This is a genomic window from Thaumasiovibrio subtropicus (genome assembly GCF_019703835.1).
GTDB classification, from domain to species: Bacteria; Pseudomonadota; Gammaproteobacteria; order Enterobacterales; family Vibrionaceae; genus Thaumasiovibrio; species Thaumasiovibrio subtropicus.
This window is the reverse complement of record NZ_AP023054.1, coordinates 3,286,655-3,341,216: the sequence shown is the minus strand read 5'-3', so window position 1 is coordinate 3,341,216 and position 54,562 is coordinate 3,286,655. Positions and strand designations below refer to the sequence as shown.

Genomic DNA, 54,562 nt, shown 5'->3' with positions numbered 1-54,562 from the left:
ATTGGCCGCAATAGGAATACAGAGCACTAAGGCTTTGATACCTGTGTCGCCTTTAGGGACTGAAGCCACGATAGGGCCAAGTAACGCAAGCATCATGACCGTCGTTGCTGTATTTGACATGAACATTGAGAAAACGGCGGTAATCAGCATGAGGCCCAGCATAATATAGCGCGGCTGAGTACCGAAAGGCTTTAGCAGGACACGGGCTAAATTATTATCCAGTTCGTAGCGAGAAGCCGCGATAGCAAGCGCAAATCCCCCCATGAAGAGAATAATGATAGGGGAAGAAAAGGCATTGAGAATATCGGTGTAGCTGAGCAGGGTTTCATGCTCGCCGCTTGGGCGGAGGAACGTCAGCCCATTATCAGAGAGTAAGATCAGCTGTAGCACGATGATCAAAATGGATGTAGCAAAAACGGGGACGGGCTCCAGAACCCAAAGTAAGGCGGCAAGAATAAAGATAGCTAACAGCCGGTGTTGAATGATGGTTAATCCCTCAATAGGGAGTGCGCTAGTGGGCATGGCTAGGACCAATAAAGGGATCCCAAACGCGACCAATAACCTCAGCACAGTGGTGATCGAGATTTTTGTCATAGTCGTAGGCGTTGATTTAATTGTGAAAACTGTAAATCAGCATACCTACTTTCTATTTTAGATGGATCGATTGCGTCAATTTTTAGATCTAAAACGGGGCCATAAAGGCCCCGTTGCTTCACAAATTTAAGAATTAATCTGTGGTGTCTTCAGTTGATAGGAAGCGGCCATAAACCTCACCCATACGAGTCGTTGCATTAATAGCGACAGCGTTATCAAATGCCATCATGCCTTGTGGGAAAAGGTTAATGACGGTTGAGCCAAGTTTAAATCGTCCCATCTCGTCCCCTTTTTTGAGGGCAATGGCATCTTGACCACTCGCAGGGTAATCCCAACGGCGAATCTCTGGGCCAGTTGGCGGGGTCACTGTGCCAGCCCAAACTGTCTCGATACTGCCGACAATCGTTGCACCGACAAGAATTTGTACCATAGGACCGAACTCTGTGTCGAAGACACACACGACACGCTCGTTACGTGCAAACAAATTCGGCACGTTCTCTGCGGTAAGTGGGTTTACAGAAAAAAGATCACCCGGTACATAAATCATCTGACGTAATGTCGCGTCACATGGCATGTGTACACGATGGTAGTCGCGAGGAGAGAGGTAGAGAGTCGCAAACTCACCATCCGTGAACTGCGCCGCGAGTTTCTTGTTTCCGCCCACTAATTCGCAGACGTCAAACGTATGGCCTTTGGCTTGGATGAGTTGGTCGGCTTCAATTTTACCAAACTGACTCACACAAGCATCTGCAGGAAAACACAGATTATCGTCGCCATCATCGATAGGACGTGCGCCCGCTTTTAACTCACGGACGAAGAACTGATTGAAGGTCGCGTAGGCGCGGCTGTCTGACTCGGCGGCTTCGTTCATATCAATCTTGTATTGGCGGATAAACGCATTGATGAGCGTGGTCGTGAAGCCACCGCCTTCCCATGCGGCAATTTTTCCGACTAAGCGAGTAACGGCATGCTTAGGTAGTAGGTATTGAAAAGTAATCTTCAGGTTATCAATAATAGACATAATAACTCTATCTTTGCACAGAGCAGGCCCGCTAGCAGCGCCTGTTCGCGAGTGATCGTTTAATTAGTGCTCGGCATACTAACCGAGCAAGTGAGGAATGTCAGTGTTTTCCGCGCCAATTTGTTATTCAGGCTTGTTGCGAGAGTAATTTCGGTTGGCTTTCATCTCATCCATACTTTCTACAATACGGTGATAGTTTTCGAAGCGAGTAGGGGCAATTTTTCCGTCTTCCGCCGCAGCACGCAATAAGCAACCGGGGTCGTCTTTGTGTTTACAGTCTCTGAACTTACACCCACCTAAGTAATCACGGAACTCGACAAACGCCTTGGTGACATCTTCTTTGTCTAAGTGCCACAAGCCAAATTCGCGGACGCCAGGAGAGTCAATCAGCTTACCGCCATAAGGGAAATGATAGAGGCGGGCGGCAGTTGTGGTGTGCTGCCCCAAGCCTGAGTTTTCTGATACATCACCGACTTCGGCAGAAACAGAGGGGATAAGTTCATTCACTAAGCTCGACTTTCCGACACCGGATTGGCCCACGAAAATATTGATGTGGTCTTTAAGCGCGTCTTGTAAACCGGATAGGCCGCCTTCAAGCTGTGTGCTGACGTAAAGAACCTGATAACCAATCGTTTCATAGATAGAGAGTTGTGCTTTCACATTTGCCAGCTCTGCGTCATCCAACAGATCAATTTTATTGAGCACAATTAAGGGCTTGATGCCAATGGTCTCTGACGCGACGAGGTAGCGGTCGATAATGTTGAGTGAAAGCTCTGGCAGTACTGAGGAGACAATAATAATTTGGTCGACGTTCGCTGCTACTGCTTTAACCCCATCGTAGTAATCAGGGCGAGTCAGCATGGATTCGCGCTCATGTACTGCTTCTACGACCCCGGCAATACCTTGTAGAGTTTCTATGCCTGGGCGCCATACAACTCGGTCTCCAGAGACTAAACTTCGAATACTACGACGTAAGTTACAACGATGAATGTCACCAGTTTCGCTGTCTTCGATGTCGGCATGTTGGCCAAATCGGGTGATCACGAGTCCTTCCCTCGCGGCCTCCAAGAGTGACTCATCCCATTGCACATCGTCTTGCTGACGTTGCAAGCGTTTGTTTTGATTAGAGCGAACTCGACGGCTCTGCCCTTTAGTCAGTTTTTTCTTTTTTGCCACAATTCGTTCATCTGTTGTTTGGCTTTCGCTTCAAGGTCGGTATCATACATGGTTTAGTCACATAATAGGCAATTACAATGGCAATCAGCGAACAGAATTTGATTTGGATAGACTTAGAGATGACGGGGTTAGACCCAGAAACTCATAAGATTATTGAGATTGCCACCATAGTGACAGATGCCGAATTGAACATTCTCGCTGAAGGTCCAGTGCTTGCTATCCATCAGCCTCAGCACGAGTTAGATAAAATGGATGAGTGGTGTACCACGACGCATACTGGGAGCGGATTGGTGGATCGTGTCAAAGCATCAGAAGTCACTTTGGAACAGGCACAACAACAAACGATTGCCTTTTTGTCAGAGTGGGTTGCACCAGGTGTTTCACCTATTTGTGGGAATAGTGTTGGACAAGACCGCCGTTTTCTTTATAAGCAGATGCCAGAGTTAGAGCAATATTTCCATTACCGCTATCTCGACGTTAGCACAGTGAAAGAACTTGCAAGACGTTGGCAGCCTGAGATTTTGTCAGGCTTTAAGAAAAGCGGATCCCACCTAGCGTTGGATGATATCCGAGAGTCAATTGCAGAATTGCAGCATTATAGAAAGCACTTTTTTAAGGTTTGAGTTTTTTTTGTACGATTAGTTGAAGTCATAAAAAAAATTGAATTCGACCTCTTGCATCTGAAGAAATTCCTCGTATAATGCGCAGCCCTGAACGGGGAACTTTGAACAATTTCCTGTTAGATATTGCGACACTAGCTCAGCTGGTAGAGCGCAACCTTGCCAAGGTTGAGGTCACGAGTTCGAACCTCGTGTGTCGCTCCAAATTTGATTTCATTGAGTTATCAGTGAAAGCGCAGGCAAGCTTCCTTGCCAAGGTTGAGGTCACGCCTAAGCCTTGAAGAACAGGAACCTCGCGTGACGCAACAAATTAAAAGCTCTCATCGTGCTTAACGATGAATACGGACGCGGGGTGGAGCAGCTTGGTAGCTCGTCGGGCTCATAACCCGAAGGTCGTCGGTTCAAATCCGGCCCCCGCAACCAACACATTTCGATAGTTTGGGTGTTATCAATGTCATAACCCTCAGGCCGTCGACGGATGCGCCGCCCGGTACAAATCCGGCCCCGCAACCAACATATTTCGATAGTTTGGGTGTTATTAATGTCATAACCCTCAGGCCGTCGACGGATGCGCCGCCCGGTACAAACCCGGTCCCGCAACCAATGCGACACTAGCTCAGCTGGTAGAGCGCAACCTTGCCAAGGTTGAGGTCACGAGTTCGAACCTCGTGTGTCGCTCCAAATTTGATTTCATTGAGTTATCAGTGAAAGCGCAGGCAAGCTTCCTTGCCAAGGTTGAGGTCACGCCTAAGCCTTGAAGAACGGGAACCTCGTGTGACGCACCAAACAAAAAGCTCTCATCGTGCTTAACGATGAATACGGACGCGGGGTGGAGCAGCTTGGTAGCTCGTCGGGCTCATAACCCGAAGGTCGTCGGTTCAAATCCGGCCCCCGCAACCAACACATTTCGATAGTTTGGGTGTTATTAATGTCATAACCCTCAGGCCGTCGACGGATGCGCCGCCCGGTACAAACCCGGTCCCGCAACCAATGCGACACTAGCTCAGCTGGTAGAGCGCAACCTTGCCAAGGTTGAGGTCACGAGTTCGAACCTCGTGTGTCGCTCCAAATTTGATTTCATTGAGTTATCAGTGAAAGCGCAGGCAAGCTTCCTTGCCAAGGTTGAGGTCACGCCTAAGCCTTGAAGAACAGGAACCTCGCGTGACGCACCAAATTAAAAGCTCTCATCGTGCTTAACGATGAATACGGACGCGGGGTGGAGCAGCTTGGTAGCTCGTCGGGCTCATAACCCGAAGGTCGTCGGTTCAAATCCGGCCCCCGCAACCAACATATTTCGATAGTTTGGGTGTTATCAATGTCATAACCCTCAGGCCGTCGACGGATGCGCCGCCCGGTACAAACCCGGCCCCGCAACCAATGCGACACTAGCTCAGCTGGTAGAGCGCAACCTTGCCAAGGTTGAGGTCACGAGTTCGAACCTCGTGTGTCGCTCCAAATTTGATTTCATTGAGTTATCAGTGAAAGCGCAGGCAAGCTTCCTTGCCAAGGTTGAGGTCACGCCTAAGCCTTGAAGAACAGGAACCTCGCGTGACGCACCATATTAAAAGCTCTCATCGTGCTTAACGATGAAAAATGATGCGACACTAGCTCAGCTGGTAGAGCGCAACCTTGCCAAGGTTGAGGTCACGAGTTCGAACCTCGTGTGTCGCTCCAAATTTGATTTCATTGAGTCATCAGTGAAAGCGCAGGCAAGCTTCCTTGCCAAGGTTGAGGTCACGCCTAAGCCTTGAAGAACGGGAACCTCGTGTGCGCACCAAATTAAAAGCTCTCATCGTGCTTAACGATGAAAAATGATGCGACACTAGCTCAGCTGGTAGAGCGCAACCTTGCCAAGGTTGAGGTCACGAGTTCGAACCTCGTGTGTCGCTCCAAACAAAAAGCTCTCATCGTGCTTAACGATGAATACGGACGCGGGGTGGAGCAGCTTGGTAGCTCGTCGGGCTCATAACCCGAAGGTCGTCGGTTCAAATCCGGCCCCCGCAACCAACATATTTCGATAGTTTGGGTGTTATCAATGTCATAACCCTCAGGCCGTCGACGGATGCGCCGCCCGGTACAAATCCGGCCCCCGCAACCAAATTCAACTCGTCAGCGTGTATCGCTGCTTCCGCCGTAAGGCGTTAATGCTGTGAAGCATCATCTAATGGCCTTATGCTAGGTCGACACAACATACTCATTATATCTTTCTCAATCAGTACATGGACGCACTTGTTTGGTGCATAGGTAATCATGTGCTAAGAAGCTATGCGAAGCCTTATATTCTCTGAGGTTTAGCTGTTTTTGAATCATTCTTTCACAGACTTGTCCACAGCTTGTTTTTTGTGGATAACTCTGGTGATATTCAGTGTTATCGGTGGGTTTCTTTCTTCGTAAGAGACTAGATTTAACAAGTTACTGAACTTTTCCACAAGTATTTTCGTTTTATTTTTTGTATTAAAAACAGTGTCTTGTGACTATCTTAAGAGGTCGTGAACAGCTTACTAAAATGTTATCCAACTTGTGAGTTTGTTATAAAGGCCGTAATCCCCAATTGTGTTTAAAATCCAAAAAGCGCGCCAATTACACCAGATCTGAAAACGTTTTCCACATTTGAATTTAAAATTTGATGTTGCTCCGAGTTTGTGACTTTTTTGTGAATAGTCGAAGGGGGCTATGCATCGCGTGGCAAGCCTTTTTCCACAATGCGGATCAAGCGTGCGGTTTTGTTTTGACGGGTATGCGTTGCTGCTTTGCGATGTTGTATCTGTTGTTGAATTGCCCAATGTAAATGCACATCTAACATTTCCGAAAAGCCGAGCCTTGACTCAAGCGCATCCACAAACTTATCCGAATAAGGGGCATTCCCTAAGGCGACGGCAATATTTCGTAGCCACTTTTCGTGCCCAATACGTCGAATCGCACTACCTTCTGTTTTTGAAAGGAAGGTTTTTTCATCCCAAAGGAACAAAGTGAGTAAGTCTTGTTGATACAACTGTGGGCGACAGTGAAAGTCCTTCTCGTTGGTTAGGCTGCTGTAGCGATTGTACGGGCAAACAAGCTGGCAGTCGTCGCATCCATATATGCGGTTTCCTATTGCGGTGCGGAATTCCTCTGGAATGATGCCGTCTAGTTCAATAGTCAGGTAGGAGATGCATCGTCTTGCATCAATCACGGCATCATCAACGATTGCGCCTGTTGGGCAACTGGTTTTGCAAGCGACGCAACGACCGCATTCATTTTCGACGGCCGAATCTACTGGTAAAGGAATATCTACCAGCAATTCGCCGAGAAAGAACCAAGAGCCGCCTTGTGCATTGAGGATTAACGAGTGCTTTCCCGTCCACCCTAATCCGGCTTTTTCTGCGAGAGGGCGTTCAAGTATTGGAGCGGAATCAACGAAAGGACGAAATCCCAGTTGCTCCACTTCAGCCGAAATTTTTTGGCCCAGCTGTTTAAGTCGTTGGCGCAAGAGTTTGTGATAATCTCGTCCAAGCGCATAACGGCTAATATAGGCTTTATGCGGCTGTTTTAAGGTCTCGGCAAAGCCGGCTTCAGGAGGGAGATAGTCCATGCTCACGCTGATAACGCGCAGTGTCCCCGGTAAGAGTTCATCTGGACGGGCACGCATCATGCCGTGTCTCGCCATCCACTCCATCTCTCCGTGATAACCGTTATCTAGCCAATCTTGCAGGGCTTTTTCTTGATTTTGTAGATCGACATCTGTAATCCCAACCTGCTGGAATCCCAGTTCTTTTCCCCATTTCTTGATATTTTGCGCTAATACTGTGTAATCAATAGTGTGGATAGACATGGTAAGGAATACAGAAATGACAAAAGTGTCGTTAAGTTTACCACATTCTCTCTATCGCGCCGATCAGGTTAAGCAGGGAGAACGCCGAATTGCTAAGCAGCGAGATATTGAACTTTATACCTTGATGGAGCGTGCTGGTGAAGCAGCCTTTGTGCTGTTACGAGAGCAGTTGCCCGAGGTTAAGTGCTTATTGGTCTGTTGCGGTTCTGGTAACAATGGTGGCGATGGTTATGTGTTTGCTCGTCTCGCAAGGTCAGCTGGGTTGGAAGTGACTGTGTGGCATGTTGGCGATGAGAGTAAGCTCGCGCCAGATTGCCAACGTGCCCGAGAGGGCTGGTTGGAGAGTGGAGGCATGATCACTCGCCAAGACGCGACTGTTGCTGATCAATTCGAGTGTGTGATTGATGCATTACTCGGAACCGGATTAAAGGGGGAGATGCGTCAAGAAGTGACGGATGTTATCGCTGCGATTAATCATAGTGCTGCGCAAGTGATCAGTCTTGATGTGCCTTCTGGTTTGCATGCAGATAACGGGCATGTTGCGACAACCGCGGTTAAAGCGGATCTGACCATCACCTTTATTGGTGTTAAGCGTGGTTTGATGACGGGCAAAGCCGCGGATTATACCGGTAGCTTGCACTATTCGGGCCTAGGGATTGAGGCGGAGTTTACGGCATCCGTGACGCCTGATTGTTTGCGTGTCATGCCGATGGATGTAGAGCCCTATTTGTTGCCGCGAAAGAAAACCGCGCATAAGGGGGATCATGGTCGCTTACTATGTGTCGGTGGCGATCACGGTATGGGCGGCGCGATTCGTTTAGCGAGTGAAGCGGCCTTGCGCACAGGGGCAGGGCTGGTCTCGGTATTGACCCGACCTGAACACCTGACGCCACTGTTAGCAGCGAGACCTGAGTTAATGGTCCAAGGCTGGCAAGATAAAGCCCATATTGCGGCGGGACAGTGTGAATGGGCGGATGTGCTGTTAATCGGTCCGGGCCTTGGACAAAGTGACTGGAGTAAGGCGCTGACCTTCCACTTACAAAGTGAACAAAAAAACACAATTCTCGATGCCGATGGATTGAACTTATTAGCCCTGTCACCGGACTATAATCCTAATCGCTTGCTGACCCCACACCCTGGGGAAGCGGCGCGTCTATTAGGGTGCAGTGTCGCAGATGTAGAACGTGATCGATTTGATGCTGTTGTTCATATTCAGCAAAAATATGGCGGTGTTGTCGTGCTAAAAGGCGCTGGTAGTCTCATTTACGATGGGCATCAGTGTTGGTTGGTCTCAGCGGGCAATCCCGGTATGGCGAGTGGTGGGATGGGGGATGTTCTCTCTGGTATACTCGGAGCACTGGTCGCTCAAGGGCTTTCCCTTTCTCAAGCGGGTGTATGCGGTACTTGGCTTCATAGCCAGGCGGCAGACTTAAGCAGCCAAGCGGGAGAGCGAGGCATGTTGGCCAGTGATTTGTTTCCATACATTAGACAATTAGTGAATCCAGACAGACATGACGCAAACAGTATTTGAAGCCAAGCTTGTAGATGAAGCGGCAACCGTTAACTTAGGCCATCAGCTAGCAAGTGCATGCAGTACCCAGACAACCCTTTATTTACATGGTGACTTAGGGGCAGGAAAAACGACGTTTAGTCGAGGCTTCATTCGTGCTCTTGGCCATACCGGAAACGTAAAGAGTCCGACTTATACACTTGTGGAACCTTATGCTTTGGCACCATGGCAAGTCTATCACTTTGATCTGTATCGACTTGCGGATCCAGAAGAGTTGGAATTCATGGGAATTCGTGATTACTTTACTGCTGATGCAATTTGTATTGTCGAATGGCCTGAAAAAGGTGAAGGATTGTTGCCTCCGCCGGATCTTGATATCGAGATTCGCTACGAAGGAGAGCAGCGCAATGTAACGATACGTGCGAATACGGAGTATGGCACGCGCTTGATTCAACGATTGGAGTTGTGTTGAAACGATTAGGTTTTCTGATCCGGTGGCTTTGGGTTGCCGGATTTTTGTGTCTGTTTGCGAATCAGGCATGGAGTAATCAATTAAACGGAATTCGAACGTGGCCAGCACCGGATAAAACCCGGGTAGTGGTCGACATGAGTGGAAAACCTGATTACAGTTTTTTTACCCTGACTGAACCGAATCGTTTAGTGGTCGATTTGAAACAAACTAATCTCAACGCTCCACTACCGGTCAATGTTGAGCGTAGTGAGGTGTTGACGCGTATCCGCAAGAGCACGCCACCGGAACCATCGACATACCGACTTGTCTTTGAACTTAACGATTTAACCAAACCCAATATTTTTGTTTTGGCCCCAACACCAGATGGCACTTACGGCCATCGCTTGGTGCTCGATTTACCGCATAAAACTAAACCTGCGCAAGTTGTTGATACGCCTAAACCGGCCTCGCCGACAAATGTCTCTACACCCTATGGTACCGAGGACATTATTATTGCGATTGACCCCGGTCATGGTGGCGAAGACCCGGGTTCTATTGGCCCTACAGGGCGATTTGAGAAAGATATTAACCTGACGGTCTCTCGAAAATTGGCACGAAAGATCAACGCCATTGAAGGGATGAGAGCCATCCTGACTCGAGATGGTGATTACTATGTCAACCTCAATGCGCGCACGGAGATTGCGAGACGAAATAAAGCTCACCTACTGATTTCCGTCCATGCTGATGGCTTCCACAAGCCGCAACCTCGCGGGGCATCGGTATGGGTATTGAACACGCGCCGAGCAAATACCGAAATTGGTCGTTGGCTAGAGCAGCATGAGAAGCAGTCTGAGTTGCTCGGAGGTGGTGATGTGCTCTCAGGAAGCCAAGATGATCAGTACCTCAGCATGGCAGTGTTGGACTTGCAGTTTAGTCACTCTCAACGCGAAGGGTACGATGTTGCGACGCGGGTATTGCGAGAGCTTAGCAAGGTGACCACGCTGCATAAAAAGAAGCCAGAACACGCGAGTTTGGCTGTGCTTAAATCGCCAGATATCCCGTCACTGTTGGTCGAAACAGGGTTTATTACTAACCCAACGGAAGAGCAATTGCTGTTTAATCGCACTCATCAGGATAAACTTGTGAATGCTATTCTCGCCGGTGTCGAAGATTACTTTGACGTAAGTCCGCCGGATGGAACGTTATGGGCGGCACGTCGCAGAGGTATCAAGCACACGGTAATTTCTGGTGATTCATTAGGAAAAATTGCACGACAGTATGGCACAACAGTGAAAGCGATTCAGGACAGAAACAAACTCAAATCAACCACAGTGAGAGTGGGGCAGGTATTAACGATCCCGGATACTCGTGCGCCTTCGCCTTCGGCTCAACCCGTTTCGCAAGGACAAACTGTTACGCACGTAGTTAAAAGTGGTGAGTTCTTGGGTAAAATTGCACAGCAGTACAGTGTGACCGTGCAGAGTATTCGCGATACCAACCAATTACGTAGCGATAACCTCGCTGTCGGTCAAAAGCTGACTATCGAGGGAGCCACTCGTGGTGTGGGCGGCAATAGCACGCCGAGATCTGAAGTGGTGACCCATACGGTCGCCCGTGGTGACTATTTGGGCAAGATTGCTGAGCAATATGGCGTCAGTGTGAGTGCTATTCGAAGCCAGAATAATTTGAAAAGTGATCAGCTGCTTGTCGGACAAAAGCTGAAGATTGTCGGAGGTAGCAGCACGCAAACTCAGCGTAGTCAATTGATTACTTATACAGTCAAGCGTGGTGATTATCTCGGAAAGATTGCTGAACAGCATGGCGTGAGCTCGCAGAGTATTCGAGTGCAAAATAACTTAAAAAGTGACAAGTTGCTGGTGGGGCAGAAGTTAAAGATTGCTGTCGCCGTGTCACAGCCCATCGCTCATACTGTTCAGCGAGGAGATTTCTTAAGTAAAATTGCTTCGCAGTATGGCGTGTCGGTAAAAAGTATTCGAGATGCAAACTCGTTAAGCTCTGATCGCATTACCATTGGTCAAGTGCTCCAAATTCCGAGCTCTTAAATTTTAATTTAGATATCAAGTAGTTGAAATGCCTATTCAGATCTTACCCGCCAGATTGGCTAACCAAATCGCCGCCGGAGAGGTGGTCGAAAGACCCGCTTCGGTGGTTAAAGAGTTGGTCGAAAATAGCCTTGATGCGGGCGCAAACCGCATTGAAGTTGATATTGATAAAGGCGGTAGCCGTCTTATTCGAATTCGCGACAATGGCTCGGGTATTCGCAAAGATGAACTGGGTTTGGCGCTGAGTCGTCATGCCACGTCAAAGATCAGTACGCTAGATGATTTAGAAGCCATCGATAGTTTGGGTTTTCGGGGGGAAGCGTTAGCGAGTATTAGCTCTGTGGCGCGACTTACCTTAACGTCACGTACTGCCGAACAGCAAGAAGCATGGATGGCCTATGCAGAAGGCCGAAATATGGAAGTGCAGCTCAAGCCAGCTGCGCATCCCGTCGGTACGACCGTTGAAGTGCATGATCTTTTCTTCAATACACCTGCGCGCCGTAAGTTTCTCCGAACGGATAAAACCGAGTTTGGCCATATTGATGAGCTACTGAAGCGAATAGCATTGAGCCGGTTTGATACGACTATTATTGTGCGGCATAACGGTAAAGTTATTCGCCAATACCGTCCAGCGAACACAGATGCACAATTGGAACGTCGATTAGCCGCAGTGTGCGGCAGCCCTTTCTTGCAGCATGCGCTAACGGTTGAACTTGAGCACGGTGATTTAACATTAAAAGGGTGGATTTGTGCGCCGGAAGGCGCGCGCGCGCAGAATGACATCCAATACTGCTATGTGAATGGCCGTATGATGAAAGACAAACTGATTAATCATGCGATCCGCCAAGGCTATGAAGGCCGCCTAGCAGCTGAACAGTATGCGGCGTTTGTGCTTTACATTGAAGTTGATCCTCACCAAGTGGATGTCAACGTTCATCCAGCCAAACATGAGGTTCGCTTTCATCAGGCGCGACTCGTACATGACTTTATTTATCAGACAGTGTTCGATGCGCTAAACCAAGGGCAAGATCTTGCAGTACCTGCTCAGCGTGAGTCGGTGGTAGCGTCATCAACATCGGCACCCGCGACAACCGAAACCTCAAGAAAGCCTGAGGAAAATCGAGCCTCAGAGGTTTATCGGGATGCAATCGCGACGACGACCAGTTATCCGCAACAAGCGCCAGAGCAGGCGTGGCGCGAACAGTTTAGTCGCCAATCATCGAGTCAAGTTCGAGATTCGGGACAGCAAGGCCGATATGGTTCGTCATCCCCCTCTCCACAAGCAAGCCGTGCTTATCAGGCGCTCATGACGCCAAGCAGTGAGGCATTGCCACAAGCATCACCCCCAGTCTCCGAGACAGTGACATCTCCAAGCTCGGTGCCGGAGTTTACTCAGTCAGCATCAGAAAAAAAGATGTCTTATGATGCGCCAGCGGATACGACCCTGACCGAGGGGGTGCTGGGGGATGAGATAGGCAAAGCAATCAGTGTAATAGATGGACGCTATTTGGTGGTTGAACATCAAGGCGCGTTATTCCTTGCATCACTGGAACGGTTAACCTTCTTGCAAGTGCGTGGCCAACTCGCGTGTCATGATGGTGAAAGCTTGAAGCCTCAGCCATTGTTAATACCATTGGCGTTACCGGTTGACGACGCGATGCTGGAGGTGACGAAACGCGCCCAGCCAGTACTGCAACAGCTAGGAGTGATCTTACAACCTAAAGGTCACAAACAGCTGATGGTGATGGGCGTGCCGCAACCAATGCGGCAGCAGAATTTGCAGGTATTTATACCTAAACTGCTACAACTTTTTGTCGATACCCCTGAAAGCTTGACAGAAAGTTTGCTAGATAATGTTGCAAAAGCATTGCTGGGTCACACAGAACCCTATAGTCTGTCTCAAGCAATCGCCTTAGTGACTGAAGTTGAACAGCTGTGGCAACATAGGCTTAAGCGGTATCTTCCATTCCTGCTGCAAGCCATTGACCTGTCCGCAGCCAAGAAAGCATTTGAATAATGAGTAGTAAGCAATTACCGACGGCACTGTTTTTGATGGGGCCGACTGCATCTGGCAAGACGGACTTGGCGATAAGATTACGTCAAACTTTGCCTGTAGAAATTATCAGTGTGGATTCCGCTCTGATTTATAAGGGAATGGATATTGGTACGGCAAAGCCAACACAAGAAGAGTTGGCATTAGCGCCGCACCGATTGATCGATATATTGGATCCAGCAGAGAGCTATTCTGCTGCTGACTTCCGACGAGACGCATTACGTGAGATGGCATCCATCGTTGATGATGGAAAGATCCCACTGCTTGTCGGTGGCACTATGCTGTATTACAAAGCACTTTTGGAAGGTTTGTCGCCGTTACCCGCGGCAGACCCGGCGATTCGTTCAGAAATAGAACTTGAGGCTCAGCAAAAAGGCTGGCAGCATCTACATGACGAATTGGCCTCTATTGACCCTGTGTCGGCAAAGCGGATCCATCCAAATGATCCACAACGATTGTCGCGCGCATTGGAAGTTTTTCGTATTTCGGGTAACACTTTAACAGACTTAACACAGCAGAAAGGTGAAGCACTGCCTTATCGCGTGCATCAATTTGCAATTGCACCAGAGGACAGAGCCGTTTTACATCAGCGTATTGAAAAACGGTTTGAAAACATGGTGTCAGCAGGATTTGAGCAAGAGGTAAAGCAGCTCTATGATCGCGGTGATTTACACCCTGATCTGCCATCGATCCGTTGTGTAGGTTACCGACAGATGTGGGATTATCTGGCGGGGAATGCCTCTTTTGATGAGGCTATTTATCGGGGTGTTTGTGCCACTCGCCAATTGGCGAAACGTCAAATTACGTGGTTACGTAGTTGGGAATCGTTAACTTGGCTTGATAGCAATCAGCCTGATTTGGCTTTACAGACTGTGATCGACGCAATGGGTTGTGACAGTAAGTAAAGGTGTATACTATCAATTGTTTGCGTATTTTAATTTTTATTAAGTGCTAATAACTACAAATCGATAAGGAAAAAAATAATGGCTAAGGGGCAATCATTACAAGACCCATTTTTGAATGCGCTGCGTCGTGAACGTATTCCAGTGTCTATCTATCTGGTAAATGGCATCAAACTACAAGGTCAAATCGAATCCTTTGATCAGTTCGTGATCCTCCTGAAAAATACTGTAAATCAAATGGTTTACAAGCACGCTATCTCTACAGTTGTTCCTGCTCGTGCAGTGAGCCATCACTCGGCGAGTGAACGCTCTCAAGGTAGCACTGAGCGTGGTCAGGAAAAAACTGAAGAATAATTAGTGTCTTCGAAGGAGTTAATGCTTGTTTGACCGTTATGAAGCCGGTGAACAGGCTATTCTTGTCCATATCAACTTCAATCAAGAAGAGGAGTGGGAAGATCTCAGTGAATGTGAAATGCTGGTGTCTTCTGCGGGGGTAAATACGCTACAAGTGATCACTGGTAGCCGACAGTCTCCGCATCCTAAATACTTCGTTGGGGAAGGCAAAGCACAAGAAATAGCCCAAGCAGTGATGGCTGAAGGTGCTGATATCATCATCTTCAATCATGCGCTGTCACCAGCACAAGAACGTAATTTGGAAAGCTTGTGTAAATGTCGCGTGTTAGACCGTACGGGTTTGATCCTCGATATTTTTGCCCAACGTGCCAGAACGCACGAAGGTAAACTGCAAGTAGAACTGGCCCAATTACGTCATATTTCTACCCGATTAATCCGAGGCTGGACGCACTTAGAACGTCAAAAAGGCGGGATAGGTCTTCGTGGTCCCGGTGAAACGCAACTTGAAACTGACCGACGATTGCTGCGCGATCGTATTAAAACGATTCTCCGCCGTTTGGAGAAAGTCGCAAAGCAGCGTGAGCAAGGACGTCGAGCAAGGCAACGGGCGGAAATTCCTACTCTTTCCTTAGTTGGTTATACCAATGCGGGAAAATCCACTTTATTCAACCGAATTACAGAATCTGGCGTTTATGCTGCTGATCAGCTGTTTGCGACGTTGGATCCGACATTAAGGCGTATTGAAGTCGCGGACGTTGGCCCTGCAATTTTGGCCGATACCGTTGGTTTTATTCGTCATCTTCCCCACGATCTTGTTGCTGCGTTTAAAGCCACGCTGCAAGAGACACAGGAAGCGACGCTTCAATTACACGTTGTTGATGCAAGCGATGATCGTTTTCGCGATAACATTGATGCAGTTAACATTGTGCTAGAAGAAATTGACGCTAGCGACATTCCATCTTTGTTAGTGATGAACAAAATTGACAATATGGAAAATCGCGAGCCCTTCATTGAACGTAATGATGAAGGAGTGCCGGTAAAAGTGTGGGTATCTGCCCGCGATGGGTTGGGTATCGATCTTCTGTTCCAAGCACTGCAGGAGCTATTGGCGGAAACCATGGTGGAACACCGCCTTGCATTACCGCCTCAATATGCAGGACGCTTGCGCAGTCACTTTTGCCAGCTTGACTGTATTTTGAAGGAAGAATATGAGCCTGATGGCACATTGGTCATCGATGTTCGTATGCAACAAACCGATTGGCAGCGGTTACAAAAAAGGGAAAGTAGTTTGATCGAAGGCTTTATCGTCTCGTGATGGACTGCTAGAGTATAAAAAAACTGTCGTCATATCATATTGATGGAGTTATCTAATGGCGTGGAATGAGCCTGGTAATAACGGCGGAAACAACGATAAGGACCCTTGGGGGAACAAAAATCGTGGTGGCCGTGATCAAGGACCACCTGATCTGGATGAAGTCTTTAACAAGCTGAGCCAGAAACTGGGTGGTGTTTTAGGGAATAACAAAGGATCTTCTGGCAATAGCGGAGGCGGGACTGGCGGACTCGGTGCTGTCGTTCTGGCTGTGGCCGCGATTGTTTGGGGTGCAACGGGTTTCTATACAGTCGGCGAAGCCGAACAAGGTGTAGTGAAGCGTTTTGGTGAATATTACAAAACGGTTGGTCCTGGCCTGAACTGGCGGCCACGTTTTGTTGATGAAGTCGTGCCAATTAACGTACAAGCGATTCGCTCATTGCGAGGTTCTGGTTTAATGCTGACCCGTGACGAGAATGTCGTGAACGTCGATATGGATGTTCAATATCGTATTGTTGAACCGCAAAAATACCTGTTTAACGTGACGAATGCGGACGATAGCTTACGCCAAGCGACAGATGCAGCGCTGCGAGCAGTGATTGGTGACGGCAAGATGGATGACATCTTGACCACCGGTCGTCAGGAAGTGCGGGATCGAACCCAAGAAATGATCAATCGCATTATTGAACGTTATGACCTTGGTCTTCTGGTTGTTGATGTTAACTTCCAGTCAGCACGTCCGCCACAACAAGTGAACGACGCGTTTGACGATGCGATTAAAGCGCGTGAGGATGAAGAACGTTACGTACGTGAAGCAGAAGCGTATACCAATGATGTGTTGCCGAAAGCGCAAGGTCGCGCTGAGCGTATAAAGAAAGAAGCGCAGGGCTATTACGAAACCACCACTAATCAAGCATTGGGTGATGTGGCGCGTTTTGAGCAGCTGTTGCCTGAGTTTAAAGCCTCACCAGAAGTGACGCGTAGTCGTCTTTACCTAGAGACGATGGAGCGCGTGTTTGGCAATACCAGCAAAGTGCTGATTGATGCTGAGTCGAGTGGCAATATCATGTATTTACCGTTGGATCGATTGATGAATAGCGGTGACGCATCAGCACCCGCAAATCCGGTCGCACCATCTAGCACACATGGCATTGAGCTTGAGCAGAAGCCAGTGTTACCCGCGGTCAATGAAGGCCGTACTTCAACGCGTCAAGGGAGGTTCTAAGCATGCGTAAGTTACTATTACCGCTTACGATTTTCCTAGTGGGTGTATTGTTAAGCTCGATGTACGTGGTTGATCAGGCTGAACGTGGAATCGTGGTCCGTTTTGGTCGAATCTTGGATGATGGCGCAGGTACTGCGAAAATACGTGGTCCGGGCTTGCATTTTAAGCTGCCTATTTTTGATACGGTACATAAGCTTGATGCGCGTCTACAAACGATGGATGGCTCTGCGGATCGCTTCGTCACGTCAGAGAAAAAAGACGTTATTATCGACTCTTTCGTTAAGTGGCGTATTACCGATTTTGGTAAGTTCTACTTGGCAACGGGTGGCGGTAACATCTTAACGGCAGAAGCGCTACTACAGCGTCGTGTTGCGGATGGTTTGCGTAACCAGATCGGTAGTAAGACGATTCAAGAGTTAGTGTCTGAAAAGCGTGACCAAGTCATGGATGCCGTGTTGGTATCGGCGCAGCGTAGCTCAGAGGACTTAGGTATCACTGTGGTTGATGTTCGAATCAAGAAGATCAACTTACCGGATGAAATCTCAGAGTCTATCTACCAGCGTATGCGTGCTGAGCGTGAAGCTGTGGCGCGTCGTCACCGTTCACAAGGTCGTGAGAAAGCTGAAGTACTGCGAGCGCAGGCTGAACTAGAAGTTGCGATAACATTGGCAGAAGCAGAGCGTGAAGCCTTGACCAAACGCGGTGAAGCTGATGCCGAAGTGGCACGTGTTTATGCGGACGCTTTCAACAAAGATGCTGAGTTCTTTGCATTCCTCCGCTCATTGAGTGCTTATGAAGCGAGCTTCAGCAGCAAAAATGATGTTATGGTGCTCGATCCAAACAGTGAATTCTTCCGTTTCATGAAGGATCCTCTGGGTGGTAAAGCCGCTGAGTAACATTTGTTACAAGACTTAAAAAGCAAGGCGCCTGCCTTGCTTTTTTTATGTCTATTTCTTCATGTTAAGGTGGCCTTATTGGGGAGAAATCGACTCGGATAGGGCTAGGGTAGGAAAGTGGAATGAAGGCATTTTGGATAGCGATAGGGCTAGTACTCATTTTAGAGGGCTTGGGGCCAATGCTTGCGCCAAGAGGTTGGCGAGCCATGATGGCTGAGATTAGTCGTTTTGATAACAATCAGTTACGTCGAGTTGGCGGTTGCTTAGTCGTAGCTGGACTCGTGATTGTCTATACCATTATTGGTTGAATGTAAAATGCTCTCTACTGCTTTCATGACATTACCCTTGCAAAAAAATGGACGTATGGTTAAAAAGTGACTGCAAGCGGCGCTTGAAACTGCTAGAATCCTTTTTTAACTACTGACAGACTAAGAAAGATGGCAAATAACGTAGTCGTTCTCGGCACCCAGTGGGGTGACGAAGGTAAAGGTAAAATCGTTGACCTTCTTACCGAAGATGCTAAATATGTAGTGCGCTACCAGGGCGGTCATAACGCTGGTCACACCCTTGTCATTGACGGTGAAAAAACCGTTCTACACCTAATCCCATCAGGTATCCTTCGCGATAATGTAAAATGCATTATCGGTAATGGCGTTGTACTTTCTCCAGATGCACTGTTGAAAGAAATGGCTCCGCTTGAAGAGCGTGGCATTCCTGTGCGTGAGCGTCTGTTCCTATCAGAAGCTTGTCCGCTAATTCTTCCTTATCACATTGCTCTAGATCAAGCGCGTGAAGCAGCGCGAGGCAAGAAAGCAATTGGTACGACTGGTCGTGGTATCGGTCCTGCTTATGAAGACAAAGTTGCTCGTCGTGGTCTACGCGTTGGTGATTTGTTCGATAAAGAAGCCTTTGCCGAGAAGCTTAAGGAAGTGATGGAGTTCCATAACTTCCAGCTGGAGCACTTCTACAAGGCTGAGCCGGTCAGCTACGAAGCGGTTCTTGAAGGTATCATGGCGCAAGCTGATATCCTGACGTCTATGGTTATCGATGTGACTCAAGAGCTTGATGACGCGCGTCAGCGTGGCGATAAGATCATGTTCGAAGGTGCACAGGGTACATTGCTGGATATCGACCACGGTACATACCCATATGTTACCTCGTCTAACACCACAGCGGGTGGCGTCGCGGCAGGTTCTGGTTTCGGTCCTCGTCATATTGGTTATATCTTGGGTATCACTAAGGCTTACTGTACGCGCGTTGGTTCGGGTCCTTTCCCTACTGAGCTATACGATGGCCTTGATAAGCAAGATCCGGTTGGTAAGCACCTTGGTGATGTTGGTCAAGAGTTTGGTGCAACGACTGGTCGTCTTCGTCGTACGGGTTGGTTCGATGCTGTTGCCATGCGTCGTGCCGTACAGATCAACTCTATCTCTGGTTTCTGTCTAACCAAACTAGACGTACTTGATGGTCTAGAAGAGCTGAAAATCTGTGTTGGCTACAAAACACCTGAAGGTAAGGTACTGAACGTTTCGCCAATGGCTGCTGAAGCCTTTGAAACGGTAGAGCCTATCTATGAAACCATGCCTGGTTGGAGCGAAAACACCTTTGGTGCGAAGTCGCTTGATGACCTACCGAAAGCTGCACTGGATTACATTGCGCGTATCGAAGAGCTGACGGGTGTGCCAATTGATATCGTCTCTACGGGTCCAGACCGAAACGAGACCATTATCAAAGTTCACCCATACGGTGAATAATAAAAAGAGCCAGCTTCGTGCTGGCTTTTTTGATCTGGATGCCAAAATATTGACCCCATTGCGCCAATAATTACTAAAGGAATCTGACACCGCGCCGATAGACATAATGGTTCAACCTGAGAAGTATTATGAAGCGACGTTTAGCCTTACTCACTACATTGATAGCAAGCTTGCTGCCGACAGTAGCCGCCGATGAGCACGAAGGTGCTGTGGAGGTCTACTCGGAGACGCAACTGATCCGCTGGTTTGAAACCAATCAGCACCTGCGTCAGGTAGAGCAGGATGAATGTCAGTTGGTGCAAGATATAGAAGCCCGCGCTCGTGTGGTCGAATATCCAGCGTTTCAGTTTCTCTATGGTGACATGCTGGCATGGGGAGTCTGTGTAGAGCGTGATGTTGAACTCGGGGTGTTTTATATTAACCAAGCTGCGAGACAAGGGTTACCAGCAGCGTTGGAACAGCTCGGGCGTTACTACGCCAAAGGCACCTTAGTCCAGCAAGATGGTGAACGCGCAATACCTTACCTTCGCGAAGCTGCGGCGTTAGGGAATTTACCTGCGCGTATTCAACTCGCTGAGCTGCTTTTGAATGACTTTGGTAGTCCGTTGGACTATGAAGACGCTTACCGCTGGTTATACAACTCGGTAACGGCCAATGATGCCGCCTACCAACGTATTGCTCAATTGCGACGAGATTTAGAGCGCCGCATGCCAGAGAACATTATTCATCGTGCTAAGATGCGTGATACCTTCTGGTAATTAAGCATTGCGCTGTCGCAATTCAGCGTATATTATCGCCAAGCCTGTCAATTATCCTCTTTTCTGTTACTGGCGAGAAAGTCGTCTCGTAACACTGTTTTTCACTCTATTAATAATACTGCCTGAAGCTATCTGAATAGCAGTAGCTCAGATATACTTGCACTATTATCCGCCATTTACGGATCATTACATGTCAGAAGACCAACAATTACCTCAAGATCCGTTTGCGGATCGTGAGGCGAGTAATTACGAAAACCCTATACCAAGCCGCGAACAAATCCTCAGTGTCATTGAAGGGTTTGAAACGCCGGTGAGCCGCGACCACCTTTTCGAAGTGCTGAATTTATCCGGTGATGACCAGTATGAAGGTTTACGTCGACGCCTACGCGCAATGGAGCGAGATGGTCAACTCATCTTCACTCGTCGTCAGTGCTATGCCTTGCCTGAGCGCATCGATCTTATTAAAGGGCATGTCATCGGCCATCGCGAAGGGTTTGGCTTTTTACGGCCTGAAGGTGTTGGCACCAAAGATGATCTCGTGCTGCCATTTCATCAAATGCGTGGTGTACTGCATGGTGACTACGTCCTCGCGCAGCAAGTCGGCGTTGATAAGCGTGGCCGACCGGAAGCGCGTGTGGTGCGTATTTTGGAAGAACGTACCGGACAAATTGTTGGTCGATATTTTATTGAAAATGGTATGGGCTACGTCGTGCCTGACGATTCTCGTATCGCGCAAGATATTGTTATACCGCAAGACCAACGTATGGGCGCGCGAATGGGCAATGTGGTGGTCGTGGAAGTGACTCAGCGAGCCACTCGCCAATATAATGCCGTGGGTAAAATCGTCGAAGTACTCGGCGAGAACATGGCGCCGGGCATGGAAATTGAAATTGCTTTACGTACCCATGATATCCCGCATGTATGGCCTAAAGAAGTTGAAAAACAGATTTCTACTCTGACGGAAGACGTACCAGAAGATGCAAAGAAAGGGCGTGTTGATCTTAGAGACTTGCCACTCGTTACTATCGATGGCGAAGATGCACGTGACTTCGATGATGCTGTGTATTGTGAGAAAAAACGTTCTGGTGGGTGGCGCTTGTGGGTGGCTATTGCTGATGTGAGTTATTACGTTCGACCTGACTCTGCATTAGATAAAGAAGCAGTGCAACGAGGCAACTCGGTCTACTTCCCTTCGCAAGTCGTGCCTATGTTGCCAGAAGTGCTCTCTAACGGTTTATGTTCATTGAACCCGCAAGTTGATCGCCTCTGTATGGTGTGTGAAATGACTATTTCGGCCAATGGGCGTTTGTCAGGTTATAAGCATTACGAAGCGGTCATGAACTCGCATGCGCGTCTAACGTATAATAAAGTGCATAAAATGCTCGAAGGTGATGAGGAACTGCGTGAACGGTATGCGCCGTTAGTGCCCCACCTTGAAGAGCTGTATAGCATGTATAAGGTGCTAAAAGGCTCCCGCGAAGAGCGTGGCGCGATTGAATTTGAAACCGTAGAAACGAAGTTCATTTTCAATAGCCAACGGAAGATCGACCGTATTGAGCCTTATGAGCGTAATGATGCCCACAAAATCATCGAAGAGTGCATGATTTTGGCTAACATCGCCTCTGCACGGTATGTCGAAAAGTTAAAAGAGCCCTCACTTTACCGCGTACATGAAACGCCGGGAGAAGAACGCTTGGTCGGGTTCCGTGACTTCTTGGGTGAGTTAGGCCTTCATCTTGGTGGTGGGTTAGAGCCTTCGCCGCGAGATTACGCAGAGTTGGCTCACGCGATACATGAGCGTGCAGACAAGGAACTCATCCAAACCATGTTGCTGCGATCTATGAAGCAGGCGGTATACCAAGCTGACAATATGGGGCACTTTGGGTTGGCATTGAATCAGTATGCACACTTCACCTCACCGATTCGCCGCTATCCGGATCTCACCTTGCACCGTGCGATTAAATACCTGATTGCCAAAGAAGCAGGAACCAATGCGGATCGTTGGACGCCAACTGGGGGCTATCATTACTCTGTTGATGATATGGATGTACTGGGTGAACAGTGTTCCACCACTGAACGCCGTGCAGATGATGCCACCCGTGATGTCTCTGATTGGCTGAAGTGCGAGTACATGCAAGATCATGTCGGCGATGAGTTTGAAGGCGTCATTGCTAACGTTACCGGCTTCGGTTTTTTTGTACGTCTCAATGAACTCAACATTGATGGGTTAGTGCATGTTTCAAATCTTGCCAATGATTACTACCAATACGATCCTATAGGCCAGCGTTTGATTGGTGAGAGTAGTGGTCAGGTGTATCGCCTTGGCGATACCGTTCAAATCCGCGTCTTGGCGGTGAACCTCGACGATCGTATGATCGACTTTGATATGGTGGGCAGTAACCGTAAACCGCGTCGCGCAGGTAAAACCGAACGTGATAGAGCCAAGCAGAAAATGCGTAAGGCGGAAGGGTTACGTCAGAATAGCCGCGCCTTTAAAGTTGGTGCTGATGGGAAAGTAGAAGCGCAAACAGCGAAGAAGAAAAAAGAGCGCCGCAGTGTGCGCCAATCTTTAAAGCAAGGTGTGATGCCTAAAGCGAAACCCGTAATTGAAGATGATTTGCCGCCCTCGCTGGGAGGAAAGCCACCTGCGAAGAAGAAAAAGCCAGCAGGAAAGAAACCTGGAGTAAACAAGGGCAAGAAAGATAACCCAGCTCCTAAGAAATCCAAGACAGAAAAAGCGCGCAAAAAGAAAAAGGCTCGCACTAAAAAAACGAAATAGTCATTGATAGTGGCAGCGTTATCATCGCTGCCGCGCGAAGAGAAGATTGAAATCACTATGAGTAACGACATGCTATATGGCATTCACGCAGTGAAAGCCGTATTGGAAAATGACCCAGCCCGTTTTATTGAAGTTTTAGTCTTGAAAGGGCGTCAAGATGAACGTTTATTACCCGTACTGAATGAGCTCACAGCGTTAGGTATTACGATTCAAGAAGCGGGTCGAAAAGTGCTGGATGACCGTGCCAAAGGTGCGGTTCATCAAGGTATTATTGCTCGTGTGAAACCCGCTAAACAGTACAACGAGAATGATCTCGATGCGATTTTGGCCAGCAAGCCTCAACCGTTATTGCTTGTGCTGGATGGTGTGACAGATCCTCATAATTTAGGGGCATGTCTACGTAACGCCGATGCGGCAGGGGCGGCAGCGGTGATTGTCCCTAAAGATAAGTCAGCACAATTGAACGCAACGGCGAGCAAAGTCGCCTGTGGGGCTGCAGAAGTCATGCCTCTCGTCCGCGTAACGAACTTAGCGAGAACGTTACGTGCGTTACAAGAAAAAGGCGTTTGGGTTGTCGGCACGGCAGGCGAAGCCACGCAAGACATTTATCAAGCTAAGTTAACTGGTCCGATGGCGATCGTCATGGGTGCCGAAGGCGATGGCATGCGACGCTTAACGCGCGAGACTTGTGATGAACTGATTAAAATTCCAATGGCTGGAGCGGTGTCGAGCTTGAATGTGTCGGTGGCGTCTGGGATTTGCCTATTTGAAGCAGTTCGCCAGCGACAGTCGAACTAAGTATTGATATGAGAGAGAAGGCCCTCAACGAGGGCCTTTTCTTTGCCTAGCCAACGGTGATGTTGACGTTATTATAATCCGTCGGAATTTGACCCAGAAATTACTTTGAGTAAAAGTGATGGATCAGTTTTCGCACCTCATCAGGGTTCTCATTGAGCGCTTTGTCTCGGCTGAGCTTTGCAACGGCGCGTTTGAGATAAGGAAGCGAGGGTTTAAGATTGGCGCCCAGCCTTTTATTCATCGCTGCATAGTCAGCTATCACGGCTTCGGCATTGATTGTTTGGTAACCGAAATTGATGCGATAGCCGTCAAATAGCCATTTCATGGCGTCGTAAAACCCCCAATGATAAATGTCATGATGATTCGTGCCGGGATAAAACACACCTTGGCTTTCAATGGCCAGTTCAGTGTTGTCTGTTTTGTGTGCGTTTAATCGATCGTTAAAAGCGACAATATAATCGCGATGGACCGTTGAACGTCCGAGACTGGGTGTGATGGGCATATCTGCGGCTGCCACGAAGAGTGCAACAGGGCGGGTGACAGGTTGCGAGAGTGAAGCGATGAGTTGATCGTTTAGTCTGGGGTAGTCATACCATAGGCTAGGATCAAGTGCGACCAAGCCTGAAAATCGATGCGTTTGTGCTAAGGCACTTAACGCCATAATGCCTCCAAAAGAGTGACCAACTAAAATGTTGGGAGCTTGGGTTCGAAACACATCGTCGATCACAGGCACGAGTTCATTTTCAAGGTAACGAAGGAAGTCAGGGCCTTGGCCTGTCTGTTTATAGGGCGCTGGTGCTGACTCGCCATTGGGAAGCTGCGTGGCTTTTGTTGGCGTATAGTTTGCCATTCTGTTCTCATTACTCACACCGACCACTATCATCTCCGGCACTTGCGGCCACATTCCACTATGCAGTGATTCCAGCATACCGACTGCATGGGTGAAGTGCGCCTCACCATCTAAAAGATAAACAACAGGAAAGTGTGCTTTTTTGTCACTGTGGTAGCTTTCCGGCAGGTAGACTTGATAACTCAACGTTGTGTTGAGAATCTTTGATTGATGTGAGAAACGCTGGGCGATAGTGACCTCTGAAGCTGCGTGTGCGGTAAAGCAACAGAGCAGTAACCAGCCACGCAATGCGATTTTTCGAATGTCCATATGCTTGTTGCCACAGGCTATTGCCTGTGCTCCTGAGTCTGTTGTGCTGATGGTTTGTTGATGGTTAACAACGTGCCTGTGGATGGCGAGTTGAGAATTGTTTTCATTAAAGGCATTATCGCACAGGGTGGCATTGAGAAGATTTTGCAAATGACGCAGTTTTGTTTGTGCTTTTCTCATTATTACGTACACCTCATGGACAATATTGAGTAAGGGCAGCAGCGTGGCGCAGCAAACATACCAAGGGAAAGTCACCAACTTGTATTTGGAAAAAGGGCTTTTTTTCCATAGCAAAGACATTTATCGCACCGCTGATGTCTTCCTTGAACGCGTGCCGAGTGAAGGATTGACGATTGTGATTCCCCTCGCCGGAAAAGTGGATGTCAATTATGGTCATGCGCGTTTACAAACTGCACGTCATTGTCACGCCTCTCCAGTGATTGCGTCTATGGTTAATCTGACGTCAGATAGTCTCGTCTCTGGAGTGGGTGAAGCGGGAAGTCATGATCGCAATCTATTGGTGCGTATTGAACCTGAGTGGTTAGAGGGGCGTCATCAATCGCTAGAAAGCCCGCAGGTATCGCAATTGATCCATGGCAAACGCGCACTTCATCAAGCCAAATTACCGTCTCATTTGGTACATCTTGCCGAGGCGGTGAATCAACTGCCGGGGCAAGGTGTTGCAGAGCGCCAAGTGATGGCGAGTTTTGTTGAACTCTTGTGGCAATTTTTGGCTGGGCTTGAGTCGCTACCTCTAGATAATGCTCGCGCTTTTCGCTCAACGACGCGTTTACAGATGTTTTTACAAAGTGGTGAAGCCGATTATCTCTCTGTCGCTGAGATTGGTGAACAGTTGGGGATGAGTGTCGCCACACTGCAACGCCATTGCCGGGCAGCGTTTGGGCAGAGCCTTGTCAACTATTTAAAACATCGTCGCTTACAGCGCGCACATGATGCCATGTGCCAAGAAGGCCTTAGTTTGATCGAGGCAAGTTTGCTAGCGGGCTATGACTACCCTGCCAACTTTGTTACTGCCTATAAACGCTATTTTGGCCAGACACCAAAACAGCACCAGAAACAGGCATTTTCACTGCTATCAGGGCATGTTTAAATCCCTGCAAATTTTGTTTGCTATCAACGGTGCAATTCTGTACTATTCAGCGTCCAAATTCTCGGTTCTTTGTTTTTAGTTCCTTGCTTCCTCTGGATGACCGAGCCAATTGTGGAAGCTGAATAATCCGTAAGGAGCAACCAATGCGTCATTACGAAATCGTATTCATGGTGCACCCTGATCAAAGCGAGCAGGTTGCTGGCATGATCGAGCGTTACACAGCTGCTATCAAAGACTCTGGCGGTCAAATCCACCGTCTAGAAGATTGGGGCCGTCGTCAAATGGCTTACCCAATCAACAAACTGCACAAAGCACACTACGTTCTAATGAACGTTGAAGCTGAGCAGGCTGTTGTTGATGAGCTGGAATCTACTTTCCGCTTCAACGATGCAGTGATCCGTAACATGATCATGCGTACTAAAGGTGCAATCACTGAGCCATCTCCAATGATGAAGGCGAAGGAAGAGCGTGCACCACGTCGCGAAGAGCGTGCAGCACCTGCACAATCTGAAGGCGAAGCAGCAGCTGAGTAATCCTTTGTGACCAATCGTCTCGAGCTCTCTGGCGTTATCGTTAAAGCACTCAGACGAACCCAATCACCAGCTGGAATACCGCACTGTCACTTTGTGTTAGAGCATCGTTCCACCCAAGAGGAAGCTGGCTTACCCCGTCAAGTGTATTGTTGCATTAACGTGGTAGTGAGCGGGAAAGGTTTACAAACACTCACGCAAGACTTAGCGCTCGGCAGTCACATTCAGGTAGCAGGCTTTGTCTCTTACCAAACCGGTCGTAATGGCTTAGGTAAAATTGTGTTACATGCTGAGCACATAGAAAATATTTAGATCAGGAGATAGCCCCATGGCACGTTTCTTCCGTCGTCGTAAGTTCTGCCGTTTCACTGCAGAAGACGTTCAAGAGATCGACTACAAAGACGTAGCAACTCTTAAAAACTACATCACTGAAGCTGGCAAAATTGTACCAAGCCGTATCACTGGTACGCGTGCAAAATACCAGCGTCAGCTAGCTCGCGCTATCAAGCGTTCTCGTTACCTAGCACTTCTACCATACACTGACAAGCATCAGTAATCGGTAGCTGGTTCAATTAGATTAAGAGGACAAGATAATGCAAGTTATTCTACTTGATAAAATCGGTAACCTAGGTGGTCTTGGCGATCAGGTTAACGTTAAAGCGGGTTTCGCACGTAACTTCCTTATCCCACAAGGTAAGGCTGTAATGGCGACTAAAGCGAACGTTGAAATGTTCGAAGCACGTCGTGCTGAGCTAGAAGCAAAAGTTGCTGAGCAACTAGCTGCTGCTGAAGCGCGTGCTGAGAAAGTGAGCGCACTAGAAGCGGTTGTTATCGCATCTAAAGCGGGTGACGAAGGTAAACTATTCGGTTCTATCGGTACTCGTGACATCGCTGATGCAGTAACTGCTGCTGGCGTTGAAGTTGCTAAGAGCGAAGTTCGTCTTCCAGAAGGTGCGCTACGTACCACTGGTGAGTTCGAAATCAGCCTACAACTGCACTCTGATGTATTCGCAACTATCAACCTAAACGTTGTTCCTGCTGAGTAATAACGTTTTACGATAGTGAAAAACCAGCCTTCGGGCTGGTTTTTTTTTGCTTCTCGTCAGCGTTGTGTGAAATCTCATGATTTACCTTTTCGATAGGCGAGTCGTCACACATAATCTATTTATCAGTCAATATCCTTTCAGTTTCCAAACTAAGGTATACTGACTAGCTGAGTTTCTGGTAACCGCATTCGATTTATGGCTGAACAACGACAAGTAAATCCGTCCAAAGACAAACAAGTAGACGCGATAAAAATGGCTCCCCACTCACTGGAAGCCGAGCAATCCGTATTGGGTGGCTTGATGCTCGACAATGAGAAGTGGGATAGCGTTGCTGAAAAGTTGATGGCAAGCGACTTCTACAGTCGTCCCCACCGCGTGATTTATGAGGCCGTCAAGGTGGTGCTTGATGCGGGGCAGCCACTGGATCTCATTACGCTTTCAGAACAACTGGAGCGTCAAGATAAGCTAGATGAAGTTGGCGGGTTTGCTTACCTCGCTGAGTTGGCTAAAAACACCCCGAGTGCGGCTAACATCACTGCGTATGCAGATATCGTTCAAGAACGTTCGTTGATTCGCGGCATGATCAGCGTCGCGAATGAGATTGCTGATGCGGGATATGACCCGCAAGGCCGTACCAGTGAAGACCTTCTAGACTTAGCTGAAAGTAAAGTGTTTGCCATTGCAGAGCAGCGCACTACAGCAAATGAAGGGCCGCAAAACGTTGAGAGTATTCTTGAGAAAACGTTAGAGCGCATCGAGCTGCTTTATCAAACACCACAAGATGGTGTGACTGGGGTCTCGACTGGGTTTACCGATCTCAATAAGAAAACAGCAGGCTTGCAGCCTTCGGATTTGATCATTGTGGCCGCACGTCCATCGATGGGTAAAACCACCTTTGCGATGAACTTGTGTGAAAATGCGGCAATGGATCAAGATAAGCCGGTGCTTATCTTCTCGCTTGAGATGCCATCAGAACAGATCATGATGCGTATGTTGGCCTCCTTGTCGCGAGTTGATCAAACCAAGATTCGAACAGGTCAGCTAGATGATGAAGATTGGGCGCGTATTTCGTCGACCATGGGCTTGCTCATGCAGAAAAAGAACATGTTCATTGATGACAGTTCTGGCCTGACGCCAACGGAATTACGCTCTCGAGCGCGACGTATCGCACGTGATCATGGTGGCATTAGCTTAATCATGGTCGACTATTTGCAGTTGATGCGTGTACCTGGATTACAAGAGAACCGTACCCTAGAAATCGCGGAGATTTCTCGCTCGTTGAAGGCGCTTGCAAAAGAACTTCAATGCCCTGTCGTCGCCCTTTCCCAGCTAAACCGCTCGTTGGAGCAACGCGCAGACAAACGCCCGATTAACTCTGACTTGCGTGAATCTGGTGCGATCGAGCAGGATGCCGACTTGATCATGTTCATTTACCGTGATGAGGTGTACCACGAAGACAGCGCCTTAAAAGGTATCGCGGAAATCATTATCGGTAAGCAACGTAACGGCCCGATTGGCTCTGTGCGCTTAACCTTCCAAGGGCAATGGTCTCGTTTTGATAATTATGCAGGGCCTGCATTTGATGAAGAATAATATGCCGAAAGGACTGCAACTTCAGGCTGCAACCGCGACGATTAAAACCGCGGCGCTGAATCATAACTTGCAACGCGTAAAAGAGTTCGCGCCGAACTGTAAAGTACTCGCCGTTGTCAAAGCGAATGCTTATGGGCACGGCCTATTGCCAGTCGCAAATCATCTTGATGAAGTGGATGCTTTTGGTGTCGCTCGCATTGAAGAAGCGCTGACTTTGCGTGCGGGTGGTGTGATTAAACCCATACTGTTGCTTGAAGGCTTCTACTCCTTAGCCGACTTGTCGATAGCGGTGACAAACAACATTCATACCGTTGTACATACTGTTGAGCAGTTGGAAGCGCTTGAACAAGCACAGCTCGACTTACCCGCTCAAGTATGGCTAAAAATTGATACTGGCATGAATCGTCTGGGTGTTCGACCTGAGCAAACTGAGGCCGTGGTTAAACGCTTAGAAGCCTGCCCGAATGTCGCAAAACCCTTGCGCTTTATTAGTCATTTCTGTTGTGCTGATGAACTGGATAATCCATTCAGCGCTCAACAGATCACCTGTTTTGACCAAGTGTCGAGTCAGTATCAGGGCGAACGCTCACTTGCGGCCTCTGCGGGCATCGTGGCTTGGCCAGATAGCCATTATCAGTGGGTACGCCCGGGCATTATGCTTTATGGTGTTTCACCCGTTGAAACGCGTTCTGCGGCATCGTTAGGGCTAAAGCCTGTTATGACCCTGTCTGCCAGTTTGATTGCTATCAATGACGTCAAGAAAGGTGAAACAGTGGGTTATGGGGCGCGCTGGCAAGCGGAACGAGATACACGTATTGGTGTTATTGCTATCGGTTATGGTGATGGTTACCCCCGAATGGCGCCGAATGGTACGCCTGTTTTGGTCAATGGTCGCAGAGTCGTGACCGCTGGGCGTGTTTCCATGGACATGTTGAGCGTCGATTTAGGGCCAGATGCAAAAGATAAAGTCGGTGATAAAGCCGTACTTTGGGGCGACGGACTACCAGCAGAAGAAGTCGCTGAACACATAGGAACGATTGCCTATGAATTAGTGACAAAGTTGACCTCTCGCGTTGTTATGCAGTACGTATGATTCGCCGCGCCATCACTTTCGTTACTTCACTGTTTTTCTCTTCTGTAATATTCGCTGATGGTTGGCCTGCTTGGTTGCCTGAGACTGCGGCGGTACCTTTCGTGTTTACCAGTGAGTCGATAGGTAACTCCGTTGGGGTGGCTGGCGTGGTAAAAGGTTTTGGTCAACCTCAAGCCGGAGTGTTGGGTGCTGCCGTTCTATCTGATAAAGGTAGTCATATTCTTTATGCATCCGCGAATAATTATCTTCTCTCACCACAACATCGCTGGATTTTTGGCGTTGAGGCTTACCAAGCGTCATACCAAGATAACTATTACTACCTAGGCGATGCGAATAATCATGACAGCGTGCTGAGTCAGCGTGTATTGACTGATGCTGATGAAGCACAGTATCGGTTGTCTGCTCGCTATGTCTTGCCGATGGGTGCTGGTCAAACAGGCGTAATGCAAGGGCTATTGCCTCAACGCGACATTACCGGCAAACACCCATGGAGTAGTGGTGTCTCATCACTTGAGTTTCGTCCTTTCTATCAGAAACAAGCCCTCTCCAATACGCAGGGAGAAGTGCCTGACTCCGCATTGCCTGATACGATCTGGGGTTTGGAAACGATCCTTGACTGGGATAATCGCAATGATAGCCGAAACCCGACACAGGGCAGCCGAACGAAGCTGCATCTTCACAAGGATTTTGGTAGTCGGGAGCGGGCGAGTTGGTGGAAATGGGAGTTAAGTCAAAGCTGGTTTCATGCCCTGCCTGATTGGACCGAATGGGCAACCAGCCAAGTGCTTGCCTTCAATGTTTACGCTTCCGATGTCCCCAGTTGGAATCAACGTGAATCGGTTGATGGTGAGAGTGCATGGCGGAGGCCTCCCGACTATGCCGCAAGCCGACTCGGTGGGCTGTATCGATTACGTGGCTATGCGGGGGGGCGTTATGTTGGTCGCTCCGCACTGCATTACAGCATGGAATATCGTCTCTTGCCTGACTGGCAACCTCTATCTGAATGGCCAGTCTTTGGGTGGTATGACGTGCCTTGGTGGCAATGGGTGATGTTCGCTGATGTTGGCCGTGTCGCAGATAGCTTCGATCTTAGTACTTTGCATCAAGCTATGCATTGGAGCCTAGGGGCAGCCGTACGCTTTCAAGTAGAAGGTATTGTGGTGAGGACCGAAATGGCGTGGAGTGAACAAGACAGTGTCTTCCGAGTCATGGTGAATCAGCCGTTCTAGTTAGGCAAAGCAAGGCGTGATGTAACGCCTTGCTCGCGGCTACTCGCCCTGCACTGTGATGATGATGCGACGATGGCCCCCATGGTTGCGGTGTTCCCCTAAATAGATCCCTTGCCAAGTCCCTAATGCGAGTTCGCCCTGACGGATTGGTATCGTCACACTGTTTCCCAACAACGACGCTTTGATATGTGCCGGCATATCATCACTGCCTTCATAGGTATGCTCATAATATGGCGCGTCTTCAGGGACATAGCGATTAAAATGCGCCTCCATATCCGTTCTTACCGTCGGGTCGGCATTTTCATTTAAGGTTAAACTGGCAGAGGTATGCTGAATAAACAAGTTCACTAAGCCGATGTTGAGGTGACTGATCATCGGCTCAATTGCATTCGTAATCTCATCAGTAATGAGGTGAAAACCGCGTCGTTGCGGTGAAAGAGAAAGTGTCTGTTGTTGCCACATAAAAAGGACTCGCTGCGATGCGTGAAATGCCACAAGCATACTGTAATTCCAGTTTGAGGTCAGCGCTATTGGGTTTCCTTGAGTGGGTGAAACTGACCTAAAACAAAGAGTCCTCAGGTTAATATTGGGAATAAGGGAACCTGTGGTAAATTGTTGCTTCTTTGCCGTTGTGCGGTAAAGGTATAATCATAACATTTCATATCGGGGAGCTGTGCTGCGCAGGGAAAAAGACGTAGACAGTAAAAACTACCAATCAGGAACAGTAACTATGTTGAAAAACATTAACCCAACTCAGACCCAAGCTTGGCAGGCTTTGACCGCGCACTTTGAACAAGCGCAAGATTACAAGCTCAGTGAGTTATTTGGCGCGGATGCGCAGCGTTTTGAACGCTACTCTGCGCAATTCGGCGACGAAATCTTGCTGGATTATTCAAAAAACCTAGTTAGCGACGAAACACTGGAAAAGCTCTTCGCTTTGGCTGATGACACTGAATTAAAAGCAGCCATTGATGCTATGTTTAGTGGTGAAAAAGTCAACCAAACAGAAGACCGTTCGGTATTGCATGTCGCCCTGCGTAATCGCAGTAACTCACCGATTATGGTGGACGGTGAAGATGTCATGTTTGGCATTAATGAAGTGCTAGAAAAAATGAAGTCTTTCTCTGACCGTATTATTAGCGGTAAGTGGAAAGGCTATACTGGCAAAGCGATCACAGATGTCGTCAATATTGGGATCGGTGGCTCTGATCTCGGGCCATTTATGGTGACAGAATCATTGGCGGCCTATAAAAATCACCTCAACATGCATTTTGTTTCCAATGTGGATGGCACTCACATCACCGAAGTACTTAAGCGTGTTAATCCTGAAACAACCTTGTTCCTGATTGCCTCAAAAACGTTCACTACACAAGAAACCATGACCAATGCGCATACTGCGCGCGAATGGTTCTTAGAAGAAGCGCGCAATAGCGCCTACGTTGCTAAGCATTTCGCAGCACTCTCAACAAATGGTAAGGCAGTTTCTGAATTCGGTATCGATACTGCCAACATGTTTGAGTTTTGGGATTGGGTTGGTGGTCGCTATTCATTGTGGTCAGCGATTGGCATGAGTATTTGTCTGGCAATCGGTTATGAGCGCTTTATCGAGCTTCTGGAAGGTGCGCATGAGATGGATCAGCACTTTGCAACCGCTGAATGGAAAGACAATCTACCGGTGATTCTGGCGCTATTGGGTATCTGGTATAACAACTTCCACGGCGCAGAGTCAGAAGCTATTCTGCCTTATGATCAGTATTTGCACCGTTTTGCCGCTTACTTCCAGCAAGGAAATATGGAGTCGAACGGTAAATATGTGGATCGTAATGGTGAAGAAGTCACTTATCAGACTGGGCCAATCATTTGGGGTGAACCGGGTACAAACGGCCAGCATGCGTTTTACCAGCTGATTCACCAAGGGACAAAACTCATTCCATGTGATTTTATCGCCCCTGCATTAAGCCACAACCCAACTGGTGACCATCATCAGAAGCTGATGGCAAACTTCTTTGCACAGACAGAGGCACTGGCATTTGGTAAGTCGAAAGCACAAGTAGAAGCGGAATTTGACGCGGCCGGAAAAACCGCTGAAGAGGTCGCTCACTTAGTACCGTTCAAAGTTTTTGAAGGGAATAAGCCGACGAACTCGATTCTTGTCAAGAAAGTAACGCCTAAGGTGTTAGGTGCCTTGATCGCGATGTATGAGCACAAAATTTTCGCGCAAGGTATCATCTGGAATATTTTCAGCTTTGACCAATGGGGTGTAGAGCTAGGTAAGCAGCTTGCAAACCAAATCTTGCCAGAGTTGAAGGAAGAAGGTGAAGTGGCGAGCCATGACAGCTCGACGAACGGCCTGATCAATACGTTTAAGGCGTGGCGAGCATGATAGCCAAAGGCTGTTGTCAGCAGGATAGCGGCCAATTGCTCTCTCAAATCAGCTAAAACAAAAAACGCCGCGATGTATTCGCGGCGTTGTTCTAATTCTCTGTTGTCGCAAATTAAGCTGGGCTTACATCACTTGCTTGAGGACCTTTCTGTCCATCTACAACATTAAACTGGACGTTTTGACCTTCTGTCAGGGTACGACGACCGTCGGCTTGAATTGCTGTGTAGTGAACAAAAACGTCTTTACCATCTGTACTAGAGATAAATCCGAAGCCTTTCTCATCGTTAAACCACTTAACCGTACCAGTCTGCTTGTTACTCATTTTTCCAAATTCCTTTCTTGTAGGGTGTTGCTTTAAGCGAAATCGCTTTGCCTAGCAGGTTACATCTTCATCATCTTGATGAACTAAAATATGCAACCATGACCCAGTCTAGGATTTTTTTGTGACAGATAATAGGACGAAGATCGATTTTTTCTTATTTTTGAAGTGGTTAATAGCAGGTCTTCAGCAGATATTCAGGCAGCGGGGAGGGTTTGCTGCCTGATAAAGGTGACACTTAGGTATCGAAACTGATTTCGATGTAAGCGCTGCCAAACTCGGATTCGAATGGCATTAGAATGATAGAGCCTTCACTTTTATGAGTGATGGTGTGGCCACGGCCAGAGACAACGGCTGGCGTTGCCATATCGAAATCATACCCTTTCTCGGCAAGAATACGCTTTGCTCCACCGGTTACCATGTTGGTGATTTCACCCACCATGTCAGTGACTTCTTCGTTAATACCGTTCGGGCGTTCACCAAGCATACGCTGCATGATTTCAAGCGCGAGGTTTTCCTCAAATGTAATGGAAAGCGAGCCCTTGGTTTGTGGACCAACCATACCGATCAAGCCGGAAACATCACCCCGAGCGACTTCATCTTTCTTAATCCTCGGCTTCTGGGGTGCAAGATCCATTGATGCCATGGTCTTTAACACGTTTAAAAGGGAGGCTAAAAATGGATTCACAAATTCTGCACGCATAATTTAAATCTGGCCGTTTCAATCTCTGTAAAAAGTTTTAGTTGCTGTCCCTGCATTTTCGACAGACGCCGTGGCTTTCAACCACATGGTGCTTGACGCTGAAGTCTTGATGCTGAGCACGTCTCAGCAACAATGCAGCTAATTCATTATCGTGACATTCTTCCACAAAGCCGCAATTGTCACAAATTAATAATTGAGAACAATGATCTGCGTGTCCTAAGGAGCAACATGCAATGTAGCTATTCGTTGATTCAACCTTGTGTACAAACCCCTGCTCAAGTAAGAAATCTAAGGCACGATACACCGTCGGTGGTTTTGCCTGTGGTTCAGTCACTTTAAGCAGATCTAACAGTTCATAGGCACTGATTGAACGACCGTATTCGATTATCAATTCTAATGTTTTAAAACGCTGCGGCGTTAAACGCACTCCACGCTCATCGCAGAGCTGGCGCGCTTTATCGAGAATCTGAGAAGACTCGCCCATGTAACCTCTAAATCTAAAACAGTGTAAGTCTCTCATTCTACCATAGCATCAGAGCTCGGGGGGGAGAGAAGTAAACAAGAATGTGAATCAAACCTAAGATAGGTACTAGACACTTAGACATTCACTCTATTCTCCCACCGTTTTCAGTATAGATGAGCCGTACCAAGTTGCGCATGTTAGCTGTTATGAATTATTGCTAAATCAGCGCGTTGTTTTTCCTTTGCGACACAGTATTGTGCATTGGAATGCGCAATTTTTATCGACTATTCGTGCTGCTTCAAGCCAATACCTTATCGCAGCCCATACACTCAAGTGTAGGTGTGTCAGCAAAAATGGCATCGACAGCACGCTTATCCTTACTCTCTATCGGCGAACCATTTCTAAACTGAATGCCTGTGTGTCTGTTTTAGTCCTGTGAACATGGCTTGTGCCAAAGAGAATGCCGAAAACATAAATATCTGTCTTTCTTAATTTATATAAAACTAGGTGATTATAGTGCTCAGTGGCGTGTGATTAGACCCTATAGTTAGTATTGATAATATCGTAATTCTTAGTTGGCGGGTGGCTTAAATGAGTCGATTTTACAAGTTGGTGCGTTGTGCTCGATACATGCTTCATCGTCTTGATTTCTTGGGTGATGGTCTGCCAGAGCATGAAAAAATCTACGGGAAAGATCACGTGGTGGTGTTAGGAGATAAGACGACGAAAGTTCATGAGCCGCCTGTAAGTCGCATTCTTCTGGAGGGTTATGAGTTAGCGACGAAATTGCCATCCTATGAGGGCGAGTGCTTTTTTATCTTTACCAACCGTCGTTCAAGCATGCGTTTTGAGGAAAAGAAACACTTTCTTTACTCGAAGATCGACAAGCAGCCCTGACGTCGATATTTCTATCGATATAGAGGCACAATAACACCTTCTCGCTATGTTGCCGCTCTCGAAGTGGTTGGCCGAGTCTACTCTCGATGCCTACGCTTTAGACGTCTACCACTCTCGGTGTATAATCCCCCTAATTGAAATTTACAAAGCATTGTCTTGATTGTGCGCGATAGGTAAAGTGCGCTTTTTACAGTAATGGAAGCTATTTCCAATGTCGTCAGAAAGGCGCCAAGGGGGCTGTAGACTGACTTTCAAGGTGCTTAATTTAATAACAGGTAATTGCGACGCATGCTAAATACTTCTGAAACCTCGATAAATACTGAGGATACCCCTAAATTCCCTATGCAGCGTTTTAGCGTTGCGCCGATGCTCGATTGGATTCACTTTCAAGCTATATAAGGGTTTAGAAGGGTTGAGGAGTACTATAGGAGTACCAAAAAAAAGCTTCTTGGCCTAAAAAGACAGAACCCCCGCCGAGGCGAGGGTTAGAAAAGCAGGCTTACTAAACTTGTCATCGCTATTGTAAGCTGGCTACACTACGCTTAGTGCAGTCTTGAGACTCGAAGGTTTCACTTTGAGTTAATCCATAAGATCTTACCTGCTGCATTTTCAATCATCAACCAATAATGAGTTTCACTGAACTGCTCGCAATTGCGTCGAAATTGGTAGATAATATATACTGTATAGCATAGATATAACTCTATCTATTTGATGACGAACGAGAGGGTGTCTTATGAGCACTTCAACCCAGAAAGCTATTAAGGAACTTGTAGCTATTGGTAACGGCGTCCAAGGACACCGAGTTACTGGGACGTCGAAGACCGAGACAAAGGTCAACATCAAACGAGTCTTTGCAAATGCAAGAAAACGTTCAAAGGAAGTCGATCTTGTGGGATGAAGCTCAGGTATTGGCGATTAGTTTGGTTGCACGGCTGAAAGATACGAAGCTCAAATAGCTAAACTATCTGTCAATTAAAATAGATGATTCTCTCGAAATTGCACTTCTCGGTGCAGGAGATAAAGATGGCACAATTAGTAAAGCAAAATGGTTCTGTCAGTAAGCGTAACGCACCTCGTGCACTGCGTATTGCGTCAGCAGTTCGTGCTATGCGCGTTTCAGCTTCTCAACTGAAAGAAGAGAATAAGGCAGTGGCTCAAAAGGACTAAAGTGGCTCATAAGGATTAAAGTGGCTGAAATTTATCTTAAAGAGACCGTATCAGAAGATGACGGTCACAAGCTGGTTTTCAATGTAAATCCTAGTCTCATAGTAGAGGCTGAACAGCAAGACGCTTTCAACGACCTATACTCTGACTTTATTGAGTACAAAACTGAAAGTGCGGATTTGGGTAACATTCCCTGTCCTGATGAGGATGTTCAGAAAGATCACTGTTCTTTTGTTGATATCTTTGGCAAAGATAAACCAAATGAGTTTCCTAAGCCTGATGCGGGAATAGAAAACTTGCATCATGTTCACATCTTTGATGGTGAAACAGAGTTTGAGTATGATAAATGGATTAACAAAGCGCAAATACGTAGGGTTTGCGATACTCTACTTTTCTACTCTTACTTTCAGTTCAAAGATGTCCACTATTTTTATGTGCTTAACTTTGTTCTTGATCCCCAAGGTCATGAATTCCAAAAGGATGAGGAAGCCATGAGGATTATTATTGGTCGGGCAGAGCAGTATAGACTATCGATTGTAGGTGAATAGCTACAAGACTTTAAAAAAGGAGCCGAACGGCTCCTTTTTTGATCTTGTCGTCCCACATGTGGGACTGTTTCACACTGTGAAACTCACATCCTCTGCCCAGACCAAACAACTTCGCCGATGATTTCAAAGTCGGTGCCTTTCAAATCTTCCTTGCTCAGTTCCCATGCTTCATAAGCGGTGTTATCACTGACCACCTTGATGCCGCCCGGCAAGAACTGCAGACGTTTAACCATCAATTGGCCGTCGTAGCGGAACACATAAACCCCATCCGTAGAGAATCCATCCACACGGTTAACCATGACAATGCTTTGGTTTTTGAGAGTAGGGCTCATGCTATCGCCACGAATCGGCATTAAGAAAATATCGTTAGGGTTGAAACCTAACTCATGCCGGATATAGCGTTCGCTGAATACCATTGCGCTTGATTCTTCTTCCTTCTCGACCAGCGCTCCATGTCCTGCACTCACTTCGATATCAAACAGCTGTAATGCAATGTAACCCTTGGGAGTTATTGCACCCGTTTCTGCGACTCGTTTCGCCTTTATGAAAATATCTTCTGGGATTTTTTCCCGCGTTTTCCATGACTGGATCGTCTTCGGGGAAACCTCTAGAGCCCTTGCCAAGTCAACGTTCTTGGCGGTTTGAGTCATTTTTTTTAGCTGTTCAATTTGTTCATCTATGTGCTTCATGAAGTCTGCCTATGTCTGCAAAAACATTGCGGTTCATAAAATGATCCGCAATAATGCTGCATATGGTTAATGCAGGTGATTTGAAGTCGTTGACGCCGACTAGAGTTACCTCAAGTCTACTACATGGGTGAGTTATGAACACAAATTTTGCACTGCTAGCACGATTCGGAAGCCCTACGGTTGAGCTTCGAAATGTCTGCCAAGAATTCTTTGGCATCACACCAAAAACAGCTGAACAAAAGGTAAAGGCGTGTGACTTTCCAGTCCCTACCTTCAAATTGCGTGATTCTGAACGCAGTCCGACGCTAATCAAGATTGAAGATTTAGCAAAACACATCGACGAGTGTTATGCCGCTGCCAAGCATGAATGGCAACAGGTGAACCACTAACAGGGGGCGGCTATGTCGAATCATCCGATTCATCAACCATGTCCTGACATGGAAGGGTGCAAGAACTTCGACCCAGCACTAAAAGCCCGTTCGCTTGAGCAGTTAAGAAAGCTAAGGGCAAAGCACCAACTGAAAGCACACTCGAACCTCACAGGCGGCTGCGATTTCCGTTACAGCCGTGAATATCAAGTACAAGCACGGCGCGCATTCAAGGCGCAAAAGGGATTGTTATGAGCGTCCAAGTCCATGAGTTAAAGATTCAACCGAAGTATCTTGAAGCCATTATTCGCGGTGACAAAACATTCGAAATTCGTCTAAACGACCGAAATTTTAAAGTGGGTGATCGTGTGATGCTTATCGATGGTGAGCGCTATATCGAGATTCGCATTAAGTTTCTCACTGACTATCAACAGAAGCCGGATAATGTCGTTTTCTCTTTTGATTGGATCCGAGGGGGTAAATGTGGCGACCGTTGAGTTCTATTCAAACGAAAAGTGTTTGCCTCTACCTAATCAAGCGGTGCCGTTTCCGGTTCATGCCAACTATCACCGCACCATTGCCGAGGCGCAACAATTCACAGGTAACGAACCAACCACGCTGTTAACCAATATCGCGGTTATCCCTTGCGAAGGGGATAAGCGGATAGTGGTTCTGGCTTAGATAAGGAATTCGAAAATGGAAATGTTCACTCGGTCGATAGAAACCTTGATTGCTGATTTAAAGAAAAGGGTGACTCATGTCTTGGTACAGGATGATAACGGTCGTCACGCGGGAGAGATTGGAGAGACCTGTTATCAGATGGCTAAGAAGTTAGAAGCGATACAAGACGATAAAGGGGCTAAAATGTTCCTTGAATTTGCCTATGAGTATCGTAACCGACAACTGTTGTCCGGAATAGTGGGAGAAGACTTAGTGACTTCCCACACGGCCGACTTACACAACTTTCTTGTATTGATCGAGCATGAAGGTTTCGATGTTGGCAAGGTTATCGAGCAAGCTGAAAAGATTGCCGATGAATAAAGACGAACTACTCAACATTGCATCGGCGGTCAAACCCGCCGATATCATCGAAAGAAATATAGCCAGCTATGATGCTGGTTTTTTAGGTTTCGGATTTATGGGGCCTCCTGTTGAACTCGCCACAAACGAGCAATGGTGGGAGATGAATCGCGTCTTTCGTGATTCTGAAATTTATGCGCGCAAAGAAGCCGAAGCCTTTAAACCCGATCCAAAATTTATCGCCTATCAACGTGAGAAGATCTTAGCGCGAAGCGCGGCGCAAAGCGCCGAAAAGAATAGGCTTGTCCAAGGCCGCAAAAGTCCGACACGCAATAAAGACCCGCGTCATATCACCAAATTAACCGCGCTCCGCCGCTCTCTACAGGGCGTAAAAGAGTTTGACGACCGGACGGCCATGCAACCGGAATCGCTCTACGACAGCGCCGACAGGGCGAAAATGAAGCCCCGTGTTTCCACCATTCAATTGCTGCACCAAGAATGGTCAGGGAAATATCGTCTACAGCACATTGTTGAAATGGCACCGAGTGATGCACCGGAAGCCAACGACGGCGACCGCTACACAGATGCGTTAACCCCTCGCGCCGTGGGTAAGATTTTTGAAAGCGCCGCATACGTCGCAACGTGTCATGAAGGCTTCAACACTTTCGCAACCCTCACTTGCACAACAGAAATGCGAAACGCCATTTTTGAAGGCAAAACTACGCTTGGCAAAGAGGTGTCGCGCTTCATCGATGGCATTCGCAAAATGTTTCGTCGCGGTTGGCAGGGCATAGACGCAGACGGCGAACCCTTCGAGCACGAAGAACGAATCGATGATTTGCATTACCTCTGGGTGGCCGAATGTCCAGCCAACGAAGACGGCGAGCCTAACCCACACATTCACTTACTCACCAACTGGAAAGTGGGACGTGAACATTTCGATGCCTGGGCGGAACGTATCGAGGGGCTATGGGGCAAAGGCATGGTGCATTTAGAGCGCATTCGAAACCCCAAAGCCGCAGGGACTTACATCATCAAAGCCGTTGGTTATGCCGCGAAAGGCGGAAACGCAAACCAAGGGCTCATTAAAGGTAATCGCTATGGTATCGCTCAACCGAGCCGCGCGCCCGGTTGGACATGTCTTGATCGGTTTGAGGCCGACAACATGGTCGCCATCATCAAAGAGTGTGGTTACAAGCTTGAACAGTGGCGAAAGCCTTACGAACGCCAACTTCGCAAACTCACCAAAAAGCGCGAAGAGACTATTAGGGCTATCGGTGTCCTAAAGCAAAAAAAGGATTCGCCCGACCAACTCGCCAAACTCCGCGCCAAGCTCAAACGCATTCAAGAAGCCTATAGCGAGAACAGCAAAACCCTGAAATCGCGGGGAGTGTTCGCTTCAACCAAGAATCGGTTTTGTCTGCATTTTGATGGCGAGGATGCAGAAGACAAGATGGATGATTTTCTGATGTGGGCGGCGGGGGCGCGCGGTTGGAGCATGACGCCCACGTCCGGTGATAACTGCTTAGAAGTGCGTAATGCAGCGAGGACGCATTATGCCGAGCAGCGGCGACGATGGCGGGAAAAGCTCGCCTACTGGAAGGCCGTGTTACGTGAGCCGCTATTTGAGGAGCGCTGGCACGATAGGGAAAACGATATTTGCGCGGCGCTTTGTCGCGACTACCTCGACGGGGCAACGCTAATGCCCACGCGCCCGTCATTGCACTAAAGGGCAACGGAGAGAGAAATGGAAGTTACTGAACTGATGGAAGTCACCAACCAGCTAGAAAGCTCGGTAGAGAAGGCAAGTAGCAACATGATGTTGAAACCTGCTGTCCCTGTGCTGCGTTCGGTGGTGCGTTGGATGAAAGGGGTTAACCAAAAAGTTAGCCAAATGGAACAGCAACTCAAGGAACTACAGCATGAGCAAAAGTAAAAACCCAACCGTGGGTTACCTACCCTGTTCAACACCCGGTTGCGGCTGTGTGTGTACGGTTCACCAAGTTGGCGCACACAAAGCCGCAACGGAAGGTGAAGCCCCGAAAAACAAACGCCGTTTGGGGTTGTACTACACGCTTTGCCCCAAATGTGGTGCAGACCAGCGCAGCGGTGCCGAGCGTCAGGAATTCATCAAGCACAACATGGTTGAAACCGAAGCGGAAGCGCGAAACCAAACCGAGCCGACAGCGGCCAATGACGATGTGTTACTGGAAACCGTCGAAACCGAAGTGGTAACCGAAAACCAAACCGCTCTAACCGAAACAGATACCCAACAAGCAACTGAGGTTAAACCGAAAAAAACGGTTAATCCGGTTTTGATTGGTGGCTTTGTTGCGTTGCTCATTGGCGCCGTTTCTTGGTTGGTGAAAGCCAAAAACAAACCGCAACAAACCGAATCTAACCCAACGACACAAGGAATGCAGTCATGAGCCAAACCGAAAACCAAACCGAGCAGGTAACCGAAACCATCGCCCCTGAAACCGCATCCGAGCAGGCTTTATTGAAGGATTTAGCCCAAGCCGACGCGGAACACATCGCTGATGACGCGCCGCCAGTGGATGAAACCGAGTTAACCGAAAGTAAACCGGATGAACCGGAAGTTGAACCGTTTCAGAAAGCGCAGTTTGAAGCGACTCTCGCGCTAATGGGGATTGAAGGCGCGATTAAAATGTTCATTCACCCTCGCTTTGCTTTTGATGATGACGCGCGAGCGCAAACCATTGAGGCATTTGGCCCACTGCTGATCAAGTACGGTAACGTGATACCGGATTGGTTCGCCAAGTATGAAGCGGAAATCAACGCCGGGTATGCCGCCGTCCAGTTAGTCGGAAGTTCAGCCAGTAAGTTGAAGCAACTGAAAGCGGAAGACCTCGCTACGCTGGAAGCCGCTAATGATGAGCAAGAAGCGGAAACCGAGGCAGCATAATGGCAAAGAACCCGAATAACAAACTGCCACTAAAACATGCGTTTTATGTGGCAACCAGCTTTGGCGGTAAGACTACCGCCATCAAAAAGCTAAACCTTGTGACGGCTAAACAGGTTTTGTTCTTTGATCCTTATGAAGACTACAAAGGCATTAAGTTCTACCGTCAACAAACCAAACACTTCACTAACTGGATGGAATTTTACACCGCTGCTAAAAACGCGCGCCGTTCGTCAAAACCGTTTAAGTTTGGTATCACGGTTGAACCGAATCCGGTTAACTTGGAGCGCTTCGCCGCGATCGTGTGGGAATTGGGTGATGGTAAGAAACCGTTAGCTGCGATCTTCGAAGAACTCGCAGTTGCATCTAACCGAGTTGGTAAAGCAGAAGGGCGGTTAGGTCAGTGCTTTACGGGTGGCCGTCGCTATGCCATTGAGTGCCACAGTGCGTTTCAGCGTGGGCAGGAAGTGCCAAAAACGATAATTGGTAATAGCCGCTACCAGTGGATAGGCGTTCAAGCGAGGCTGAAAGATGCTAAGTACCTCTCAGAAGAAACAGGTGTCCCCCTTGCTGAAATCCAGAAGTTACAGCCGGGGGAGTATGTTTTGAAGGAGTTGGGGCGAGATATAATAATAGGGCGAGTTTATAGCTAATAAGCTAATTATAAATGAGGTTGTTGACATCCTTGTCGCATAAAAACTGACTTTTATCTTTATGGTTTTCATGAACTCGAAATCCTCATAAATTACATAGAGGTTGATGTCTTCTATTTTTAAGTGGGCGCTTTTATTTTTAATATGGAGTCAATATTAACCATTGAATCAGAGCAAGGCTGTCCAGATGAGTTAGATACTAGATGCTTTATTTTACTTTCTATTGTTGACGTGTCTTTTGGGGAAAAAGAACGTTCGTGTATAGTAAAACTTAATGATAATCGATAAATGCTATTTTCTTTCCCCTCAATGAAGTAGCTCTCATGCACTTCATTGAATTCTTTTTCGTATCTACCCTGCCAAAGCTCACCTGAGATAAGCCTATATTTGTCGATTATAATTCCTTTTGTTGCCATGAACTTGGCAGCCTTGCTGGGAGCCCAAGCGTTGGGCGGAGGTGTCCCTTCCGTAGCAAGAATTTTGTAAGACTTTCTAACGTTATTAATTGCTACGATTGAGTCAATAAAACCGGGTTCTCCATTCTTTCTAATAAGATGATACCGCCATTGATTTAATTTTTCAGTGTCACATAAAAAGAAAGTGAATGCCATGACCCTGCAGATATGGCTACTTAAACCACCTTTGAAAGGTGTTCTTGTTTGTTCATAGGTTCCGTAGACAACAATTAGCTTAAAGAGTGGAATAGCCATTATTGATAGTAAGATTGGAGTTAAAAAGTCTTGAATTAAAGTTGGGGTTAATACTTTTTGGTAGTGTTGAAGTGTGTTTATTGATGATGCTGAAATAATAAATATACCAAGTGTTGCCAGTATCCATTCAATAAACTGGGTGACTTTTTGTTTTCTTCCTCTTTTTCTGATATGTGTTTTAGTAAAACAATGAAAGATATTGATGTTAATAGCAATAGTTCTGCGAAGAATGAAAATGCGTGAGTGTTTATCCAGATTTGCAATATTACCAAGGCTTTGCAGTTTTGAATTGCTATTTTTCTGTGACTGATTTTTTCATTTTTGAAAATGTTTCCAATGTTGGCAAGTAGAAAACCGAAAAACCAATATATGGTGTTTTTTACTTGATGGAATGTCCAGAAGTTTATTGCATCAAGAATTATGACGCAGACTAAAGTATACAGTGTGCAAAATAGTAGTAAGTATTTTATCTGGGTCTTTAGTATGCAGTTATAAATCAGGTTAACATAGAAGAGTTTTCTTAATTTTGGCGACATAGCCATAAATACTAGGAAGGCCCCAATAGAAAACAATAAGGCAAAGTCTCTGTTAGTAAACTGTTCGATCATGACACAAACCAACTTAAATTTATAACCTATTAGGTTACCCCTCTAACCTAATAGGTTAAACCGTCTTATCAGACATCTGTGACTGTGTTCTTGTATCTACCGTTCGTTAAACACGCAATCTTGCAAACAACAACGGTAGAGCACACATGAAAAAAACAACCATCAAGTTAGTTGCCATCACTGCGGGCGTCGCCTGTGCGGTGGTCTGGGCGTCGAATAACGTCGACTTCGTGAAAGACAAACTTGGCAAAGGGAGCTGGTTCTAATGGAAATGGTATCCACTCCGTTCGCCCCGCGTCCGAAAGAGCTAGACCCGTTTGAGGGTGTTGGCTGGGGCAACCGCAGCATGCTGAGTTTGGCGGCTGGCCCTACTTATTACGGCATCGAACTTATCACTAACATTACTGACCCGAAAGACATCGAGCGCGTTGAAGTTACCCTTAACGGTGACGCAAAAATCAATGTGACGGGTGAAACGCTTGTTGCATTGCAAAAGCACCGTAAAAACTACGTTGAAGCAGGCCGCTATATCATTCCGCTAGGTGATCAAACCATGCGTACAAAGGTGGGTGTTCGTCATGGTGAGTTGGTCACGCTGCCCGGTGAGCTTTGGATCATCTACGTCACCCTAAAAAGTAAAGCTGCTGATGTAACACCGCCAATTGTTCGTGCCCGTGCTCATCTTGGTGCAGCACAGCAAGACCGCTATTTCTTGCCGCGTATCTACGAACTGTCTTGGACATGTTCGCAAACTGGCCGTATTCCACATGATTGGAAAGAGCGCAGCCCGTTCTTAAACATTAAGCGCATTCACTTCAAAGACGATTCCGTAGAGCGCATCCGCGTACTGCGTGACAACTTGGAAGAGATCAACGTGACCAAAGCGGATAACGCATTCGACTTGGCACACGCCGACCTCGAACAAAACCCCGGTTGGTTCTCGTTGGACTTCTGTCGCTATGGCTTCGGTAACGATGGCCAGCTAAACACGGCCGCAAACATGCAGTTGGCGTTTGAACTGGATAAAACCGAAGTGGGCAACATTCCGGTGATCGTTGAAGCGGTTCAACAGGTGAAACCACTACCGACCGCCGCATAACTTAGGGGGCGCAATGAGCGACTTTTCTTGGAGCTGGGACGGTGTAGGCGAAACGCTGGGTGGCTTGTTCGATACCGTGGTGGATGGGGGCTCAAACCTCGTCAACGCATGGGTAGATAACCAAGCCAACTTATTGCAATCCGCGTCACCTGAACAGCATCGTGCGCCCACGCCGATACCTCAAACCCCGCAGGGTACACCGCTACCCCAAAGCGGTAACAACATGATGCCTGTTTACGTTATGGGAGCAGTCATCATTGCGGGGTTGGGATATTTGGCGATGAAGGGGCGATGACATGCAGGTACTCATTATCGCGGTATTAGCGGCGGGAGCACTGGGCGTGTTTGGTGGCTTGACCGTTGGTGATGGCCTTAACGACTTGAAGAACCTCACGATCATTCTTTCGCTGATGTACTTCTATTTCAAATTCTTCCACAAGGGCGGCGCATGGTAATTCCTGACATTAACAATGCAGGCGGCAGCATGCCGATTAATGCGGCGGGTGGGCACGCGGGCCCATCTGCGGCCAACTCGCATGTTTCCGCTGGGGCAAACACCGGAGCGGTGAATTTTGGGGGCGGCAATGACTACCTGATTTGGTTAGTTATCGCTTTGCTGGCCTACCTGATGTGGAAAGCAAAATAGGGAGTTTGACGGATGCCAAAACATGGAAAATCAATGCCAGTTAACCGCCAGCCTCGCAATCTGTTTGTTAACCGCATTGTACGTTTGAACCGTCGCAACATGCGCCGATTCCCAACGGAAAAAGTGAATGCGATTAGCTTCTCGCGGGGGCGTCGATGAATTTCACCCATATTCGCGCCAGTGCGAAAGATTTGAATGTGCATCTTAATGCGATGCGTCCGGCTTATGACGGTAGTGATTCCCCCAAATTGGAGTTTGATTTACTGCGCGAGTGGGTAGAAGGCCAACACGCCAGTTTTTACAAAGTCACGGGCAAGGGTGTTTCACTGCGCTTTGTCGGGCGTTTTGAAGAGAGCACTTATCACATCATCGCGATGACAGGAAAAGGGTTAGGGATTGCTGCCCCGTTCATCATCGACCGAATTCGTGAGTGTGGTTATGACGCGATCCAGTATCACACCTATCGCAAAGGGATGCGTCGCATCTTAAACCGCTTTGGGTTTGCTGAAGCGCAAACGCTACGCAAGTTCGACGGTAAACGGGAGACGGTTCACCGTTTGGTGTTAGGGAGTAAGCATGGGTAAGGGCGGTTCAAGTTCCAGTAATACCACGACAACGACAACCAACACGAGCGGCAGCATCGCGTTTCAAGGTGACAACCTCGGCACCAACGTGTCAGGCGTAAACATGGCGGGTGACTTAAACCTCACGGCCACTGACCACGGCGCGATTAATGCGGCTTTAGAGTTTGCCACTGATTCAATGCAAGCGTATGTGCAAGGCAATAACGATGTAGTGAGCAAAGCCATGCTTACCACGACTGAACTCGCTGACAACATGATGGTGATGAACAGTGAAAACCTTGCGCATATGGCTGGATTACAGGGCAACCAAGCAGCGCAAAACACCGAGAACATCAACGCCATGATGAAGCTCGCAACGATTGCGGCCGACGGCGGACAAACCGCCACGTCTGAGCAAATGAAGTGGGTGATCTTCGCAGTGCTAGCGGCAATGGTGGTGATAGGAGTGAAAGGACGATGAAGCAAATATTAGCCCCGCGCCAACAAGTGCAGTTCACTGCGGTAGGGGAATTTATTTATGTCGAACGTGCGCCCGGAAAAGTGCGTATTCGAACCCAGCGCGGTGAGTATGAGCTTACCGAGCGAGCACAGATTAAAGATGCACAGTTGTCCGGCCTCATTACCGTTGAAAACATGGCGAATGTCGAAGGCACTATCGAGCTGCGTTACGGCTACGGCGAATATGTACCACCTAACGATGGGCAATTTGTGAGTGTGGTTGAGATTCCCGAGATGACGATCGCCAAGCTACCACCTGTTGTGGTGGAAACGATGCCAGATGTCGTGATCTCTGAAATGCCTGAAACGGTGGTTTCGGCGATGCCGCCTGTTGCCGTTGAGAGTTTACCCAGCATAAAACTTGAAAACGGCCAAGCGGTGCGGATTTACGCGACCAGTCCGGTGTTATCGAAACCCGTTGGCGGGACGTCGGTTAAAACCCAAACCTTAACAATAACGTCAGGCGCGGCAACCTTAGCCGCAGATAGCGCACGTGCACATGTCCTTATCAAAGCGCCGTCGAGCAATGCCGCGCCTGTCCTTCTTGGTGACTATCCAATTGAACCGGGTGAAAAGCAAACCCTCGCCACGTTCGGCGAGTTGCAACTCACCGGAACGGATAACGACACACTCCACATCATTGAGGTGATGCGATGAGCTTAAAGAATCAGCTTCCCGCAGGGGATGCACGCAACAAAATCGAGTTCCTTGCTGACCATGTCGGCGGCTTGGAAATCGAAGTTAATCAGCAGATTAAGACGATTAACGAGACGGTGATTAATCTCGGCGGCGGTGAAGCCGAAGCGTTAGGGATTCGCAGCGGTAACTTGCTGATGAACGGTAATTTTACCCGTAGCCATGACATGGCACCGGGCGGTGGTCCTGCGTGGTTCAATGCACCAAGCACTTACAGCAAAGCTGCCAACCCCACTGGCATTGTTATCGGGGAGGGTCGCAATATTGCTGCACCTGCTTATTGGAATATCGAGACCGACCGCGATTTAGGCACCTTGGGTGCCAATGCCGAAGCGGGCATGGTGTTCAGTGGCTCGTCACTGATTGATGAAGCGACGAACATTCGCAAGCCGTGTGTGTTCAATATGGCGCTGTCCGGTAGCGAAAAAGCCATGCTGTATCAGCCGTTTCGTATCGATAACATCATGGAGTATGGGCCGTTCCCGGGGGTGAATTACGCCGCCTTTAGTGCGTACTTCTCGGGCTATATGCGAGTGAAAAATTCGTTTCGATTCGGTGTCATAGCACTCGACAAGGATTGGAAGTTCAATCGCATCGTTAAAGAGCAGACCGTCGAACATGACGTACTGCCGCGCGTCTATCACCCCAACTGGTTGCACGGCTTGTACCTTGCGCCGGGGCAAAACTACGCCTTCTTTGTTGAGTTTGATGCCAGTCACCATGGCAGTTTTGAACGTGCGTGGTTCTGTGAAGCGGGGGTTTACTTCAATCCGAGCCAAGAGCCGATAACACCGACGTTTGAATCACCACAAGCGCCGATGATGACTTGGGGGAAGTTGCACAAAACGGGCGTGAATACCTACGCGCTGCCCAATGTGCCGTTTATCGCCGAGCCGCATCGCCACTTATTGATAAGCCCGAGTGTGTCGACACAAGCGACGGCGACGACGGCCAGCATTGATGGCAACGTCATCACCGTAGATTCACCGTCGACTGACCTTGAGTACTACTGGTCGCGCTATCCCATGAAATGCGGTTTCTACGGGTAGGGCGCTATGGGCAAATTTCTACTATTCACCGTGCCGGTGATTTTATTGGGAGTCTGGACAATGAAACGTAATGACGTACCACTGGGCAGCGTGCTGCCTTCGAATAGCTCACTGCCTCGCGGCGTGCGAAACAACAACCCGCTAAACATTCGAGTGGGTAATGATTGGCAAGGCGAGGCTGCGATCTCTCGCGACAACGCTTTTGAAACCTTCAAGTCAGCGGAATACGGTTTCCGAGCAGCCACAAAAGTGCTGCGTTCGTATAACCGCCAAGGTATTAGCACCGTTGCAGGGATTATCAGTCGTTGGGCGCCGTCTAACGAAAACAACACCGAGCACTATATTAATTCGGTCTGTGGCTGGACTGGCTTTAGCCGTGGTCAGGTGATCGATGTGTACAACAAAGAGCAGGTCGCTAAGTTGTTGCATGCGATGAGCATCATGGAAGTGGGGCGTTACTACGACATGGATACCGCGCGCGCTGGCGTCGCAATGGCATAAGGAAAGCCAATGTTTAAGCATTTGAAACAGAGCAGCACACGCACCGGATTACTCCTACTCGCTGGGGCTATCGGTGGGCTGCTAACAGGTAATAGCGAGTTGGTGACTGTCACCATTGGTGAGAACGGCGCTCAAGTGGGCGGCGCCATTCCGGCGGTGATTGGTTTGGGTGTCGGCATCTGGGACACGTTACGTAACGAAAAACAATAACGGGGACAGTATGGAGCAAGCGGCAGCGTCTAGCCTTCTCGCGTTGGGTTTTTCTGCACCGGATATCCTGCTTTTTCTAATGATAATCGGTAATACATGGGGCATAGGGAAACTCGCTATGTACTGCTTCAAACTTGAAAAGGAACTTGCACAGAGGATTGCATATGGCAAAGAAACGCAGCAAAACACGCCGCCGTTCAGCGGTGGGCGTCAATAGCAAAACTGGTCGACTAAAAAAGGGTTACCGTTACGCTAAGGGTGGCCGTGTTGTGAAGGCGAAAAAGAAATGACATTGAATAAGTTTGGCTGGCAAGTCGCAGTGGGCGTCACAACCTTGCTCATCGTGGCGTGGATAAAGCCAAAAGTCATTAAAGAGTAGGGCGCATTATGCGCCCTGTTGTTTTTCATGGAGCTTGTGAGGAAACAATTGCGTGTAAACTTGCCACAGAATATTCAGGTTCCGGTGTCCTGTGACTTGCGCAACCTCTTCAATACTGTACCCCGCCTCAAACAATCTGCTTGCCCCTTCTCGCCTTAAGTCGTGGTATCGCAAGTCTTCAATCCCTAATGCGTTGCGTACTCGTTGAAAGCCTGCGGTTACCGAACGCGAGTTATAAGGGAAAATGCGTCCACTTTGCTTGGGTTGCTTTAACGCGATGTCGAAAGAGTCACCCAGTAGCGGCACGATCATGTGATTCCCTGTTTTCTTGCGCGGGTCTTTGCGATCTCTAACTAACACGGTCTTGTGTTCTTCGTTAAGATCTTCCCAACGTAGCGCACACACTTCACCAATTCGCATACAAGTGAGTATCGAGAATTCCAGAATATCGAGATAAGGAATGCGTGTACTCCCGTTTGGGCGAAACCCCTCGCGTTGTTTTAGTCCTTCCCTGAGTTTGTCCAGCTCGCCCTCTGTTGGTCGCCTAGTGCGCTTCTGGCTTTTGCCTACTAGCTGCATCTCGATAAGTATCGGTACTGCCTCATCAAAAACAGAATAATTGGCGTCAATGTTGAACACGGGCTTGGCCTTCTTCATCACGCTTCGAAGGTAGGCAACATCGTGGTAAATCGTCGCTGGTCCAGCTCCAGCTGCTTTGCGATTTTGGCAATGGGTAATGAGGTCTCGCGTTGTGAGTTCGTTACTTTTTACAGTCGCGATATCGCAATCACGTAGCATTCGAATCACATATTGTTTGGTACGCCCCGTGTTATCCCAAAGGTGCGCCTCGCTCATGAACAAATCTAGCAACTCTGCGATTGACGTAGTACGTTGACTGTTAACGCCATTTTCCTCAATCTCGTTGACCTGATTCTTTGCCCACGCGGTAGCGAGCTGCTTTTTCCTGAAAGTCTTTGCGAATCGGTGTACAATTTTCCCAAATTTTTTGACCGTAATCGTCGCTTTGTAGCGTAACTCGCCGCTTGCTAGCGTGCGCTTTTGAATACTATACGATGCCATTACTTTCCCCTTTGAGGTGTACCGTACGCCTCGTTATTGGGCGTACTAAAGGCGTACCGCGTTAGGTAATTTATAGCATTTCAACGTTACTCTTGGCAATTTAGAGAGCAAGCTAAACCCCTATGAATACAGATAAATCAACGAATTCAGCGAATTTCCCAATGCAGCGCTTTTCTGTTGCGCCGATGCTCGATTGGACGGATAGACATTGCCGTTACTTCCATCGTTTAATGAGTAAAGAAGCGTTGTTGTATACCGAGATGGTAACGACTGGGGCGATTATTCATGGAAAAGGGGACTTCCTTGCGTACAACGATGAGGAACACCCGGTTGCGTTGCAGTTGGGCGGCTCAAATCCACACGATCTTGCTCACTGCGCCAAGTTGGCACAAGAGCGTGGTTATGATGAGATAAATCTCAATGTGGGTTGTCCTTCTGATCGTGTGCAGAATGGCCGATTTGGGGCGTGCTTGATGGCTGAACCAGAGCTAGTAGCGGAGTGTGTCTCTGCCATGCGCGATGTGGTTGATATCCCGGTGACGGTTAAAACGCGAATCGGTATTGATGAGCAAGATTCTTATCAGTTTTTGGTGGATTTTGTCGGGACTGTCCATGAGAAAAGTCAGTGTGACATGTTTACAATCCATGCCCGTAAAGCGTGGTTGAGCGGCTTAAGCCCGAAAGAAAATCGCGAAATCCCGCCATTGGATTATCCTCGTGTCTATCAATTGAAGAAAGATTTCCCGCATTTAACGATGGCGATCAATGGTGGCATTAAGTCATTGGATGAAGCGCTAGAACATCTCAAATATATGGATGGTGTGATGATTGGCCGCGAGGCATATCAAAGCCCGTATTTGATGGCGGAAGTCGATCAGCGCTTGTTTGGTGCTGAGCAGGAAGTCATGAAACGTCGTGCTATCGTCGAAGCAATGTACCCTTACATTGAAGCTCAGCTCAGTAAAGGAAGCTATTTGGGCCATATTACTCGGCATATGCTTGGCTTGTTCCAGAATATGCCTGGTGCGCGCCAGTGGCGTCGCTACATTAGTGAGAATGCTCATAAGCCAGGCGCTGGTATTGAAGTATTAGAGGCTGCGGTAGCGAAGATTCCAGCAGAACTGGATGTGTAATTTTTACCATTTACTTGGCTAATTTGACGAAAGCCTCATCGCTAAACGATGAGGCTTTTTTGTTATCCATTTAAAATCAATAACTTAAATTTTGGCATGCCTCTTGATAACAAGTAAGGAAAGTGAAAACACTATTCATCAGTTAAACACGAGGTAAGTCATGGTTGAGTTTCTTTTTGTACTTGGATTTGCGGGTGTGCTGTTTGTCACCGGAATTAGTCTGGTTGGTTTGCTCATTGCCTTAGCGGTCGGTTTTTTCGTGATGGCATTAGCAGGTATGATCGGCGTCGTATTCAAATTGTTACCTTGGTTGCTTGCGGTGTGGTTGGTTGTTTGGTTAGTTCGTCAACGTAACCCGCAGCCGAGCATGTACTATGGACGCTACCGCTGTCGTAACCGCTATCGTCGGTGATCTTGTGGGGAAACTTCCCCACTTCAATAGTCATGTTGTCTCCTGTCTGCTATAGTCGCAGCCATTAATTTTGGGGGATGACCGAATGAAAAAATTCTCACTGGCAATGTTAGCTTTAGTCGCCGCTTTACCTGCTCAAGCGGATATGTTTTTGGGCGCGAAAGTAGGCGCTGATTTTTGGGGTATGGACGCCAAAGTCAATAATGTAAAATCAGGTGATGATGCAGTAGGCTCCTTCTATGTCGCAGTAGAGCATTTCATTCCTCTGGTACCCAATGTACGTTTACGCCAAACTAACTTGGATACACGTGGTATCGCGTTTAATCAAACGGATATCACCGCGTATTATGAGATTTTAGATAACGATCTTATCAGTTTCGATTTGGGCCTAAATATTGCCAACCTAAGCAGCGGTCGTTTTAACACGCAGCAGTTTAGTGACTGGCAACCTGGCGTTTATGGCAATGTAGAAATTGGTATTCCAGCGACCAACTTGACTATTTTTACTGATCTTAACTTCAGTAGCTTCAATAAAACCAGCATGGTCGATGGCCAGGCGGGTGTGATGTATAGCTTCGGTATGTACGCGTTTGACATGAAGCTTCGCGCTGGATACCGCGCAATGGATTATGATATGGATTGGATAAGCGGTGACGGTGAAGTGTTTAACCGTGGCCCATTTGCTGGTATTGAATTCGATTTTTGATTCGTTATTGATACGATTACAAAAAGCCGCACAAATGTGCGGCTTTTTTTTGCCTATTTTTCACTCCTGAGCCAGATTTAAAAGAAATATAAAAACGAAAGTGAGCAAAGGTATGACGTTGACAGAGTTACAGCGCTTGTACACCTCCCATGAACTGGTGGAAGCGGTTGTCGAGCCTTCGTTGAGCGCAGACGGTTGGATTGTCGAATTTCGTCATCGACGTGGCGGCTTTGTACCTCTAACAGACGCTGCTGGGGTTGAAAAGTGCTATCACGATATTGAT

At 47.8% G+C, this 54,562-nt stretch carries 64 protein-coding genes, 10 tRNA genes and 1 pseudogene (2 of these 75 cut by a window edge); 63 read left to right on the top strand and 12 right to left on the bottom strand.

The features are described from left to right. The 3 genes from TSUB_RS14955 to rsgA form a co-directional block, all read right to left on the bottom strand. Positions 1-594 carry the beginning of an SLC13 family permease gene (locus tag TSUB_RS14955; protein WP_087024522.1) on the bottom strand. Its footprint begins 813 nt before the window's first position, so 594 of the gene's 1,407 nt are visible here — the first part of the coding sequence; its start codon is at positions 592-594; its stop codon lies beyond the left edge, outside the window. A gap of 133 nt (positions 595-727) precedes the next feature. Beyond that, the gene (gene asd, locus TSUB_RS14950) at positions 728-1,606 is read right to left on the bottom strand and encodes an archaetidylserine decarboxylase (RefSeq protein WP_192867874.1); all 879 of its coding nucleotides are present in this window, start codon (positions 1,604-1,606) and stop codon (positions 728-730) included. Positions 1,607-1,738: 132 nt separating this feature from the next. Continuing rightward, entirely contained in the window at positions 1,739-2,791 is a 1,053-nt protein-coding gene (gene rsgA / locus TSUB_RS14945; RefSeq protein WP_087024520.1) for a small ribosomal subunit biogenesis GTPase RsgA, read from the bottom strand. A gap of 77 nt (positions 2,792-2,868) precedes the next feature. Here rsgA and orn point away from each other — a divergent pair, with 77 nt between their 5' ends. From orn to TSUB_RS14890, 11 genes are all read left to right on the top strand, one after another. Beyond that, entirely contained in the window at positions 2,869-3,414 is a 546-nt protein-coding gene (gene orn / locus TSUB_RS14940) for an oligoribonuclease (RefSeq protein WP_087024518.1), read from the top strand. A gap of 125 nt (positions 3,415-3,539) precedes the next feature. Then, positions 3,540-3,615: transfer RNA gene (locus TSUB_RS14935), tRNA-Gly, on the top strand. 142 nt (positions 3,616-3,757) lie between these two features. Beyond that, a tRNA-Met gene (locus tag TSUB_RS14930) sits at positions 3,758-3,834 on the top strand. A gap of 182 nt (positions 3,835-4,016) precedes the next feature. Continuing rightward, a tRNA-Gly gene (locus TSUB_RS14925) sits at positions 4,017-4,092 on the top strand. A 142-nt stretch (positions 4,093-4,234) separates the two neighbouring features. Next, positions 4,235-4,311: transfer RNA gene (locus TSUB_RS14920), tRNA-Met, on the top strand. Between the two features lie 92 nt (positions 4,312-4,403). Further along, positions 4,404-4,479 (top strand) — tRNA-Gly (locus TSUB_RS14915). 142 nt (positions 4,480-4,621) lie between these two features. Continuing rightward, positions 4,622-4,698: transfer RNA gene (locus tag TSUB_RS14910), tRNA-Met, on the top strand. A gap of 92 nt (positions 4,699-4,790) precedes the next feature. Beyond that, a tRNA-Gly gene (locus tag TSUB_RS14905) sits at positions 4,791-4,866 on the top strand. A 143-nt stretch (positions 4,867-5,009) separates the two neighbouring features. Beyond that, positions 5,010-5,085: transfer RNA gene (locus tag TSUB_RS14900), tRNA-Gly, on the top strand. Positions 5,086-5,227: 142 nt separating this feature from the next. Next, positions 5,228-5,303: transfer RNA gene (locus TSUB_RS14895), tRNA-Gly, on the top strand. 38 nt (positions 5,304-5,341) lie between these two features. After that, a tRNA-Met gene (locus TSUB_RS14890) sits at positions 5,342-5,418 on the top strand. A gap of 664 nt (positions 5,419-6,082) precedes the next feature. Here the strand turns inward: TSUB_RS14890 and queG are convergent. After that, positions 6,083-7,222: a tRNA epoxyqueuosine(34) reductase QueG gene (gene queG / locus TSUB_RS14885; RefSeq protein ID WP_087024516.1), complete on the bottom strand. Its 1,140-nt coding sequence runs from the start codon at positions 7,220-7,222 to the stop codon at positions 6,083-6,085. Positions 7,223-7,238: 16 nt separating this feature from the next. Between queG and TSUB_RS14880 the strand changes: the two genes are divergently transcribed. From TSUB_RS14880 to rlmB, 14 genes and pseudogenes are all read left to right on the top strand, one after another. Further along, entirely contained in the window at positions 7,239-8,753 is a 1,515-nt protein-coding gene (locus TSUB_RS14880) for an NAD(P)H-hydrate dehydratase (RefSeq protein WP_087024514.1), read from the top strand. Then, entirely contained in the window at positions 8,734-9,204 is a 471-nt protein-coding gene (gene tsaE, locus TSUB_RS14875) for a tRNA (adenosine(37)-N6)-threonylcarbamoyltransferase complex ATPase subunit type 1 TsaE (RefSeq protein WP_087024512.1), read from the top strand. The genes TSUB_RS14880 and tsaE overlap by 20 nt, the downstream gene beginning before the upstream one ends. Then, positions 9,198-10,910: pseudogene (locus TSUB_RS14870) on the top strand (N-acetylmuramoyl-L-alanine amidase); the annotation flags it as partial. The gene tsaE and the pseudogene TSUB_RS14870, both read left to right, overlap by 7 nt. A gap of 364 nt (positions 10,911-11,274) precedes the next feature. Beyond that, positions 11,275-13,263 carry a DNA mismatch repair endonuclease MutL gene (mutL, locus tag TSUB_RS14865; protein ID WP_087024508.1) on the top strand — a complete coding sequence of 663 codons (1,989 nt, stop codon included), beginning with the start codon at positions 11,275-11,277 and terminating at the stop codon, positions 13,261-13,263. Then, on the top strand, positions 13,263-14,204 hold the full coding sequence (miaA, locus tag TSUB_RS14860) for a tRNA (adenosine(37)-N6)-dimethylallyltransferase MiaA (protein ID WP_087024506.1): 942 nt from the start codon (positions 13,263-13,265) through the stop codon (positions 14,202-14,204). Before mutL ends, miaA begins: the two co-directional genes overlap by 1 nt. Positions 14,205-14,282: 78 nt before the next feature. Further along, the gene (gene hfq / locus TSUB_RS14855; RefSeq protein WP_087024504.1) at positions 14,283-14,555 is read left to right on the top strand and encodes an RNA chaperone Hfq; all 273 of its coding nucleotides are present in this window, start codon (positions 14,283-14,285) and stop codon (positions 14,553-14,555) included. 25 nt (positions 14,556-14,580) lie between these two features. Next, positions 14,581-15,870, top strand: a complete 1,290-nt coding sequence (gene hflX / locus TSUB_RS14850) for a ribosome rescue GTPase HflX (RefSeq protein ID WP_087024502.1) — start codon at positions 14,581-14,583, stop codon at positions 15,868-15,870. Between the two features lie 55 nt (positions 15,871-15,925). Further along, the gene (gene hflK / locus TSUB_RS14845) at positions 15,926-17,092 is read left to right on the top strand and encodes an FtsH protease activity modulator HflK (protein ID WP_087024501.1); all 1,167 of its coding nucleotides are present in this window, start codon (positions 15,926-15,928) and stop codon (positions 17,090-17,092) included. A gap of 2 nt (positions 17,093-17,094) precedes the next feature. After that, entirely contained in the window at positions 17,095-17,988 is an 894-nt protein-coding gene (hflC, locus tag TSUB_RS14840) for a protease modulator HflC (RefSeq protein WP_087024499.1), read from the top strand. A 122-nt stretch (positions 17,989-18,110) separates the two neighbouring features. Continuing rightward, entirely contained in the window at positions 18,111-18,296 is a 186-nt protein-coding gene (locus tag TSUB_RS14835; RefSeq protein WP_087024497.1) for a DUF2065 domain-containing protein, read from the top strand. A gap of 129 nt (positions 18,297-18,425) precedes the next feature. Beyond that, the gene (locus tag TSUB_RS14830) at positions 18,426-19,742 is read left to right on the top strand and encodes an adenylosuccinate synthase (protein ID WP_087024495.1); all 1,317 of its coding nucleotides are present in this window, start codon (positions 18,426-18,428) and stop codon (positions 19,740-19,742) included. A 128-nt stretch (positions 19,743-19,870) separates the two neighbouring features. After that, a complete protein-coding gene (gene motX, locus TSUB_RS14825) occupies positions 19,871-20,500 on the top strand; it encodes a flagellar protein MotX (RefSeq protein WP_087024493.1) in 630 nt (209 codons plus the stop codon). Positions 20,501-20,690: 190 nt separating this feature from the next. Continuing rightward, the gene (gene rnr / locus TSUB_RS14820) at positions 20,691-23,279 is read left to right on the top strand and encodes a ribonuclease R (protein WP_087024491.1); all 2,589 of its coding nucleotides are present in this window, start codon (positions 20,691-20,693) and stop codon (positions 23,277-23,279) included. Between the two features lie 57 nt (positions 23,280-23,336). Then, positions 23,337-24,077 (top strand): 23S rRNA (guanosine(2251)-2'-O)-methyltransferase RlmB, encoded by a 741-nt coding sequence (gene rlmB / locus TSUB_RS14815; RefSeq protein WP_087024545.1) that lies wholly within the window; start codon positions 23,337-23,339, stop codon positions 24,075-24,077. A 100-nt stretch (positions 24,078-24,177) separates the two neighbouring features. Here the strand turns inward: rlmB and TSUB_RS14810 are convergent, their stop codons facing one another. After that, the gene (locus tag TSUB_RS14810) at positions 24,178-25,416 is read right to left on the bottom strand and encodes an alpha/beta hydrolase (protein ID WP_159064999.1); all 1,239 of its coding nucleotides are present in this window, start codon (positions 25,414-25,416) and stop codon (positions 24,178-24,180) included. Positions 25,417-25,459: 43 nt separating this feature from the next. Here TSUB_RS14810 and TSUB_RS14805 point away from each other — a divergent pair, with 43 nt between their 5' ends. From TSUB_RS14805 to TSUB_RS14770, 8 genes are all read left to right on the top strand, one after another. Beyond that, complete coding sequence (locus TSUB_RS14805; protein ID WP_159064998.1) at positions 25,460-26,347, top strand: helix-turn-helix transcriptional regulator; 888 nt, start codon at positions 25,460-25,462, stop codon at positions 26,345-26,347. Positions 26,348-26,490: 143 nt separating this feature from the next. Continuing rightward, positions 26,491-26,880 carry a 30S ribosomal protein S6 gene (gene rpsF, locus TSUB_RS14800; protein WP_087024485.1) on the top strand — a complete coding sequence of 130 codons (390 nt, stop codon included), beginning with the start codon at positions 26,491-26,493 and terminating at the stop codon, positions 26,878-26,880. Positions 26,881-26,886: 6 nt separating this feature from the next. Further along, complete coding sequence (priB, locus tag TSUB_RS14795) at positions 26,887-27,189, top strand: primosomal replication protein N (protein ID WP_087024483.1); 303 nt, start codon at positions 26,887-26,889, stop codon at positions 27,187-27,189. 16 nt (positions 27,190-27,205) lie between these two features. Continuing rightward, on the top strand, positions 27,206-27,433 hold the full coding sequence (rpsR, locus tag TSUB_RS14790; RefSeq protein ID WP_087024481.1) for a 30S ribosomal protein S18: 228 nt from the start codon (positions 27,206-27,208) through the stop codon (positions 27,431-27,433). A gap of 37 nt (positions 27,434-27,470) precedes the next feature. Further along, a complete protein-coding gene (gene rplI / locus TSUB_RS14785) occupies positions 27,471-27,923 on the top strand; it encodes a 50S ribosomal protein L9 (RefSeq protein ID WP_087024479.1) in 453 nt (150 codons plus the stop codon). 195 nt (positions 27,924-28,118) lie between these two features. Then, positions 28,119-29,516, top strand: coding sequence for a replicative DNA helicase (locus TSUB_RS14780; RefSeq protein ID WP_087024477.1), 1,398 nt, complete (start codon positions 28,119-28,121; stop codon positions 29,514-29,516). Then, a complete protein-coding gene (gene alr, locus TSUB_RS14775) occupies positions 29,506-30,609 on the top strand; it encodes an alanine racemase (protein ID WP_246616377.1) in 1,104 nt (367 codons plus the stop codon). Before TSUB_RS14780 ends, alr begins: the two co-directional genes overlap by 11 nt. Beyond that, entirely contained in the window at positions 30,606-31,838 is a 1,233-nt protein-coding gene (locus tag TSUB_RS14770) for a BamA/TamA family outer membrane protein (protein ID WP_087024473.1), read from the top strand. Before alr ends, TSUB_RS14770 begins: the two co-directional genes overlap by 4 nt. A gap of 39 nt (positions 31,839-31,877) precedes the next feature. Here the strand turns inward: TSUB_RS14770 and TSUB_RS14765 are convergent, their stop codons facing one another. Next, on the bottom strand, positions 31,878-32,300 hold the full coding sequence (locus tag TSUB_RS14765; protein WP_087024543.1) for a secondary thiamine-phosphate synthase enzyme YjbQ: 423 nt from the start codon (positions 32,298-32,300) through the stop codon (positions 31,878-31,880). Positions 32,301-32,568: 268 nt separating this feature from the next. On the opposite strand from TSUB_RS14765, the gene pgi reads away from it, so the two are divergent. Beyond that, a complete protein-coding gene (gene pgi, locus TSUB_RS14760) occupies positions 32,569-34,221 on the top strand; it encodes a glucose-6-phosphate isomerase (RefSeq protein ID WP_087024471.1) in 1,653 nt (550 codons plus the stop codon). Between the two features lie 112 nt (positions 34,222-34,333). On the opposite strand, the gene TSUB_RS14755 is transcribed toward pgi, so the two are convergent. The 3 genes from TSUB_RS14755 to zur all read right to left on the bottom strand — a co-directional run bounded on the left by TSUB_RS14755 (position 34,334) and on the right by zur (position 35,727). After that, positions 34,334-34,543, bottom strand: coding sequence for a cold-shock protein (locus TSUB_RS14755; RefSeq protein WP_087024469.1), 210 nt, complete (start codon positions 34,541-34,543; stop codon positions 34,334-34,336). Between the two features lie 235 nt (positions 34,544-34,778). Continuing rightward, on the bottom strand, positions 34,779-35,243 hold the full coding sequence (locus TSUB_RS14750) for a chemotaxis protein CheX (protein WP_087024467.1): 465 nt from the start codon (positions 35,241-35,243) through the stop codon (positions 34,779-34,781). 37 nt (positions 35,244-35,280) lie between these two features. Next, complete coding sequence (gene zur / locus TSUB_RS14745) at positions 35,281-35,727, bottom strand: zinc uptake transcriptional repressor Zur (protein WP_087024465.1); 447 nt, start codon at positions 35,725-35,727, stop codon at positions 35,281-35,283. Between the two features lie 570 nt (positions 35,728-36,297). Between zur and TSUB_RS14740 the strand changes: the two genes are divergently transcribed. The 3 genes from TSUB_RS14740 to TSUB_RS14730 all read left to right on the top strand — a co-directional run bounded on the left by TSUB_RS14740 (position 36,298) and on the right by TSUB_RS14730 (position 38,315). Further along, a complete protein-coding gene (locus TSUB_RS14740; RefSeq protein WP_159064997.1) occupies positions 36,298-36,603 on the top strand; it encodes a hypothetical protein in 306 nt (101 codons plus the stop codon). 1,023 nt (positions 36,604-37,626) lie between these two features. Beyond that, complete coding sequence (locus TSUB_RS14735) at positions 37,627-37,770, top strand: hypothetical protein (RefSeq protein ID WP_159064996.1); 144 nt, start codon at positions 37,627-37,629, stop codon at positions 37,768-37,770. Positions 37,771-37,790: 20 nt separating this feature from the next. After that, positions 37,791-38,315 (top strand): type II toxin-antitoxin system YafO family toxin, encoded by a 525-nt coding sequence (locus TSUB_RS14730; RefSeq protein WP_087024462.1) that lies wholly within the window; start codon positions 37,791-37,793, stop codon positions 38,313-38,315. A gap of 83 nt (positions 38,316-38,398) precedes the next feature. Here the strand turns inward: TSUB_RS14730 and TSUB_RS14725 are convergent, their stop codons facing one another. Continuing rightward, a complete protein-coding gene (locus tag TSUB_RS14725; RefSeq protein ID WP_087024460.1) occupies positions 38,399-39,004 on the bottom strand; it encodes a S24 family peptidase in 606 nt (201 codons plus the stop codon). A gap of 134 nt (positions 39,005-39,138) precedes the next feature. On the opposite strand from TSUB_RS14725, the gene TSUB_RS14720 reads away from it, so the two are divergent. Genes TSUB_RS14720 through TSUB_RS14675 form a run of 10 tightly spaced genes read left to right on the top strand, consistent with a single transcriptional unit; the run spans position 39,139 to position 43,968 of the window. Further along, positions 39,139-39,393 (top strand): pyocin activator PrtN family protein, encoded by a 255-nt coding sequence (locus TSUB_RS14720; protein ID WP_087024458.1) that lies wholly within the window; start codon positions 39,139-39,141, stop codon positions 39,391-39,393. 12 nt (positions 39,394-39,405) lie between these two features. Next, positions 39,406-39,627, top strand: coding sequence for a hypothetical protein (locus TSUB_RS14715; protein ID WP_087024455.1), 222 nt, complete (start codon positions 39,406-39,408; stop codon positions 39,625-39,627). Then, a complete protein-coding gene (locus TSUB_RS14710) occupies positions 39,624-39,869 on the top strand; it encodes a DUF3850 domain-containing protein (RefSeq protein WP_087024452.1) in 246 nt (81 codons plus the stop codon). The genes TSUB_RS14715 and TSUB_RS14710 overlap by 4 nt, the downstream gene beginning before the upstream one ends. Continuing rightward, the gene (locus TSUB_RS14705) at positions 39,856-40,053 is read left to right on the top strand and encodes a hypothetical protein (protein WP_087024450.1); all 198 of its coding nucleotides are present in this window, start codon (positions 39,856-39,858) and stop codon (positions 40,051-40,053) included. The genes TSUB_RS14710 and TSUB_RS14705 overlap by 14 nt, the downstream gene beginning before the upstream one ends. A gap of 15 nt (positions 40,054-40,068) precedes the next feature. Next, positions 40,069-40,413: a hypothetical protein gene (locus tag TSUB_RS14700; RefSeq protein ID WP_087024447.1), complete on the top strand. Its 345-nt coding sequence runs from the start codon at positions 40,069-40,071 to the stop codon at positions 40,411-40,413. Further along, a complete protein-coding gene (locus tag TSUB_RS14695) occupies positions 40,406-42,121 on the top strand; it encodes a rolling circle replication-associated protein (protein WP_087024444.1) in 1,716 nt (571 codons plus the stop codon). The genes TSUB_RS14700 and TSUB_RS14695 overlap by 8 nt, the downstream gene beginning before the upstream one ends. Before the next feature lie 18 nt (positions 42,122-42,139). Continuing rightward, on the top strand, positions 42,140-42,328 hold the full coding sequence (locus TSUB_RS14690; protein ID WP_087024442.1) for a hypothetical protein: 189 nt from the start codon (positions 42,140-42,142) through the stop codon (positions 42,326-42,328). Then, a complete protein-coding gene (locus TSUB_RS14685; RefSeq protein WP_087024440.1) occupies positions 42,315-42,821 on the top strand; it encodes a hypothetical protein in 507 nt (168 codons plus the stop codon). Before TSUB_RS14690 ends, TSUB_RS14685 begins: the two co-directional genes overlap by 14 nt. Beyond that, complete coding sequence (locus TSUB_RS14680; protein WP_087024438.1) at positions 42,818-43,318, top strand: hypothetical protein; 501 nt, start codon at positions 42,818-42,820, stop codon at positions 43,316-43,318. Before TSUB_RS14685 ends, TSUB_RS14680 begins: the two co-directional genes overlap by 4 nt. Next, positions 43,318-43,968, top strand: coding sequence for a hypothetical protein (locus TSUB_RS14675; RefSeq protein ID WP_087024436.1), 651 nt, complete (start codon positions 43,318-43,320; stop codon positions 43,966-43,968). Before TSUB_RS14680 ends, TSUB_RS14675 begins: the two co-directional genes overlap by 1 nt. Before the next feature lie 119 nt (positions 43,969-44,087). Here TSUB_RS14675 and TSUB_RS14670 read toward each other — a convergent pair whose 3' ends face one another. Next, positions 44,088-44,678 (bottom strand): hypothetical protein, encoded by a 591-nt coding sequence (locus tag TSUB_RS14670; RefSeq protein ID WP_221274546.1) that lies wholly within the window; start codon positions 44,676-44,678, stop codon positions 44,088-44,090. A gap of 873 nt (positions 44,679-45,551) precedes the next feature. Between TSUB_RS14670 and TSUB_RS14665 the strand changes: the two genes are divergently transcribed. From TSUB_RS14665 to TSUB_RS25205, 12 genes are all read left to right on the top strand, one after another. Beyond that, positions 45,552-46,385: a major capsid protein P2 gene (locus TSUB_RS14665; RefSeq protein WP_087019063.1), complete on the top strand. Its 834-nt coding sequence runs from the start codon at positions 45,552-45,554 to the stop codon at positions 46,383-46,385. Between the two features lie 13 nt (positions 46,386-46,398). Continuing rightward, entirely contained in the window at positions 46,399-46,680 is a 282-nt protein-coding gene (locus TSUB_RS14660; RefSeq protein ID WP_087019061.1) for a hypothetical protein, read from the top strand. Position 46,681: 1 nt separating this feature from the next. After that, complete coding sequence (locus tag TSUB_RS14655; protein WP_159064868.1) at positions 46,682-46,840, top strand: hypothetical protein; 159 nt, start codon at positions 46,682-46,684, stop codon at positions 46,838-46,840. Next, entirely contained in the window at positions 46,834-47,031 is a 198-nt protein-coding gene (locus tag TSUB_RS14650; protein WP_087019059.1) for a hypothetical protein, read from the top strand. The genes TSUB_RS14655 and TSUB_RS14650 overlap by 7 nt, the downstream gene beginning before the upstream one ends. A gap of 12 nt (positions 47,032-47,043) precedes the next feature. Next, positions 47,044-47,190: a hypothetical protein gene (locus tag TSUB_RS14645; RefSeq protein ID WP_159064867.1), complete on the top strand. Its 147-nt coding sequence runs from the start codon at positions 47,044-47,046 to the stop codon at positions 47,188-47,190. After that, positions 47,187-47,615 carry a hypothetical protein gene (locus tag TSUB_RS14640; RefSeq protein WP_087019057.1) on the top strand — a complete coding sequence of 143 codons (429 nt, stop codon included), beginning with the start codon at positions 47,187-47,189 and terminating at the stop codon, positions 47,613-47,615. Before TSUB_RS14645 ends, TSUB_RS14640 begins: the two co-directional genes overlap by 4 nt. After that, a complete protein-coding gene (locus TSUB_RS14635; RefSeq protein WP_087019055.1) occupies positions 47,608-48,075 on the top strand; it encodes a hypothetical protein in 468 nt (155 codons plus the stop codon). The genes TSUB_RS14640 and TSUB_RS14635 overlap by 8 nt, the downstream gene beginning before the upstream one ends. Beyond that, positions 48,072-48,770, top strand: coding sequence for a hypothetical protein (locus TSUB_RS14630; RefSeq protein WP_087019053.1), 699 nt, complete (start codon positions 48,072-48,074; stop codon positions 48,768-48,770). The genes TSUB_RS14635 and TSUB_RS14630 overlap by 4 nt, the downstream gene beginning before the upstream one ends. After that, on the top strand, positions 48,767-49,858 hold the full coding sequence (locus tag TSUB_RS14625) for a hypothetical protein (protein ID WP_087019051.1): 1,092 nt from the start codon (positions 48,767-48,769) through the stop codon (positions 49,856-49,858). Before TSUB_RS14630 ends, TSUB_RS14625 begins: the two co-directional genes overlap by 4 nt. Before the next feature lie 60 nt (positions 49,859-49,918). Further along, positions 49,919-50,359: a virion protein gene (locus TSUB_RS14620; protein ID WP_087019049.1), complete on the top strand. Its 441-nt coding sequence runs from the start codon at positions 49,919-49,921 to the stop codon at positions 50,357-50,359. A gap of 9 nt (positions 50,360-50,368) precedes the next feature. Beyond that, positions 50,369-50,569 carry a hypothetical protein gene (locus tag TSUB_RS14615; RefSeq protein WP_087019047.1) on the top strand — a complete coding sequence of 67 codons (201 nt, stop codon included), beginning with the start codon at positions 50,369-50,371 and terminating at the stop codon, positions 50,567-50,569. Positions 50,570-50,733: 164 nt separating this feature from the next. Next, entirely contained in the window at positions 50,734-50,859 is a 126-nt protein-coding gene (locus tag TSUB_RS25205; protein WP_281422913.1) for a hypothetical protein, read from the top strand. Positions 50,860-50,954: 95 nt separating this feature from the next. Here TSUB_RS25205 and TSUB_RS14610 read toward each other — a convergent pair whose 3' ends face one another. Beyond that, a complete protein-coding gene (locus tag TSUB_RS14610) occupies positions 50,955-52,028 on the bottom strand; it encodes a tyrosine-type recombinase/integrase (RefSeq protein ID WP_087019042.1) in 1,074 nt (357 codons plus the stop codon). 122 nt (positions 52,029-52,150) lie between these two features. On the opposite strand from TSUB_RS14610, the gene dusA reads away from it, so the two are divergent. From dusA to TSUB_RS14590, 4 genes are all read left to right on the top strand, one after another. Then, entirely contained in the window at positions 52,151-53,161 is a 1,011-nt protein-coding gene (gene dusA, locus TSUB_RS14605; protein WP_087019040.1) for a tRNA dihydrouridine(20/20a) synthase DusA, read from the top strand. Between the two features lie 160 nt (positions 53,162-53,321). Continuing rightward, complete coding sequence (gene pspG, locus TSUB_RS14600) at positions 53,322-53,573, top strand: envelope stress response protein PspG (protein ID WP_087019039.1); 252 nt, start codon at positions 53,322-53,324, stop codon at positions 53,571-53,573. 85 nt (positions 53,574-53,658) lie between these two features. Beyond that, positions 53,659-54,279 carry a TIGR04219 family outer membrane beta-barrel protein gene (locus tag TSUB_RS14595; protein ID WP_087019037.1) on the top strand — a complete coding sequence of 207 codons (621 nt, stop codon included), beginning with the start codon at positions 53,659-53,661 and terminating at the stop codon, positions 54,277-54,279. A 112-nt stretch (positions 54,280-54,391) separates the two neighbouring features. Further along, on the top strand, positions 54,392-54,562 hold the 5' portion of the coding sequence (locus TSUB_RS14590; RefSeq protein ID WP_087019035.1) for a thymidylate kinase. It continues 63 nt past the right edge of the window; only the first 171 of its 234 coding nucleotides appear in the window; its start codon is at positions 54,392-54,394; its stop codon lies beyond the right edge, outside the window.

Excerpts from the sequence above, each read along its gene's own strand:
- orn (WP_087024518.1), top strand. The coding sequence starts at position 2,869 with ATGGCAATCAGCGAACAGAATTTGATTTGGATAGACTTAGAGATGACG.
- queG (WP_087024516.1), bottom strand. The coding sequence starts at position 7,222 with ATGTCTATCCACACTATTGATTACACAGTATTAGCGCAAAATATCAAG.
- TSUB_RS14880 (WP_087024514.1), top strand. The coding sequence starts at position 7,239 with ATGACAAAAGTGTCGTTAAGTTTACCACATTCTCTCTATCGCGCCGAT.
- tsaE (WP_087024512.1), top strand. The coding sequence starts at position 8,734 with ATGACGCAAACAGTATTTGAAGCCAAGCTTGTAGATGAAGCGGCAACC.
- mutL (WP_087024508.1), top strand. The coding sequence starts at position 11,275 with ATGCCTATTCAGATCTTACCCGCCAGATTGGCTAACCAAATCGCCGCC.
- miaA (WP_087024506.1), top strand. The coding sequence starts at position 13,263 with ATGAGTAGTAAGCAATTACCGACGGCACTGTTTTTGATGGGGCCGACT.
- hfq (WP_087024504.1), top strand. The coding sequence starts at position 14,283 with ATGGCTAAGGGGCAATCATTACAAGACCCATTTTTGAATGCGCTGCGT.
- hflK (WP_087024501.1), top strand. The coding sequence starts at position 15,926 with ATGGCGTGGAATGAGCCTGGTAATAACGGCGGAAACAACGATAAGGAC.
- hflC (WP_087024499.1), top strand. The coding sequence starts at position 17,095 with ATGCGTAAGTTACTATTACCGCTTACGATTTTCCTAGTGGGTGTATTG.
- TSUB_RS14835 (WP_087024497.1), top strand. The coding sequence starts at position 18,111 with ATGAAGGCATTTTGGATAGCGATAGGGCTAGTACTCATTTTAGAGGGC.
- TSUB_RS14830 (WP_087024495.1), top strand. The coding sequence starts at position 18,426 with ATGGCAAATAACGTAGTCGTTCTCGGCACCCAGTGGGGTGACGAAGGT.
- motX (WP_087024493.1), top strand. The coding sequence starts at position 19,871 with ATGAAGCGACGTTTAGCCTTACTCACTACATTGATAGCAAGCTTGCTG.
- rnr (WP_087024491.1), top strand. The coding sequence starts at position 20,691 with ATGTCAGAAGACCAACAATTACCTCAAGATCCGTTTGCGGATCGTGAG.
- rlmB (WP_087024545.1), top strand. The coding sequence starts at position 23,337 with ATGAGTAACGACATGCTATATGGCATTCACGCAGTGAAAGCCGTATTG.
- TSUB_RS14810 (WP_159064999.1), bottom strand. The coding sequence starts at position 25,416 with ATGAGAAAAGCACAAACAAAACTGCGTCATTTGCAAAATCTTCTCAAT.
- rpsF (WP_087024485.1), top strand. The coding sequence starts at position 26,491 with ATGCGTCATTACGAAATCGTATTCATGGTGCACCCTGATCAAAGCGAG.
- rpsR (WP_087024481.1), top strand. The coding sequence starts at position 27,206 with ATGGCACGTTTCTTCCGTCGTCGTAAGTTCTGCCGTTTCACTGCAGAA.
- rplI (WP_087024479.1), top strand. The coding sequence starts at position 27,471 with ATGCAAGTTATTCTACTTGATAAAATCGGTAACCTAGGTGGTCTTGGC.
- TSUB_RS14780 (WP_087024477.1), top strand. The coding sequence starts at position 28,119 with ATGGCTGAACAACGACAAGTAAATCCGTCCAAAGACAAACAAGTAGAC.
- alr (WP_246616377.1), top strand. The coding sequence starts at position 29,506 with ATGAAGAATAATATGCCGAAAGGACTGCAACTTCAGGCTGCAACCGCG.
- TSUB_RS14770 (WP_087024473.1), top strand. The coding sequence starts at position 30,606 with ATGATTCGCCGCGCCATCACTTTCGTTACTTCACTGTTTTTCTCTTCT.
- TSUB_RS14765 (WP_087024543.1), bottom strand. The coding sequence starts at position 32,300 with ATGTGGCAACAACAGACACTTTCTCTTTCACCGCAACGACGCGGTTTT.
- pgi (WP_087024471.1), top strand. The coding sequence starts at position 32,569 with ATGTTGAAAAACATTAACCCAACTCAGACCCAAGCTTGGCAGGCTTTG.
- TSUB_RS14755 (WP_087024469.1), bottom strand. The coding sequence starts at position 34,543 with ATGAGTAACAAGCAGACTGGTACGGTTAAGTGGTTTAACGATGAGAAA.
- TSUB_RS14750 (WP_087024467.1), bottom strand. The coding sequence starts at position 35,243 with ATGCGTGCAGAATTTGTGAATCCATTTTTAGCCTCCCTTTTAAACGTG.
- zur (WP_087024465.1), bottom strand. The coding sequence starts at position 35,727 with ATGGGCGAGTCTTCTCAGATTCTCGATAAAGCGCGCCAGCTCTGCGAT.
- TSUB_RS14740 (WP_159064997.1), top strand. The coding sequence starts at position 36,298 with ATGAGTCGATTTTACAAGTTGGTGCGTTGTGCTCGATACATGCTTCAT.
- TSUB_RS14735 (WP_159064996.1), top strand. The coding sequence starts at position 37,627 with ATGGCACAATTAGTAAAGCAAAATGGTTCTGTCAGTAAGCGTAACGCA.
- TSUB_RS14725 (WP_087024460.1), bottom strand. The coding sequence starts at position 39,004 with ATGAAGCACATAGATGAACAAATTGAACAGCTAAAAAAAATGACTCAA.
- TSUB_RS14720 (WP_087024458.1), top strand. The coding sequence starts at position 39,139 with ATGAACACAAATTTTGCACTGCTAGCACGATTCGGAAGCCCTACGGTT.
- TSUB_RS14715 (WP_087024455.1), top strand. The coding sequence starts at position 39,406 with ATGTCGAATCATCCGATTCATCAACCATGTCCTGACATGGAAGGGTGC.
- TSUB_RS14710 (WP_087024452.1), top strand. The coding sequence starts at position 39,624 with ATGAGCGTCCAAGTCCATGAGTTAAAGATTCAACCGAAGTATCTTGAA.
- TSUB_RS14700 (WP_087024447.1), top strand. The coding sequence starts at position 40,069 with ATGGAAATGTTCACTCGGTCGATAGAAACCTTGATTGCTGATTTAAAG.
- TSUB_RS14695 (WP_087024444.1), top strand. The coding sequence starts at position 40,406 with ATGAATAAAGACGAACTACTCAACATTGCATCGGCGGTCAAACCCGCC.
- TSUB_RS14690 (WP_087024442.1), top strand. The coding sequence starts at position 42,140 with ATGGAAGTTACTGAACTGATGGAAGTCACCAACCAGCTAGAAAGCTCG.
- TSUB_RS14685 (WP_087024440.1), top strand. The coding sequence starts at position 42,315 with ATGAGCAAAAGTAAAAACCCAACCGTGGGTTACCTACCCTGTTCAACA.
- TSUB_RS14680 (WP_087024438.1), top strand. The coding sequence starts at position 42,818 with ATGAGCCAAACCGAAAACCAAACCGAGCAGGTAACCGAAACCATCGCC.
- TSUB_RS14675 (WP_087024436.1), top strand. The coding sequence starts at position 43,318 with ATGGCAAAGAACCCGAATAACAAACTGCCACTAAAACATGCGTTTTAT.
- TSUB_RS14670 (WP_221274546.1), bottom strand. The coding sequence starts at position 44,678 with ATGGCTATTCCACTCTTTAAGCTAATTGTTGTCTACGGAACCTATGAA.
- TSUB_RS14665 (WP_087019063.1), top strand. The coding sequence starts at position 45,552 with ATGGAAATGGTATCCACTCCGTTCGCCCCGCGTCCGAAAGAGCTAGAC.
- TSUB_RS14660 (WP_087019061.1), top strand. The coding sequence starts at position 46,399 with ATGAGCGACTTTTCTTGGAGCTGGGACGGTGTAGGCGAAACGCTGGGT.
- TSUB_RS14655 (WP_159064868.1), top strand. The coding sequence starts at position 46,682 with ATGCAGGTACTCATTATCGCGGTATTAGCGGCGGGAGCACTGGGCGTG.
- TSUB_RS14650 (WP_087019059.1), top strand. The coding sequence starts at position 46,834 with ATGGTAATTCCTGACATTAACAATGCAGGCGGCAGCATGCCGATTAAT.
- TSUB_RS14645 (WP_159064867.1), top strand. The coding sequence starts at position 47,044 with ATGCCAAAACATGGAAAATCAATGCCAGTTAACCGCCAGCCTCGCAAT.
- TSUB_RS14640 (WP_087019057.1), top strand. The coding sequence starts at position 47,187 with ATGAATTTCACCCATATTCGCGCCAGTGCGAAAGATTTGAATGTGCAT.
- TSUB_RS14635 (WP_087019055.1), top strand. The coding sequence starts at position 47,608 with ATGGGTAAGGGCGGTTCAAGTTCCAGTAATACCACGACAACGACAACC.
- TSUB_RS14630 (WP_087019053.1), top strand. The coding sequence starts at position 48,072 with ATGAAGCAAATATTAGCCCCGCGCCAACAAGTGCAGTTCACTGCGGTA.
- TSUB_RS14625 (WP_087019051.1), top strand. The coding sequence starts at position 48,767 with ATGAGCTTAAAGAATCAGCTTCCCGCAGGGGATGCACGCAACAAAATC.
- TSUB_RS14620 (WP_087019049.1), top strand. The coding sequence starts at position 49,919 with ATGAAACGTAATGACGTACCACTGGGCAGCGTGCTGCCTTCGAATAGC.
- TSUB_RS14615 (WP_087019047.1), top strand. The coding sequence starts at position 50,369 with ATGTTTAAGCATTTGAAACAGAGCAGCACACGCACCGGATTACTCCTA.
- TSUB_RS25205 (WP_281422913.1), top strand. The coding sequence starts at position 50,734 with ATGGCAAAGAAACGCAGCAAAACACGCCGCCGTTCAGCGGTGGGCGTC.
- TSUB_RS14610 (WP_087019042.1), bottom strand. The coding sequence starts at position 52,028 with ATGGCATCGTATAGTATTCAAAAGCGCACGCTAGCAAGCGGCGAGTTA.
- dusA (WP_087019040.1), top strand. The coding sequence starts at position 52,151 with ATGAATACAGATAAATCAACGAATTCAGCGAATTTCCCAATGCAGCGC.
- pspG (WP_087019039.1), top strand. The coding sequence starts at position 53,322 with ATGGTTGAGTTTCTTTTTGTACTTGGATTTGCGGGTGTGCTGTTTGTC.
- TSUB_RS14595 (WP_087019037.1), top strand. The coding sequence starts at position 53,659 with ATGAAAAAATTCTCACTGGCAATGTTAGCTTTAGTCGCCGCTTTACCT.